Here is a 56,486-nt window from a genome sequence, read left to right as displayed (position 1 = left end):
AGGAGCGATAACGCTGCGAACACCATGCGTAAAGATGCGAAGCCAGCTCTTGAGGTTACGCAGTAGCGGGTTACGCCGTACTGCCTGGAGCAGACGGGATGCAGCTGGCTGCCTCGGCCAGAGCGTCGCAGAGACCATCGAGCGGCACCGTTCTCGGGCAGAGCATCTGAAGCAAGGCGAGAACGTGATTGACGTTGAGCGGATCCATCGACCCCCAGCGCATGGGCGACCAGAAACTCAGCAAGAATCCCGCGCGGCGCGTTGCTGATGAGATCCGAGCCTGACCATGTCCAGAGCTCCTGCAAGGCGACACCTAGGGGGGTGCCATTCGCGTATAGGGCTATGAACTGCTCTTGCGCTGAGTTTCGAGTCGCTCGTGGTTCATCGTCAATCGCTTTTGATCTGCCTAACGTTTGCTTCTGCGGCAGCAGCAAGCGGCGTCATACCGCACCCGAGTCGGCGCGCCCGCTGAGCGGCCGGGCGTACACGAGGAACTCTCGGGTTCCGTCGCGGAAGTCGCGGCTCGGCACCCGCTCGAACTGGAGCCGGTGGTAGAGGCGCTGGGCGCTGGTCATCGCGGCTTGCGTCCACAGCCAGGCAACGGTGGCGCGCTGCGCCTCAGGGGCGTCGAGGAGGGCGGTGACCAACGCTTCGCCGACGCCACGACCGCGGGCGTCGGCTCGCACGGCCAAGAGATGCACCTCGAGCTCATGTGCGGCGGCGATCCGGCACGCGGGCCCGCCACCGGGGACGAGGGTGACGGTGCCGAGCAGCGTGCCCGACGCATCGTGTGCGCCGAACGTGAACCCACGCGCATGGACCGCGTCCGCTCGGAAGAGCGCGGTGGCGCGGGCCGCTTCCGTGAAGCCCGCGGGGACGTAGGCGTCGTGGAGCAGTTGCTCAAGCGCCGCGTCGTGGCGCGGGCTGCAAACAAGCGGCTGAATAATGAACTCGTCGATCACGCGCGTCGGTATAACGTTCGAGTCAACCGGCCCGCCGTATCTGGTCCGGTGGTTCAACGAGGGGTTAGGAGGCGCTGTATCCGGCAAGGCGTGCACCTGGCCTTATATGACTTGGCCAATGCGCAGGAGATTGCCGTCAGGATCGACGATGGCAAACTCTCGGAGACCCCACGGCTTGTCTTCGAGTCTGTCCATGCGTGGGATACCTGTGCGTGGCAACCCAAGAGCTGAGCACGCTTTGTAGAAAGTATCTACGTCTTGGACTCTGATATAGCAGCCAGATGAGGACTCTGCAGGTTGGAGATCCATGTGCGTGAAGAAATGCAGTTCGACTGCACCACGCCTGAAGATAGCGTAATCGCTATTGAAGGGGTGCGCTCCGCCTTCGAAGCCGAGTCGTCGATAGAACTCTGTAGTCGAGGCGACCGAGCGAGATGGCAGCGTAGGGATGGCGAGATCGTCGTTCTGCATCGTGGTGGGACTCTCTTTGTTTGCGCCGCCTAACGCCCAAGATCAGTGGCGGGGAGATGCAAAATGATTACATAGAGCATTTCTCGGCCCGCCCGCTGGATCTTGATGTTAGGCAATGCGAGAGTGAACCCTTAACCACAGCGAGATAGCTTCCAAAAAAACACCAAAACTATCTCGACATAACGAAATCGAACTTCCAGAATACTTCCATGAAACTGGAATGCTCACAACTCTGATTCCTTTGGAATAGGCTTTTGTGAGAATCTCAAGATCATATCCAAGCCCCTGAGTCTGCAGCTCAGCGAAAAGGACTTTAGCCGCTTTAGAAGAGAACACTTTAACACCGCACTGAGGGTCTATATCCTGGGGAAATCCGAAAAGCAAGCCGACAAAGCGACGAAAAGCGTAACTTGTAAAGCGGCGTATAATCGGTGCTTGAAGTTTAGGATCTGCATTGCTGTACAAGCGATATCCTATTGACATCCCCTGCGCAGGCAAAGCATTAACTAATCTATCCAAGTCTGAAAACTCGACTGGGATGTCAGCGTCGCAGACAAGCACAATTACACCATGACTTGCAAGGATACCAGTACGAACACAAGTTCCCTTATCTGCTGGCACGACATCAATACATCTCAAACCAGAACACGCTTGGCCTGCAGTCAACTCACCACATACGATAACTTCTAAGCTATCGCCGATCAAGTGCTGCCATTTCTTCAGCTTCCGAACTGCCGACTCTGCACGGATGTCACGCTTTACTGGTATCACTACTGATATCATGCTGGCCTCCATCTCCAAATCTTGCGAATGAGCCAGCCTAGGAACGCAACGTCAAAGAGGATAAGAAGTTTGATAAGAAATACGGATGGAGAATCCTGATGTAGATATGCAGCGAATTTCCCAAAAAGTGACGCGTCACTAATCAAGTCTGTCCATTCGTTGAGCAAAAGCAAGAATGTGGCTAGGACTGGAGACTGAAGGAAGACGAATGAGGAAACGTGAAGTGCTGTTGCGCGTTGTGGTTCAATCCATGTCTCCCAGTTCAATGGTCGTTGTGATTTGGTGAGCCTTGCTCCCAATCGTGACTCTATGTGCGTGCGAATATAGCCACCTACTCGTTTGTACTTGTATAGCTCAGACAAGTACATGGTGCTAATCGCCACCGACTGAAACACTAGCAGCACAGTTGTTGCTTGCACCACTTTGGGACGCGCTATCCCAGCACTAGAAAGTGTGCCTGCTGCTGCGATCGAAAGAGCAAAGCCAGTGAGACCAACCCAGATAGCAGTTGCAAGAAACTGTGAGATCCGATCACTTTCGGATCTTAGGGTCTGGTATTCTGCCAAGCGTATGTGTATTTCTAGATGTCTTGCATCTTGGTCGAGAGGCATGGCTTTGCTTTGCGTTCGTAATGTGAACTCAGCCTAACGCTCCAAATCAGAAGCGGGTAGGACTTTTGGCGATGGCATTTCATTTCAGCGCACGCCTTCTTAACCTGGACGTTAGGCAAGCATTACCACGCTGGAAGGACGCCTTGTATTTTTTGCCAAGAGCATCTTCAACAAAGATCTGGTACCTATAAGGGCTACTAGTTTCCCAGCAATACACTGGATCCCCCGGCACGATATCTGTAGTTGCACGTTCACCCACTTCAATCCTGGCCGAATCACCGTTGACTAGGAAGTTTCTCGATACTCCCGGCATGCCGGGCCGACAAACTGTTAAGTGTGTTACTGAGATTGCCCGCTTGCCGCTGTTCATTACGGTTACAGATAGGTTAAAATTAGAGGCCGAACTCTCAAAAGCCACAGCTCTAACACGTACTACGTGCCTATCGCGAATAAGCGCTGTGAAAGAAACAACCAGCGATGTAATGGAAGTCAGTAGCGCGAGTTCAGCGGTAGCCATTGGGTCCTAGAGCGCGGACTAATCAGAGATACTACACGGTTAACATGGATGAACTGCTTTTCCATGGCTGGCAATGACTCCAGCAGGCATGAACAGGCAAATAGCCTAACGCTCAATATCAGCGGCGGGCAGTTGCCCTTTGTAATCAAAAGCCATACATGCTCCCGACCGCTGAATCTTGATGTTAGGCTGTTAACAATACTATGTTCCAAAGTTCGAAATCTTCTGGGCAATGTGAAAAGTTGATAGATATGAAAGGCGAACCTCGCCGCCTCCTTTCTCTAAGAAGCATTGCCTTAGGCCAGCAAACAAGGCATTCCTCGTGTGTTGATCAAGCCTTAGGTATGAGGAGTACGTAGTGAGAAGAGATATGTATTGATCAGGCGTATAGGTCAAAGAGGTTTCAACAGTTGCTGTAACTAGGTTTCGGAACCTGCCAGAGTCAAGCATCATTTGCCCAAGACCAGCGAGAATGTCTTCCTGTGTTCTCCTGTCTTCGTATCGGTCAAGAGATGGCGCATGCATTTGGTATACATCCGAGAGCGCATTCTGCATGGACTTGCAGGGCTGCAGCTCTTTGTTCCACAAGAGGATTAAATAGCCATCCTCCTTCAGTGCACTGCTAGTCTTGGTATAGCCAATCTCGGAAGGGATCCAATGCATGGAGCTTGCCGCGAGAACTGCATCAAATGCTTCAGTCTCTAGATCCCATTCCTCAAAGGATTTGTTGATCACTTCTACCGATGAATACAATTTGCACTTCTTTTTTGCTATCTTGCAAAAGTCTGGATTGGGCTCAATGCAGACCATGTGGCAGCCGAGTTCTGCAAAAGAGGTAGTTGCTGTTCCCGGGCCACTCCCAATTTCAAGAATTCTTGAGGACGAAGAAAGCTTGGCTGCGCTGAACGCCTTCCCAACTAGCTCGCTGGGGTATTTCGGCCTTGTGGAGTTGTAGGCCTCTGCGGCGGACGAGTACCAATTCTTTCTCTCTTCAAGACCTTTGCTTGCGATACCCTTAACTGCCTGCTTAAGTTCCTTGTAATCCATTCTCCGTTTGTGTTTGGCTTAGGAGTAAATTGATGCTTGCATGTCTTCCAAGTATAACCAGCCTAACGCTCCAGATCAGAAGCGGGCAAGGTACCTTCGCATATTGGCCTCCCTTAGGCCCCGACTTCTGCATCTCGATGTTAGGAGGGCCAAGCCTCTAATCTGGTCCTCACCTTGTATGGGACATCTGGAGGGCGGCCAAGGTGAAAAGTCGCGCCATGAATGTAAACCGCTCCTCCTTGGATTCTCTCCCCAGTAGACGTATAGAGTTGGATTCCGTCTATTCTTAGTTCGCTGATGCCTTGCCTTTCTGAGAAAAGGCATTCGCCTCTTACTTGCACGAAGCCCTCTTCAACTAGTTCGCCATGCATGTCAAGACCATGTAGAGCTTTAAACTTCAGCTCAAAAACCACAGCAATCGTGCTGAGCCGTTCTGTTAAATACATCTCAAGCTCTGCGCCAACCCTCGGCCCTAGAGTCCATGATTGGCTAGAAGAGCAGTCTTCCAGAACTGGCTGCGTTTCTCTGGCGATTAAGGTCGCAATATGCTCAGTATCGACTTGAGGCAGCTGAGGCTCAATTGCCCTTAGCAGATCGGCAACAGTAGCGAAGACCTGGATTCGCCCCTTCGATTCATTGTCAAGCTCTGACGCCAACACATGCCGACCTGAGGACTTGTCCAAAAAATCCTCGTCCGAAGTAACCAGAAGGCAATCTTCATCCTGATCAATAATGCATTCCCATAGCACGCAGTCACGGAACTGCTCACTGGTTCGCGCGGGGGCCCGATGGGTTGTCACTCTATCAAGTGCAGCAGCTAGATGTTTATGTGCAACTTCGATCGGGAGAAGCAAGTCTGAAAGCTCGTCAAGCCTTTCTTCCGCCCCTCTCCTAAACATCTCTGTAGACGGAATTTCAATCGCTGGGCGAGCGCCAGTAAGCTCTTGAACTATTCTCAGGCCTCGCTCGATTTTTGCCACTGCCCCTGCGCCATCACGCTCAACCCCAAAATAAATCTCACGACGCGTTGAGTCAGGCAACAGTATCCGAGCATCAATCCGATGAATGGCATAAAGCAAGGCGACCCCAGCCGCCGACCTCAGAAGCCTTTCCTTCAGCCAAACGTTGGTATCAAGAATCACAATCACGTATCGATCCTCCTAACGGGCCGGGTGAGCTGCCCGCCTTTGGCGGGTCAGCTCGACCCGGGGGTTAGGCCTAGTTCCGAAGCGTGAACAACTTGGAGAGCAAAGACATGGACGAACTGGACAAGATTTTTGCAGCCAGCAAAGCCCAAGCGGCGGCGGGCACCGAGCGCATTGCCTTTGACCCGATGGCGCTGGCATACGCCATTGAGCAGGGCATTGCAGCGCGAGTAGCCGCCGAGCGCGAGCGGATGCGTGCCCTGGTAGCGGATGACGCCAGTGCGGCCACGTATCAGAGCCTGGGGCAGTACCGCACGGCGTTGCTGCGGGCTTTGCGGGCCTAACGCTCAAGATCAGCGGCGGGAAGTGCTCTAATGCGCCTATCAGGCATCTTTACACCGGCCGCTGAATCTTGATGTTAGCCTGGCGGGATTACGTTCTCAAGGCTACCAAGGTCTGGATAAACCGAATAGAATCGCTCTGCCTTCATTATGAACCGGGTTCGAACAAGGCTGTCGTGATCACAGCTGCCCATAAACTCAACTGCAGCTTCCTTGGTTTCGTTCGCAAGTGTTTTGAGATTGATTACTACAAACTCGCCAGGCGATATGTGGTGCTCCTTAAGCAAGCTGCTTGGGTCAACACCTACATAGTCGTAAATAACTCTTCGCGCACGCCCCTTCTCGCTAAGGTTAGAATCTGATGTCATTCTATGTAGCAATCCGTTTCTTGCTCCGTACAAATCTATTGAGCTGCAGTTAAGGTTTCCTCTGCTTAGCAGCCATTTGTCAACCCAAGCCTGAAAGCGTACTGAAACTTGAATGCTATCATCAGTAGCTTCAAGCCAGGCCAGTGAATCAATATACGAGTAGATCAATACAAGAGCAGGGAGCCACAGTTTGTCCTCAATGCATTTCTCGGTGGCTCTTCGATATTGGTCGAATGCTCCAAGGATTGGCAATAGCGCAGTGTATTCGTCTCTGTCCATTGATCTTGTTCATGGCTCTTTGTGCTCAGGCTAACGCTCAAGATCAGCGGCGGAACGCTCCACGAAGTAATGGCAAGACATTTGGGCTCCGCCCGCTGCATCTTGATGTTAGCCTGCCTGAATAACAGCAGTCTCTTTACTTCTGGCAGTAAAGATTCTGTAGTCAATAAGGCTCATTTTGACGCCGTAGCGCCTCAATCAACTGATTCCAAAGCTCTGTTTTAGCAGCGCGGCGAGGATCTGAGACAAGACCCCAACGGTAACTGCTCCACCTTTATCTTTGACCATTGTCATGGCTGTATCCCATCTCTGATCGTCGCGCGCACTCGACAAAAAGTCATGTCCAGCCATCGTAAGCCTATCAATTGCAACTCCTGCAGGACCCTCTTGCGTCCTGCCAAGCTCTCGGACTTGCGCCAGACCAGCATCACCTAGAAGAAGCATATGTTCACAGACTTCGCCGAAGTCATGGTCTGGAAGATCGAGGCTAAAGTGCGCACCTGAAAAGACTGCCCCATTAGTCGCGACCACTGGATAGCCGCCATCACACTCCTCCACTATTTCCAGGATCTTTCTGAATAAGTCCCAATTTCTCCGCATAGCTGAAATCCGATGTGCTTCATGTCAGGCTAACGCTCGCCATCACCAGGCCGCAAGGAGTGAAGAATAGAGATTGCAACCATTCGGTGGCGGCTCTGGTGAATGGCGGTGTTAGGCATGAACTCGAGATTCAGGGATTGAAAGTATTCACAGTGTCAAGGGAGGGTGCATTTGGACGACCTTGAGAAAGCTCTGTACGCGCTGAAACAAGGAAGGAGTTTAGACTCTCTCTAAGCAACCTGCGCTTTTGCCCGCTTGTTTGTGCAGGGGTTTCGCCAGGATCTGTAATCTCTAACATTATATCGAATAGCAATGAGCAGATCTCCTGGGCTTGCCTGTCAAGGTCATCCGTGAGATACAAAGCATTCCTAAAATATGCCTCTCTTGACTTGTTCACAGCACGTAATACTCGAACATCCATTGACTCTTTCAGGTCTTCCCGCTCAACATAGACCATCTTTGCATAGCCTCCCGCCAGCAGCTCAGCCTCCAAAAGTTCTGAAAAAAGAAGAGCAATGGCTTGATGTCTCTTCTCGGCATAAATTGCATAATCAGTACCGCTCTTCGAAAACTTTGAGCGAAGGGCTTCGGCAACGCTTGCAAGTTCTGCCTTGTACTCTTCAAGCCCTTTATCAAGCTCAAGCTGGAAACCTCTGACTCTTCTGGTGGATGCTTCTTGAACCTCGGTTCTAATCTTTTCCTTCAACCAGAATCTAGCTAGTACATAAAGCGCCCCACCAGTGGTGATTAGGCTGATTAACGCCTGACCAAGAAGATTCATGAGAAGATGTCTGGTCTTGTCTCTGGGAACAGCCTACGTGTGGCCTTGGGGTAGGGCTATGCCTAACGCTCGCCATCACCTGGCCGCAAGCAGTATCGTCGAAACCGGATTAGCTTGCGGTGGCGGCTCAGGTGCATGGCGATGTTATACGTGGTCACTACATGATAAAAACCTTCTTCGAGACTCGCCCACATGCGTTAACGAAGAAGCTATCGAAACCTGCTCCCACAACACCGCCCACCAAAGGAACCATTTTCGCCACGTTTACGACTCCCTTGGCTCCGGCCTTAGTGACTAATCGAAAGCCAATGCGCTTGTTAATTTCAATTAGCACTTTGCCAGGAATCTGTTGAATAAGATTCTTAGTCAACTTGGTGCCAATCGCGATCCCAGCATTCTTAAGGATCTGCTCTCCGCTCTCACCAATTAGACAAAGCAGAATCATCGTGCGTGCTTGCTCTGAATGGATATCGTAACCACGCAAGTACGCTATAGCAGCGGCGGTATTAGCAGCCAACGCATAAGACGCAAGAAGTGCAGCTGGAATTGTTACGGGCATTACAGCAATCCCGCCCACGCCCGAAACGAATCCAGTGCCCGCCGCGTATGTCGTTCTCCACATAATGATTGAGTCTATTGCTGATTCAGGGTCTCCGGTATTGCGAAGGTGGTCGTCCGCAACCTTCTTTGCTGAAGGCAGCACCCCTAATCCATTGATTCCCGCCTCTGCTATCCAATCAAGAGTTTTCTTGACAAGACTGCTGTCGTCTCCGTTGGGGCTGGCGTCAGCCATGGCTCAATCTGAAAACACTAGATCGGACAGACCCTACAGCAACCGAGCAGATTCGGCTGATCAGCTTGATTGGTTGCCTACGCATAACGCTGCCCCTGAGTGGCAGGCAAATAGCCTAGGATGGCGGAGCATATAGTTGAAGGCGGCCTGTCCACTCGAGGGGCTTGTTCGAAGTGTCGCCTCCTGACAGACAACCGACGCGGACAGGCGCCGCCAAAGGGTTTGCCTTTGCGTTAACTAAGAGGGAGTTAAGCATGGCAAGATGGTTGAAAAACAAGGAGTACGAATGAATAAAGTAAGCCATAGAAACATGATTCATTGAATTCCCGCGTTGAGTGCTGACGCTAGAAGTGGCATCACGTCGATGGGTCATCGGAAGCAGGCTCAATAAGCAGGGACAGCTCCTGGACTATGTCGCGAATCCTTACCGCAGCACCTGCTATTTCCTGATAGATAAGGGGATCGAGCTGATTCCTTCCATTTGGAGTCATTCTCTTCAAGTCGACCACACTTAAGATGAGCTGACCCGTCGCCGCGTGCTGGCCGACAGCCAATGGGTTGTGTGCTATCCGATTGCGGATCTTCGACAGCGATGCTATTTCTGACCACAAGTACAATGCACGCTCTTTGAGTTGGGCAGGCATCTCTGATCCTTCGATCGCCCTCTTTGCTGAGCTGATCCGCATTGAAAGCCGCTTGTTTCTGATGCTCATCGCTTCCTGTTCCCCAGAAAGCAACTCAACACAACGAAGAGTTAGAAACTCAGCCATCCCAAAGTTTATAATCAACCCGCCAATGCTCTGTGACCAAAGCGACATCTCGGGGATTTCTACAAACCGAGGGGGCATGGCTTTGTTGAGCTTTAGTTAGCCATGAGAAGTTTATCAGAATGCCATTCGTGGGCGAAACTTTCCCCCTCCCGGCAGGGTTTCACGATCTTTCGAACGCTAAATGGGCGGACCCGGTTAAAGCGTCCATGCTTCAACCCCCAGCAGCCTAAACCAGTTAAGGCATGTGTGTAGAAGTCCTTGATCCACAGCCTGACGGCAAACGATGCCGGGCTCATCCAGCCACAGCTCCCAAGCCTTAGGCGGACCCGCAGAAGACCGTTCAGTGGGCTACAGCAAGTCGGCCGGACTGCTGACACCCAGGGGCCCGCGGTTCAGCACATGGGTGTAGATCATGGTGGTCTGCACATCCTGATGCCCCAACAGTTCCTGGATCGTGCGGATGTCCTGGCCCCGTTCCAGCAGGTGGGTGGCAAACGAATGGCGAAAGGTGTGAGGTGTCGCCGGCTTGATGATCCCCGCCGCCAGCACCGCCCGCCGCACAGCCTTCTGGATCAGGCTGGGATCGAGATGGTGCCGGCCCTGCTTTCCGCTGGCTGGATCGCGCCAGCGTTGCCGCTGCGGAAACACCCACTGCCAGCCCCATTCCGCGGCAGCGTTGGGGTACTTCCTTGCCAGCGCATGGGGCAGCGACACACGGCCGCAGCCCTCGGCAAGATCCTGACGATGCACCTCCCGCACGGCAACCAGATGTGCCTGTAGCTGCTGGCCCACACTGTTGGGAAGCAGGGTGCGGCGATCCTTGCCGCCCTTGCCGTCGCGCACCGTTAGCTCATGCCGGTGGAAGTCGAGATCGTGCACCCTCAGCCGGAGGGCTTCCATCAGCCGCAGGCCACTCCCATAGAGCAACCCGGCCACCAGTCCCTCCACGCCGGCCAGCCGCTCCAGCACCGCCCTCACCTCCTGGGGCGTCAGCACCACCGGCAGCCGCCGCCTTGTCCGCGCCCGCACCAGATCTTCCAGCACCAGGTCGTGCCCCAGCAGGTCCCTGTACAGAAACAGCAGCGCCGCCAGCGCCTGGTTCTGGGTGGAGGCGCTCACCTTCCGCTCCACGGCCAGGTAACTCAGAAAGGCATTCACTTCGGTGCTTCCCATCGTCCGAGGGTGTCGCAGGCGGTGAAACCGCAGGAACCGCCGCAGCCACTGCTCATAGGTGTTCACGGTGCGGCGGGCGTAATGGCGCACCTGCAGCTCCTCGCGATAGCGCTGGATCAGGCCGGGGGCGCGGCTGGCGTCAGCCATGGGCTCAAGCGTGTGGGTGGTCTCTTGAGGGTTCCCCAGCCGGGCCCACACCCCATCCACACGCGCTCTAATCTGTACAGACCCCATGTACAGACGCCCTCCATGGCGCGCGTCTCCGTGACCCACCTGCGCCAGAACCTGCCGGCCTGGCTCAAGCGGGTTCAGGCCGGGGAAGCCATTCAGGTCACCTCCCACGGCCGGGTGATTGCCCGTATCGAGCCGGAACAGGACCCGGCCGAGGAGGCCCGCCGCTGGCTGGAGGGGCTGGGCGGCAGCGTCACCCTGGGGGATGTCATCGCCTCGATCGCCGATGGCGACGCCGATCTCGAAGGCGCCGGTGATGCTGACCATCTGTGACACCCATGTGCTGCTGTTCTGGGCCCATGAACCGGCCCGGCTCTCCCGCAGCGCCGCGGCGGCCCTGGCGCAGGGCCGCGCCCAGGGCCAGCTGGCCATCGCCGACATCAGCCTCTGGGAGCTGGCCCTGCTCCACGAACGCGGACGCCTGAGCCTGCCGGACGCCGTGCCCCCGGCCCTCTACCTGCGCCGTCTGCTCGAAGCCCTGCGACTGGAGGTGCTGCCGATCACCGCTGAGATCGCCCTGCTCTCCCGTGGCCCCCAGTTCCGCCATGGCGATCCGGCCGACCGTCTCATCGGCGCCACGGCCCTGCAGGGCCGGCGGCCCCTGATCAGCGCCGACGAGAAACTCCGCGCCATTCCCGAACTGGAGACAATCTGGTGAGCAACCCCCTCACCATCCGCCCCCTGCAGAGCGCCGACATCGCCACCGTGACCGGCTGGGCGCGGCGGGAGGGCTTTGCGCCGGGGGTGGGCGATGTGGCCATCTACCGCCAGACCGACCGCCAGGGCCTCTGGGTGGGCTGGCTCGGCGACGATCCGGTGGGGTGCATCGCCGGGGTCCGCTACAACGCCGCCTACGGATTCATCGGCCTGTTCCTGGTGGTGCCCGCCCAGCGGGGCCGGGGCTACGGGGTGCAGCTGTGGCGCCACGCCCTCCAGCACCTGGCCGACGTGCCCTGCATCGGCCTGGAGGCCGCCCCCGACCGGATCGACGACTACGCCGGCTGGGGTTTCGCGCCCGCCTCCACCACCACCCGCTGGCAGCGGCTCGCCGCCCGCGACAACCCAGCCCAGCCGCCCGCAGCCCCGGAGCCCCCCTGGTGCCTGTTGGAGGGCGGCGCCATCCCTTCGACGGCTGTGCAGCGTTTCGATGCCGAGCGGGAACCATCGCCCCGCCCCCACTTCCTGCGCCAGTGGCTCCGCCATCCGGCCGGCACGGTGCTGGCTCTGGTGGATCGGGTCGGCACCTGCCACGGCTTCGGCCGGGTGCGGCCCTGTCTGCTGGCCGATGGCGAGGGCTGGCGCGTCGGGCCCCTGGTGGCCGATGGCCCCACTGCCGCCCGGGCCCTGCTCGAGGGCCTGTTGCAGCGCCATCCCGGCACGGTGCTGATCGATGCCCCCGGCGCCAATGCCGCCGCCGCCCCGCTGCTGGCCTCGCTGGGGTTCGCCCCCGTCTCCAGCACCCTGCGCATGTACCGGGGCGTGCCGCCGACGGTGTCGCTGGCGGACGTCTACGGCCTGGCCTGCCTGGAGCTCGGCTGACCGCTACCCACAAGTGGTACCGTAAAGCAGTACCATACTGGAATGAAGCGGAAGAACCAGCGCACTCTTGAGCTGATCTTTTCCCGACCTGTGAGCGGCAATGTGCCGTGGAGGGACGTGGAAGCGCTGTTTCAGGAGTTGGGTGGGGATGTCACCGAGAGAGCAGGCATCCGCGTCGCAGTCGTTCTGTTTGGTGAAGTCAGGGTCTTTCACAGACCCCACCCATCGCTTGAAGAACACGGAGTGACGCCATGAATCTCATGACACTGGATGGCTACCAGGCCAAAATTGAATACGACGCGGACACGGATCAATTTCGTGGGGAAATTCTTGGTCTATCTGGAGGAGCCGACTTCTATGGCTCCACTCCTGATGAGCTTCGCCGTGAGTTCAAGAAGTCTTTGGAGGTTTTCCTTGAGGTCTGCAAGGAGCAGGGAATTGAACCCCGTAAACACTTTTCAGGCAGGTTCAATCTAAGAATCTCGCCTGAACTTCACAAGAAACTGGCGATGACTGCGGAGGTACAAGGAAAGAGTCTCAATAGGCTCGCCCAGGAAGCTCTTCAGAAAAGTGTGACGACATAGACGAGCGGACAGCACGGCATTGGAGTGCACGATCCATCACCGGTTCCCTGCCTGGAGCTCGGCTGACCCCCAGCCCAGCGATGGCTCCCCTACCTTCGATCCCATGCCATCGCGCTTGACCATCCCGTTCCCCGGCCTGGTGCTGCTGTCACTGGCCCTGGCGGCGCCGCTGCAGGCCGCGCCGATCCCCCTGATGGAGCCGGCGGGCATGGAGCTGCTGGTGGCCAACGGCGCCGCCAGGGCCGACTACGGCCCCCTGGCCGAGCAGTTCCTCACCCAGGCCAACCTCGCCTACTGCGGCGTGGCCAGTGCCGCCATGGTGCTCAACAGCCTGGCCGTGCCCGCCCCGGCCGTGCCGGGCTACGGCCGTTACCGCTTCTGGACCCAGGAGAACGTCTTCGAGGTGCCGTCCGGCAGCCAGGTGGTGAGCGCCGAGGTGGTGCGGCGCCAAGGCATGACCCTGGCCGAGCTGGCCGGCCTGCTGGGGGCCCACGGCGTGAAGGCCGAAGCGATCCACGGCGACCAGCTCAGCCTGGAGCAGTTCCGTGCCCTTCTGCGCACCAACCTCAGCCAGCCCGGCGACCGCCTGCTGGCCAACTACCTGCGCCCGACCCTCGGCCAGGCCGGCGGCGGCCACATCGCCCCGTTGGCCGCCTTCCACGCCGCCAGCGACCGGGTGCTGATCCTCGATGTGGCCCGCTACCGCTACCCCTCGGTGTGGGTGCCGGTCGCCGACCTCTGGGCCGCGATCCGCACCCTTGATTCCACATCGGGCCGCAGCCGCGGCCTGGTCACGATCCGGCGGCTGCCCGGGGCGGCACCGCCTCCAGGAAGCGTTCCGCCACCCGGTCCCAGCTGAACGGTCCCACGTGAGCGCGGCCGTAGGCGCGCTGCTGGGCCTGCAGCACGGGATCGGTGAGCAACGTCACAAGAGCCTCGGCCAGGGCCGCCGGATCCCGCGGCGGTACCAGCAGCCCGGCCCGGCCGTGGGGCACCACCTCGGGGATCGCCGTGGCCGTGGTGCTCACCACCGGCAGCCCGCTGGCCATCGCCTCGAGGAACACGATCCCGAAGCCCTCCTGGATCGACGGCAGGCAGAACACCGCACTGCGCCGGTACCACTCCCGCACGGCGCCGTCGTCGGGCAGGGCCCCCAGCAGTTGCACCACCTCCCCCAGCCCCAGCCGCTCCACCAGCTCCCGAAGCGCCCCGTGCTCCGGCCCGTCGCCGATCACCACCAGCCGGGCGCTGGGCAGCCGCTGCTGCACGCTCTGGAACGCGGTGATCAGATCCCCCACCCGCTTGCGCGGGTACTGGCGCGCCACGCACAGCACCGTGTGGGGCTCACGGGCGTCGTCGAGGGCGGCGGCGTCCCCGCCCGCCGGGTTCCACAGCGCAACAGCGATCCCCTCCGGCACCAGCCGCAGCCGGCCGGCCGGCACCCCGTAGTGCTCTTCGATGCGCTCGCAGCAGTAGCGGCTGGTGGAGAGCACCAGGGGCGCCCGGCGGGAGTTGAGGCGCTCGAGCCGCGACAGACCCCAGAGCATCAGCCGCGGCCAGCCGCTCTCGCAGCGCGACTCCTCCGCCAGCACCCCCTTGATGCAGCACACGTAGGGCACCGGGCAGCGGTGCGCCACCCGGAAGCCGTCGATGTCGAAGCCCACCACCAGGTCGTAGCGGCCCTCGGCGGCCGCCAGGCGCCGGGGCAGGGTGAGGTTGAACCAGAGGCGGCGCAGCAGCAGATTCCGCGGCCAGGACCCCTCGGGCACAACCCGCTCCACCGTGTGGCCCCGGGCGATCAGGGCGCCGGCCAGGCCGCCGATGGCCGCCGCCGTGCCGCTGCCCTCGGCCACGTCCTGCAGCCAGGAATCGAGAAAGGCGATGCGCATGGTGCGGCCGGCCGCCGGGCCTACACCCGCGCCGCCAGGCCGGTGGGCTCGAGCATCAGCTTGCTGTTGCGCACCTCCTCATCCATCTCGATCGGGTACTGGCCGTCGAAGCAGGCGGTGCAGAAATGGCTGGAGTTGGCCTGGGCCGCCTCCACCATGCCGCCCTTGGTGAGGTAAGCGAGCGAATCCACCCCCAGGTGCCGCTCGATCTCCTCCAGCGTCAGCCGCGCCGCGATCAGGTGGTCCTGGGTGTCGGTGTCGATGCCGTAGAAGCAGGGGTGGGTGACGGGCGGCGAGCTGATCCGCATGTGCACCTCGGTGGCGCCCGCATCGCGCAGGGCCGCCACCAGCTTGCGGCTGGTGGTGCCGCGCACGATCGAGTCGTCGATCACCACCACCCGCTTGCCGGCGAGCACATCGGGCAGGGGGTTGAGCTTCACCCGGATCCCCGCCTCCCGCATCGCCTGGGTGGGCTGGATGAAGGTGCGGCCCACGTAGCGGTTCTTGATCAGGCCGTCGGCAAAGGGGATGCCACTCACGTGCGAATAACCGATCGCCGCCGGGATGCCGGAATCGGGCACCCCGATGACGATGTCGGCCTCGACGGGCGTTTCCCGGGCCAGCACCTCACCGATCCGCACCCGGTAGCTGTAGAGCGACTCGCCGAAGAAGCGGCTGTCGGGCCGGGCGAAGTAGATCATCTCGAAGACGCACAGCTTGCTGGGCTCCTCGCACCAGCGCTGCCGCTCGGGGATCGGATCGGCCTGGCGGAAGTGGATCAGCTCGCCGGGCTGCACGTCATCCACAAAGCTGGCGCCGATGATGTCGAGGCCGCAGCTCTCACTGCTGGCCACCCACTGGCCCTGCTCCGGTTCCCCCAGCAGGCCGAACACCAGGGGCCGGATGCCGTGGCCGTCGCGCAGGGCGAACAGACCGTCGGGGGTGCCGATCACCAGGCTGAAGGCGCCGCGGCAGCGGCCGGCGGCTTGGCGGATCGCCGCGTTCCAGCCCAGGCCGGAATCCACCGCCTCCTGCAGCGCGAAGGCGATCAGCTCCGAGTCGGTGGTGGAGGTGAACTCCCCGGCCAGGTGCGCGAGCGAGTCCCGCAGCTCCGCCGCATTCACCAGATTGCCGTTGTGGGCCAGGGCCAGGGGCCCCAGGCGCGTCATCAGCACCACCGGCTGGGCGTTGCAGACCTTGCTGCTGCCGGTGGTGGAATAGCGGTTGTGGCCGATCGCCAGCTGGCCCGGCATCCGCTCCAGCACCTCCTGGTCGAACACCTGGCTCACCAGGCCCATGTCCTTGTGCAGCCGCACCTTGACGTCGTCGAAGACGGCGATGCCGGCCGACTCCTGGCCCCGGTGCTGCAGGGCGTAGAGGCCGAAATAGGTGAGGTTGGCCACCGCCTCTTCGGCGGCCAGCACGGCGAACACGCCGCAGGCCTCCTCCGGCTTGTCGGGGCGGTCGCTGGCGAGGCCGTCCTGGTCTTCGGCGGTGCTGGTCAGGGAAGCGTGCGCATCGCGGTGATCGGCGAAGGGCACGGCAGGCTCAGACCAAGGACCGGCTTCATCTTGGCCCATTACCTGTCGGGTGGGGGGCCGGCCTTGCCCAGGCGGGCGGGGATCGCCTGCTCGTAGGTGTGGCGCAGCTGCTCCACCGCCAGCGCCAGCAGGGGCTCGCCGCCCCGCGCCAGCACCAGGCGGGAATCCGCCGTGACCATGCCCAGGCGCTCGGCCGGCACGGCCTCACCCGCCTCGGCCAGGGCCGCTTGCCAGGCCGCCTCCTGCTCCGGCGCCACGCTCACCAGCACCCGGGCGCCGCCCTCGGCGAACAGCAGCCGGTCGGGGCGCCCCCCGCCGGCGGGCAGATCCAGCGCCGCCCCCAGGCCGGAGGCGATGCAGGCCTCCGCCAGCGCCACCGCTAGGCCGCCATCGGAGAGGTCGTGGGCGGAGCGCACCAGGCCGGCGGCGATGGCCTGGCGCAGGAAGCCCTGCACCCGGCCCTCCAGGGCCAGATCCGTCAGGGGCGGGCGGCCCGTGAACCGGCCGTGCACCACCTCCAGGTAGCTGCTGGCCCCCAGCCCCAGTCGTTCGTCGCCGCTCTCCTGCAGCGGCACCCCCAGCAGCCAGATGGCATCGCCGGCCTGGCCCCAGGCCAGCCCCGTCACGTGGGCCAGGTCGTGGACCAGCCCCACCATGCCCACCACCGGGGTGGGGTGGATCGGCTGCATCCGCCCATCGGGCAGGCGGGTCTCGTTGTACAGGGAGACGTTGCCGCCGGTGACCGGCGTGGCCAGGGCACTGCAGGCCGCCGAGAGGCCCCGGCAGGCCATCGCCAGCTGCCAGTAGCCGATGGCGGTGTCGGGGGAGGGGAAGTTGAGGTTGTCGGTGACCGCCAGGGGTTCGGCGCCGCTGCAGGAGAGGTTGCGGGCCGCCTCGGCCACCGCCGCCATGGCGCCCCGCTCCGGATCGAGGGCCACCCAGCGGTTGGGGCAGTCGACCGTGGCTGCCACGCCGCGGGTCGCCGGCGCCATCGCCCCCTGCCCCTGCTGGGGCCGCAGCCTCACCACCGCCGCGTCGGCCCCACCGGGCAGCACCACCGTGTTGGCCTGCACCTGGTGGTCGTACTGGCGGTACACCCAGCGCTTGCTGGCGATGGTGGGGTCATCCAGCAGGCGCAGCAGGGCATCACCCCAGCCCAGCGCTCCAGCGGCCATCTCCAGGCCGCCGGCATTCGAAGCGGGTGGCAGCTCGGCTTCGCTCCAGGTCCAGTGGGCCTGGATCTCGGCCGGGGGTTCGGCCAGCAGCTCGTGGTGGTTGATCGGCGTGTCGTCCGCCAGGGCGCTGGCGGGCACTTCGGCCGCCACCGCGCCGTGCTGCAGCACCCGCACCACGTTCTCCTGGAGCACTCGGCCCACCACCGCCGCCTGCAGGCCCCAGCGCCGGAACCGCTCCATCAGCGGCTCCTCCCGGCCCGCTGCCACCACGAACAGCATCCGCTCCTGGGACTCGCTCAGCAGGAATTCGTAGGCCGTCATGCCCGACTCCCGCGCCGGCACCCGGTCCAGATCCAGTTCGATGCCCAGGCCCCCCTTGGCGGCCATCTCCGAGCAGCTGCAGGTGAGGCCGGCGGCGCCCATGTCCTGGGCCGCCACCACATCGCCGCTCTTGAAGGCCTCCAGGCAGGCCTCGATCAGCCCCTTCTCCAGGAACGGATCGCCCACCTGCACGGCGGGCCGGTCGTCGAGAGAGGCCTCGGTGAGCTCGGCGGACGCGAAGCTGGCGCCGCCCATGCCGTCGCGGCCGGTGGTGCTGCCCACGTAGACCACCGGATTGCCCACGCCCACCGCGCCGGAGCAGACGATGTCGTCGGTCTCCATCAGGCCCAGGGCCATGGCATTCACCAGGGGGTTGCCGCCGTAGCTGGGGTCGAAGGCCACCTCACCGCCCACGGTCGGCACGCCGACGCAATTGCCGTAGTGGGCGATGCCGGCCACCACCCCCTCCATCAGACCCACGTTGCGCTCGTCCTCCAGCGGCCCGAAGCGCAGGGCGTTGAGCAGGGCGATCGGGCGCGCCCCCATGGTGAAGATGTCCCGCAGGATGCCCCCCACCCCGGTGGCCGCGCCCTGGAAGGGCTCCACCGCCGAGGGGTGGTTGTGGCTCTCGATCTTGAAGGCCAGCCGCTGGCCCTCGCCCAGGTCCACCACGCCGGCGTTCTCGCCCGGTCCCACCAGGATGCGGGGGCCGGTGGTGGGGAACTGGCCCAGCAGGGGGCGGGAGTTGCGGTAGCAGCAGTGCTCCGACCACATCACCCCGAACATGCCCAGCTCGGCCCGGTTGGGGGCGCGCCCCAGGCGGCGCACGATCTCGTCGTAGTCGCCCTGGCTCAGGCCCTCCTTGCGCAGGGCCTCGGGCACCGAGAAGGACGGGGTCGAGGCAGAAACCACCGGGGGGCGCGGCAACGGCCCTCCAGTATCAGATCCAGGGGTCGTCGTCCCCATGGGGCTCCCGGCCCCGGTAGCGATCGCGGCGCGGTGGCGGCTCCTCTGGGGGCGCCGGGCGGGGCTCCCGGAAGTCCCGGGGCTCTTCCAGCGGCTCCTCCTCCTCGGGCCAGTCCTCGAGGGGGTCGGGTTCGTCCGGCTCGCCGGCGTAGCGCTCCTCTGGATAGGGGTCGCCCCCATCGCGGTCATCGTCGTAGGGGTCGCGGGGCTCCCGGTCCCGGTCGGGCCAGGGCATCTCCTCGCGGAAGGCCTCCGGCCAGGGAGGCTCCTCCAGCCAGCCCTCCAGCCGCTCCTCGACGCGGCCGCCCACCTCCTGCACCTGCTCCTTCCAGCGCCGTGAGCGGCGCAGCAGCTGCTGGCGCACGCTGGCGCGGGCCACCGGCAGATCGTCCAGGCCCCGCAGGGCGGTGAACACCCGGCCGGGCTGCTGGTCGACGATGCGGTCGGGGCTGAGGCGCCAGCGGCTGGTGCCCGGCAGCCGCGGATCGCTGCGGGCCACCAGGTAGTGGAGGATGCGGCCGCTGCGCAGTTCCACGGCGGCGTCGGCCACCAGGCCCAGGGGCACGTCATCGGCGCCGGTGAGGGCCGCATCGATCAGGGTCGGCAGCCGTTCCAGGGTGGCCGCGTCGGTTTCCGCCGGCTCCCCCTTCACGAACACCTCCTGCTCCCCCAGCCCCCGCAGCTGGTCCAGCCGCCACACCAGCCGTTTCTGGGCGAAGGCCGAAGGCCGGCTGGCCCAGCCCAGCAGCCGGTGCACCGGCGGGTGCATCCAGGCCAGCACGCCGGCGCCGCGCTCGAGGCCCTGATCGCACCGCACCTGTCGCCGCAGCAGATCGCTCAGCAGCAGCTGGTCGGGAAGGCCCACGGGCTCAGCTGGTGCGGATCTGGACGGGCATCACCAGGTAGGTGAACGCCTCATCGGCCCCCACCGGCGCCAGCACGGCCGGGGTGGTGGCGGCGTTGCACTGCAGCACCACCTGGTCGGAGCCCATGGCCTTGAGGCCATCGAGCAGGTAGCGGACGTTGAAGGCGATCTCGATCGCCTCCCCCTCGATCGTGGCCGCCAGCGATTCCGAGCCGCTGCCCACGTCCTGGGCGTCGGCCCGGATCGTCGCCGTGCCGGCGGCCGGGTCGGCGCTGATCTTGACCACGTTGTTGTGCTGGTCGGCCAGCACCGCCATCCGCTCGAGGGCGGCGATGAAGGCGCGGCGATCGAGCACCATCCGGCGCTGGAACGACGGCGGGATCAGCTGGCGGTAGTTGGGGTAGGTGCCGTCGAGGCTGCGGCTGGTGAGCACCTGGTCGGCGGAGAGCACCACCACCTGGCCCCGCTCGCAGAACAGGCTCAGGGGCTCCTGGGAGCCGCGGCCCGAGAGGATCCGCTCCAGCTCCCGCAGGGAACGGGCCGGCACGGTGACGGCGAAGTCCTCGCCATCGGCGGCGGGCTGCTCGCCACCGGCGGCCTCCACGGCGTGGGAGAGGCGCTGGACCGCCAGGCGGTGGCCGTCGGTGGCGGCGCACTCCAGGCCTTCGCCGTCCAGACGCAGGTGCACACCCGTCAGCAGCTGCTTGTTCTCATCGGGGCTGCTGGCGAACAGGGTGGCCCGCAGGCCCTTCACCAGGGCCTCGGCGTGGAAGCGGATCGGCGTGCCGCTCTGGGCCAGGGGCAGGTCCGGGTAGTCGTCGGCGGGCATCCCCCGCATCTTGTAGCTGCCCGAGAGGTTGGTCAGCTCCAGCTGCTCTTCGCCCTCGGGGCAGCTGAGGCTGATGGGGCTGTCGGTGGCCAGGCGGGCGACGATCTCGCCGAACATCTTCGCCGGCAGGGTGATGGCACCGCTGGTCTCGACGGCGGCGGGGAGGCTCGTCTGGATGCCGAGGCTGAGGTCGAAGCCCGTGAGGCTGAGGCGCCCGGTGCCCGCATCGGCGGTGAGCAGCACGTTGGCCAGCACCGGATGGGTGGGGCGGGTCGCCACCGCCCGGCTGACCAGCTGGAGGCTGGCGCTGAGTTCAGCCTGGGAGCAGACCAGCTTCATGGCGGGGGCCGGCGAGGGCGGCACGGCGTTCGTGAGGCCCCACGGTTTCACAGGGCGCGCCAAAGCGCAACGGGTGGCTCCCCGACTGTTCAGAGGATCAATCAAGGATTGAGAAGAAGAAAAACAGCCCGTCGCAGTAGGGGCGGGGGAAAACGGGTAAAGCGGTTCACTCCCCTTTCCACCACTGGGTTTTCTGGGCTCGACAGCTGGGGAATCGGCGCCGCAACGGGGCCGTTTCCAGGGGTTTTCCACCGATTCCCGGGCCTGGGGAATCCGCGGTCCGCCCACGGGGGTTTTCCCTCCCCCGGCTCTCCCGGGGTGCGGTGGGGAATGTCCCAGGATTTCCCCAGACGGTTGGGGCTCTGTCAGCCGATCAGAAGCCCATCACCTTGGCGACGGTCTCGGTTTCGGGGGCGATGCCGGTGTGGAAGGTGGCGTCGTTGTTCTCGATCGCCGTCGTCGGGTCCTTGAGGCCGTTGCCGGTGAGCACGCACACCACGGTGGCGCCGGCCGGCACCTCTTCCCGCCGCTTGATCAGGCCCGCCACCGAGGCGGCGCTGGCCGGCTCGCAGAACACCCCTTCCCCCTGGCCCAGCAGCTTGTAGGCCTCGATGATCTCGGCGTCGGTGACGGCCATGAAGTCGCCGTTGCTCTCGGTTCGAGCCTTGATGGCGTTCTCCTTGTTCACCGGATTGCCGATGCGGATCGCCGTGGCGATGGTGTCCGGTTGCTCCACCGTGTGCCCCAGCACCATCGGGGCGGCCCCGGCGGCCTGGAAGCCCATCATCCGCGGCAGGACCGTGCTGTGGCCCGCCTGGCGGTACTCCTTGAAGCCCATCCAGTAGGCGCTGATGTTGCCGGCGTTGCCCACCGGGATGCAGAGCCAGTCGGGGGCCTCGCCGAGGGCATCCACCACCTCGAAGGCGGCCGTCTTCTGCCCCTGCAGCCGGTAGGGGTTGAGGGAGTTGACCAGGGTGACGGGGTAGCGGTCGGCCACGTCCCGCACGATCGCCAAGGCCCGGTCGAAGTTGCCCTGCACCGCCAGCACCTCGGCGCCGTAGAGCAGGGCCTGGGCCAGCTTCCCCTGGGCCACGTAGCCGTCGGGGATCAGCACGAAGGCCCGCATCCCGCCCCGGCGCGCGTAGGCCGCCGCCGCCGCCGAGGTGTTGCCGGTGCTGGCGCAGATCACCGCCTCCGAGCCCGCCTCCTTGGCCTTGCTGATGGCCATCGTCATGCCCCGGTCCTTGAAGGAGCCGGTGGGGTTGAGGCCGTCGTACTTGAGGAACACCTTGACGCCGCGGCCCACCCGTTCGGCGATCACCGGTGCCGGAATCAGGGGGGTGGCCCCCTCCCGCAGGGTCACCACCGGCGTCGCGTCACTGACGGGCAGCCAGCTGCGGTAGGCCTCGATCAGCCCCGGCCAGTCCTGCATGGTGGGCTGCCGGCCCATACGTCGCAGGGCTCGAAGCAGGGGCACGGGGGACAGCGGCGAGGCTGACGTCAATGTAGGGCTCCGGTCTGGGGCGTCAGGGGGCGGGGGCGGTGGGGGCCGGCGTGGCGGCTGACGGCGCCGGGGCCGGGGCCGGGGCCGCCTGGGGCTCGTTGCCCCGCAGCCCGTCGAGGGGGGACTCGGAGAAGAAGCGCACCAGCTCGCTGATCGAGGAGGCCTTCGAGGCCAGCCCCATCAGGGCCGGGATGCTCACCTCCAGCTCCCGGGTCGGGTAGGCCCGCAGGAAGGTGATGGCCGACAGCGACCCCTTGCCTTCGTAGGTGCCCAGCACCATGGCGGCGCGCAGGGCGGGCACGCCGGCTTCCGGGGCCCGCAGGGGGAACAGGATCCGGGCCAGGCGGGCCAGGATCGCCTCACCGATGCGGGTGTTGAGCAGGCGGCTCATCAGCACGATCGGCAGCTTCACCGATTCGTTCAGCAGCTTGCTGACCTGCTTGGGGTCCTGGCGGCCCAGCCGCAGCACATCGGCCAGCAGGCCCCGGGCCTCGCCGGTGGTGGCCAGGTGCTCCAGGTCAGCCACCGGAATCGAGCGCCGGAAGGCCCCGCTGGTGAACACCAGGTTCTCGGTGGCCATGGCCGCGGGAGTCGAGCAGCACAGCCCCAGACCCAGGACAGCGGCCACGAGCCTTCGCCGCTTGTTCACGCTTGTCTCCCTATGGGTTCGATCGACTCTACGGATCTCAGGCACCGCTGACACCGGCGGCCTGGCGCACCGCCGGCGTCACCAGCACATCGCGCAACAGGTGCACCACGCCCCTCTCCGCCAGACCTTTCGCCACCTGCAGCCCCATGCGGCGCAGATCCGGCTCCCCCAGCACCCGCGGCAGGCGCTTGAGCAGCAGCGACGGCTCGAAGCCGGGCAGGTCGCGCAGGATGGCCAGCAGCTCCTGGATCGGCTCCAGGTCCAGCAGCGGCGGGGTCGCGGCGCTGGGGGGCAGGGCCCGCAGCCCCGGCGGCAGCAGGCGGGGCGGAAGCCGGCGGCCGAGGCGCAGGGTGGTGTTCCAGGCCAGGGCATCCATCTGCTGCACCAGCGCATCGACGAGCTGCTGGCGCAGCAGGCCGCCGTTCGGGGAGAAGAGGAAATCGAGCACCTGGTCGAGCAGGCCATCGAGGTCCAGCTGGTCCTGGAGGGAGGCGCTGGCCACCAGGCTCTCCAGCCGCTGCCAGCGGAACTCCTCGCCGTCGTAGAGCATCTCCCGCAGGCTGCGGCGCAGCTCCGGATCGGGATCCTCCATCAGCCGGCGGGCGAAGTAGGGGTAGGCGGCGCCGAGGATCTTGAAGTCCGGGTCGACGCTCAGGGCGATGCCCTCGAGGGTCACCAGGGAGCGGATGATCAGGGCGTAGTACGGCGGCACCTGGAAGGGGAAGCGGTACATCACCCCGGAGAGGTCGTCGGTGACCGCCTTGAAGTCCATGCGGCTCACGCCCATCTCCAGGGCCTGGCCGAACACCGTCTCGAAGGCCGGCACGATCGGCTCCAGGTCCACCGCTTCCCCCAGGAAGCCCAGCTGCACGAAGTCCTTGGAGAGGGCGCCGAAATTGCGGTTCACCAGGTGCACCACCGCCTGGATCAGCCCGGTGCGCGCCTCCCGCGACACCTCGCTCATCATGCCGAAATCCAGGTAGGCCAGGCGCCCGTCGGGCAGGGCCAGCAGGTTGCCGGGGTGGGGATCGGCGTGGAAGAAGCCGTGCTCCAGCAGCTGCTGCAGGCTGCAGTTCACCCCCACCTCCACCATCTGGTCGGGGTCGACCCCCAGGGCGCGCACGGCCTCCAGGTTGGTGAGCTTGACGCCGTCGATCCATTCCATCGTCAGCACCCGGCGGCTGGTGGCCTGGCGGTAGATGGCGGGGACGGCGATGCGGGGGTTGTGGCTGTGGAGGCGGGCGAAGGTCTCGGCGTTGGTGGCCTCGTTGATGTAGTCCATCTCCTCGAAGACCCGCTTGCCGAGTTCATCGATCAGACCGACCAGATCACTCTTGATCAGGCCCACGTTCTTGTTCAGCCAGCCGGCGATGTTGCGGACGATGTAGAGGTCGAGGGTGATCTGCTCCCGCAGGCCCGGCCGCTGCACCTTCACCGCCACCCGTTCGCCGCTCATCAGCACCCCCCGGTGCACCTGGCCGAGGGAGGCGGCGGAGATCGGCTCCTTCTCCAGCGAGGCGAAGATCGTCTCCACCGGAGCGCCGAGGTCCTCCTCGATGCAGGCCATGGCCAGGGCGCTGTCGAAGCCCGGCAGCTGGTCCTGCAGCTGGGCCAGCTCCTCGAGCAGGATCGGCGGAATGATGTCGGGCCGGGTGGAGAGGGCCTGGCCCGCCTTGATGAAGGCGGGGCCAAGGGCCACCAGCAGTTCGGCGCACTCCCGCGCCCGTTCCCGTGCCCGGGCGGGGTTGGCCAGCTGGCCGGTGAACCAGTCGAAGCCCACCCCCAGCAGATAGAGGCCGATCGGTACCAGGGTCTGCCAGACCCGCCGGGCCAGGCGCATCGGGTGGCCGGCGTAGATGCGGGTGATGGCGGCAGGGTCGTAGCTGAGCAGGCCCGCAGCCTCCAGGAAGTCCCCCATCTCGACGCCCATCTCGACGGTGGCGCCCGGGCGCTCGGGGGTCGCGGCGGGGGCGGGGGGGGAGGAAACCATGGCTGGGAGGTACCGCCGCGGCGCCGGCAGGCGAAACCCCCTTCTAAACGAAAGTCACAGCCGCTACGGTCGGGCCACGTACCGATCGCTCGCCGGAGGCCTGGGTGCTCACGGGTCTGCGCCTCGAGAACATCGCCCTGATCGAGCGCCTGGAGCTGGTGTTCTCGGCCGGGTTCACGGTGCTCACCGGCGAGACCGGCGCCGGCAAGTCGATCCTGCTGGATGCCCTCGATGCCCTGCTCGGCGGTGCCCAGGGCAGCCAGGGGGCACGCCTGCTGCGCCGCGGCGCCGAGCGGGGCCGCATCGAGGCCAGCTTCAGCCTGGCTCCCCCCGTGCGCGACTGGCTGGAGCGCCAGGAACTCGACGCCGAGGACGACGAACTGCTGCTCAGCCGCGACTGGCGTCTCCAGGACGACCGGCTCACCAGCCGTCACCGCCTCAACGGGGTGGTGGTGAGCCGCAGCCAGGTGTTGGAGCTGCGCCCCCTGTTGCTGGATCTCACCGTCCAGGGCCAGACCCAGCAGCTGGGCCGCCCCGGCCAGCAGCGCCGCTGGCTGGATCGCTTCGCCGGCGAGGAACTGGCCGCGCTTCTGGAGGCCACCCGCGCCGCCTGGCAGGGCTGGAAGGCGGAGGCCGATGCCCTGGCGCGGGCCCGCGCCGACCGGGAGCGCTTCACCCGGGATCGGGAGCGGCAGGAGGAGCTGCTGGCGGAGCTGGAGGCCGCGGCGCTGGAGGATCCCGCCGAGCGCCAGCGGCTCCAGGGCGAACAGGACCGGCTGGCCCACGCGGTGCGCCTCCAGGAGGGGGTGATGGCCCTGATCGGCCGGCTGGTGGAGGGGGCCGAGGCCGCCCCGTCGGTGCTGGATCACCTGGCGGCGTGCGACCAGGAGCTGCAGACCATGGCCGGCCTCGACGCCGAAGTGGTGGCCCTGCACGGGGCCTGCGCCGACGCCCTCGCCGGGCTGCAGGATCTGGCCCGCGACCTCGATCGCTACGGCTCCCTGCTGGAGAGCGACCCCGACAGCCTGGCCCTGCTGCAGGAGCGCATGGCCCTGCTCAAGGCCCTGGAGCGCCGCCATGGCCAGTCCCTGCCCGAACTGATTGCCCGGCGCGACGAGCTGCGCGAGCAGCTGGACGGCGCGGATGCCGAGGCCGCCCTGGCGGGCCTGGAGGCCGCCGAAGCCGCCGCCCGCCAGCGGCGCGATCGGGCCAATGCCGTGCTCACCCAGGCCCGCACCGCCGCCGCCCGGCGCCTTGAGGAGCAGCTGATGGCGGCCCTGCGGCCCATGGGCCTGGCCAACGTGCGCTTCGCCGTGGCCCTCAGCCCCGCCGAGGCCGGCGAGGAGGGGGCCGATGCGGTGCAGTTCCTGTTCTCCGCCAACCCGGGCCAGCCGCCGGCGCCCCTGGTGGAGGTGGCCTCGGGCGGGGAGATGAGCCGCTTCCTGCTGGCGCTGAAAACCTGCCTGGCCGCGGCCGACCCCCACGTCACCCTGCTCTTCGATGAGATCGATGCGGGGGTGAGCGGCCGTGTCAGCGGCGCCATGGCCCAGCTGCTGCGGCGCCTCGCCGAGCGGCGCCAGGTCTTCTGCATCACCCACCAGCCCCTGGTGGCCGCCGCCGCCCAGCACCACTTCCGGGTCAGCAAGAGCGTTGAGGCCGGCCTCACCCACACGCGGGTGTCCCACCTGCGGGACACTCGCGAGCGCCAGGCGGAGCTGGCGGAACTGGCCGGCGGCGATTCCGGCGAGGCCCACAGCTATGCCGCCAGCCTGCTGGGCGTTGAGGGCACGAGCGAACCCGAGAAGGGGAGACGGGCGGCTTGAGCTCCACTTCTGACTCCGCGACAGAACATCCGGCCGTTCAGTTGGCTACGGGGATGGGCCGATGGCGAGCCAGCTCCTGTTCATGGCCATAGGCGGCTAATTGGGTTTCGATCTGCAGCCGCACGATGTCTCGATACTCCATGAAATGCTCGTTGTGGGCGCAGACAGCGAGGTATTGCTCCGCCACCTTGGGGTTGGCCCAGAGAATGTGGAACAGGTGATGCCAGAAGGCCCAACGGGTGGAGCGTTTGAGACCCTGGCGCCAGCAGACGATCAGCAGTGCCCGGAGCACCGCCAGCTCGGGAAGCTTGAAGGTGCTCGTCACCCTGGGGGGGCCGAGTTTCAGGAAGTAGCGATGGACCCGATCGAGATACCTGTGGGGTTCGTAAAGCTGGCAGAACGCCTCCACATACTCCTGGGCAATGCCTTCCACCGGCCGGGTCGGCACGAAGTTCATCAGGGTGGTCTGGTTGATGTTGCCGACCTTGTCGATCAGGCGCCCTTCCTTCTCCAGCCTGTGCCAAAGGGCCGTATGGGGAAGCGCCTGCAGCATGGCGAAAGTGGTCGTGGGGATCCCCGCGGCTTCCGAGAAGGCGACGATCCGCTGGCCAGCGCCCTCCTTTTCACCATCAAAGCCGATGATGAATCCCGCGATCACCCGCAGGCCTGATCGCGTCACCTTGTCGACGGATTCGAGCAGGGGTGAGCGCGTGTTCTGGAACTTCATCGTGGCGGCCAGGCTGTCCGTGTCCGGTGTCTCGATGCCCATGAAGACGGCCGCAAAGTTGCAGGCCAGCATCTGATCAATGAGCTCCTGGTCATCAGCCAGATCAAGGGAGGCCTCCGTATCGAAGCGGAACGGATAACCTCGCTCCCTTTGCCACTGCTCAAGCGCAGTGAGCATCATCTTGACGTTGCGCTTGTTGCCGATGAAGTTGTCATCCACCATGAACACGCCTCCACGCCAGCCGATGGCGTAGAGGCGGTCGAGTTCGCTGATCAGTTGTTCCGGCGTCTTGGTGCGGGGCTTACGGCCATAGAGCACGATGATGTCGCAGAATTCGCATTGGAAGGGACAACCGCGCGAAAACTGCACGCTCATCGAGTCGTAGGCACTGAGCTCGAGCAGGTCGTAGCGGGGGATGGGTGTGGCGGTGACATCCGGTTTCACGCCCTCGGAGCTGAAACGGCCGCCTGTTTCGCCACGGTTCCAGGCCTCGACGAACAGCGGCAGGGTGATCTCGCCTTCATCCAGAATCAGGAAGTCGGCCCCGGCGGCAACGAGTTCCTCGGGAGTTGAGCTTGGGTAGGGCCCCCCAACAGCCACCGGCTTGCCGTGGTGTCTAGCCAGATTGATCTGGCGAATGATGTCGTCTTTCTGGACGATCATCGCTGACATGATCACCAGATCAGCCCATTGCCATTCTTGCTCTGAAACGGGCCTGATATTGACATCTACCAGCTTGAAATCCCAATCCTGGGGCAGAATGGCGGCGACAGTGATCAGGCCGAGTGGTGGCAGCAGAACCTTTCGGTTCACCAATTCAAGGATCTTCTCGTAGCTCCAAAATGTTTTCGGAAATTCAGGGTAGACGAGCAGAATGTTCAAGCTTGGGTATCCATGGCTGGCGCTGAGTTTCAGCAGAATCTAACCAGATAAAATCTGTCCTAGCACGGAAAGCGCGCTTTTCCATTCCAGCTGAGGTCCTGGCATCCTTCCAGGGCCAGGAGCTGCCGACGGGAGCCACTCGATGGCGGGATCTCAGCTGCTGTCGATTGCGAAGTGCTTTGAAGATGGCCAAGATGAAGTGATTGATATTTTTGGATCATTCTTTTGGTTCCTTCAACGGTTTTCAAAATGATTCGCTGGCTTGGAGATTGGCGGCCTCAACCTGCAGCGATCCGCCACCGCCGCCAGCAGAAGGGCCACTGCGGTAGTGATCAGTAGCGTGACGATCTGGGAAGCCTGCAGGGACGCCAGGCTCAGCAGCCGTTGCAACCGGGGAGTGGCCATCAGCAGCAGCCACAACCCCAGGCCGATGCCGGCACCGGCGGCGGTGATGCGGCTGCGGGGATCCCCGTTCAGCCACACCAGTCCGCCACCGGCCAGCAGGAGCAGCGAGAACACCAGGCTGCGGCGTGATTCGGTGTCCGTGTCGGGCCAGAAGGCCAGCACCAGGGCCGCCACCATCACCACAGCTCCCTGGGTGAGGGAGTGGCGCCAGGTGTCGGGGCCGAACAGGGGGGCCTCCGGCGGGCGGGGCGCCTGCCGCATCAGCCCCGGCGTGGCCGGCAGCGCCTCGAACACCACCGTGCAGGCCGGATCGATCACCAGGTGCAGCAGGGCGATGTGCACCGGCAGCAGGATCAGGGCCTGGCCCGGCAGCAGCAGCGGCACCAGGCCGAGGGCGGCGATCGGCAGGTGGATCGCCAGGGTGTAGCCGAGCGCCCGGTGCAGGTTGGCATCGACGCGCCGTCCCAGTTCCAGGGCCAGCACCAGATCGCTGAAGGTGTCCCTGAGCAGCACCAGGTCGGCGGATTCCCGCGCCACGGCGGTGCCCCGCTGGCCCATCGCCACGCCGATGTCGGCGGCCTTGAGGGCGGGGGCGTCGTTGACCCCATCCCCGGTCATGGCCACCACCTCACCGGCGGCCTGCAGGGCGCGCACCAGCTGGAGCTTCTGCTGGGGCATCACCCGGGCGAACACCGACACCGCGCCGATGGCCTCGGCCAGCTCCCGGGGGGCGAGCGTCCGGAGGTCCTGGCCGGTGAGCACCGGCCCCGGCGGCAGGCCCGCCTGGTCGGCAATCGAGCGGGCCGTCACCGGGCTGTCGCCCGTGATCATCACGACGCGCACCCCTGCGCCCCGGGCCGTGGCGATCGCCGCCGGCACCCCCGCCCGCAGCGGGTCCGCCAGGGCCAGGAAGCCCACCGGCTCGAAGGGGTAGTCGTGGGCGGCGGCGGCCGGCTCCGTGGCGGCCGACGGCGGCGGTGGGTCGTGCTGGGGGGCGCCATCGAGGCCGCGGGCCACCGCCAGCACCCGCAGCCCCTGGCGGGCCAGCCCATCGGCGGCGGCCAGCAGGCGGGTGGTGCCGTCGGCATCGAGATGACACAGATCGGCGATCGCCTCGGGGGCCCCCTTGGCCGCCAGCTGCTGCTGCCCATCGCCGTCCCGCCAGAGGCGGGAGAACACCAGCAGATCGCTCTGCAGCGGGTACTCCCGTTCCAGCGGCCAGTCGGGATGCAGGTGTTCGGTGTCATCCAGCTGGTCGGCGGCCAGGCGCTGGATCGCCTGTTCCATCGCATCCACCGGATCGCCACGGCTGGCCAGCACCGCCAGCTCCATCAGGTGGTGGTGAGGCTCCTCCAGGGGCGTGCCGGCCCGCCAGGTCTTCAGATCCGGCCAGGTGAGCAGCTGCTGCACCCCCATGCGGTTCTCGGTGAGGGTGCCGGTCTTGTCGACGGCGAGCACCGTGGCGCTGCCCAGGCTCTCCACCGCCGCCGGCCAGCGGGCCAGCACCCCGATCCGGGCCAGGCGCAGGGCGCCGAGGGCCAGGAACAGGGCCAGCACCACGGGGATCTCGTTGGGCAGCACCGCCAGGGCCAGGGCCAGGGCCGCCAGCAGGGCCCGGGGCCAGTCGCCGCTCGACGCTCCCTGGATCACGGCCAGGGCGGCGCAGAGGGCCAGGGCCATCACGGTGAGGCGGGAGGTGAGCCGGCGGGTCTGGCGCTGCAGGCGCGTCAGCGGCGGCTGCACCGTGGCCAGGCTCTTGCCGAGCCGGCCCAGTTCCGTGGCCTCCGCCACCGCCACCACCGTCGCCCAGCCCCGTCCCCCCGCCACCAGCGACCCCGCCAGCACCCGCTCCCCCGGTTCGGTGCGGGCCACCGGCAGGGATTCCCCCGTCAGCAGGGACTCATCCAGCCACAGCCCCACCGCCTCGGTGAGCGCCGCATCGGCGGCCACCCGATCCCCCTCCTCCAGGCGCAGCTGGTCCCCCAGGCGCACCTGGTCGGTCGCGAGCTCCAGCTCCTGACCATCGCGGCGCACATGGGCGCGGGGCGCCGAGAGGCGCGCCAGTTCCGCCAGGGCATGGCTGCTGCGTTGCTGCTGGACGGCATCGAGCAGGCCGATGCCCAGCACGAAGGCCAGCAGGATCGCCCCATCGACCCACTCCCCCATCAGGCCGTAGAGGAGGCCGCAGGCCAGCAGCAGCAGCGTGGTGGGCTCGAGCCAGTTCATCGGGATCCGTCAGCGACACCACTCCCCAACCTGGGCAGGGCGCCGCGGCCGAGGCGGCGATGACACCAACCTCAACGCTGGTCCGGCTCAGTGGTGGAAGCCCGAAGCGGTCGCCTCACTGAGGGCGGAGTGGCCGGGGTGGCTGGCGAAGAAGTCGAGCGACTGGCGGATGTTCTCCAGCAGCAGATCGGCCAGATCCCGGCTGACGCCGTGGCGCACCAGGATCCGCTGCACGGTGATCCCCTCGCAGTGGGCCGGCAGGCTGTAGGCCGGCACCTGCCAGCCGCGCACCCGCAGGCGGTCGGCGAGGGCGTAGAGGTTGAAGGTCACCTCGCTGCCCTCCCGGATCTTCCAGCAGAGGGCGGGGATGCCCGCCTGATCCTCGCCGCCGTAGATGATCTCGAACGGGCCCATCTTGCCGATCTCCCTCGCCAGGTACTGGGCCGTGGCGTAACAGGCGGCATGCACCTTGCGGTAGCCCTCCCGGCCCAGGCGCAGGAAGTTGTAGTACTGGCAGACCACCTGGCCCCCCGGCCTGGAGAAGTTGAGGGTGAGATCGCGCATGTTGCCGCCCAGGTAGTTCACCCAGAACACCATCTCCTCGGGCAGATCCACGGATTGCCGCCACAGCACCCAGCCCACGCCCAGGGGTGCCAGGCCGAACTTGTGGCCGGAGGCATTGATCGAGCGCACCCGCGGCAGGCGGAAGTCCCAGACCAGGTCGGGGGCGCAGAAGGGGGCCAGGAAGCCGCCACTGGCGGCATCCACGTGGATGGGGATGTCAAGGCCCGTGCGGGCCTGCAGGTCATCGAGGGCGGCCGCCAGCTCCTGCACCGGTTCGTACTGGCCGGTGAAGGTGACCCCCAGGGTGGGCACCACGCCGATGGTGTTCTCGTCGCAGTAACGCAGGGCCGCCTCGGGGCTGAGGATCAGCTGGCCGGGCTCCATCGGGATCTCGCGGTGCTCGATGTCCCAGTAGCGGCAGAACTTGTGCCAGCAGATCTGCACCGGCCCGGTCACCAGGTTGGGCCTGTCGCTGGGTTGTCCCTGCCGCTTGCGCTCGGCTTCCCAGCGGCGCTTCATCGCCAGGCCGCCGAGCATGGCGGCCTCGCTGGAGCCGGTGGTGGAGCAGCCGATGGCGTCATCGACGGCGGGGGCGTGCCAGAGATCGGCCACCATGCGGGCGCAGCGGGCTTCGATCTCGGCGGTCTGGGGGTATTCGTCCTTGTCCTCGATGTTCTTGTCGATGCACAGATCCATCAGGGCATGGACTTCGTCCTCCACCCAGGTCTGGCAGAAGGTGGCCAGGTTCTGGCGGGAATTGCCATCCAGCATCAGCTCGTCGCGGATCGCGGCGAACACGGCGCGGGGGTTGTGTTCCTTGCTGGGAAAATGGCTCTTCGGCAGGGTGACCGAGAGATCGGAGGAGGAGTAGATGTCGTCCTCCAGGGAGTATCGGGCCGCCGCTCTGTCGTGGAGGGTCATCAATCGCACCGGCGCTCACCTGGCCGGTTCAGGCTAGGAGCGCGCTGGGCCCGTGCCGCCGACTTCACCCTTCAAGGGGAAGCGGCGGTGTCCCCGCCCCCGGGAGCCCCCCGAACCGCCACCGCAGCCCACCGCCCCAGGAGATCCCGTTGCCATTGCTCCAGAAGGAGCCGCCCACATCCAAGGCACTGGCGACGCGGTTCTGGCCCAGAAGCGTCAGTGATCCGGGTTCAGCACCCAATCGACTTCAGAGCTCAAGGCCAGGTTGAGGCCATGGCCAGACCATCGCGCCTGGGCGGTGCGATCCATCGTCCCGAACTGAAGGGGCGATTGGATCGGTATCGATGGACACGTTGCTGAACTGGTCAGTGGACAGTCCACTGGTTCCGTAGCCGAAGACGCCGCCCATCTTCCAGTCGTTGGAGAGCCGAGACTCCAACCCCTCGGACGCCTGGGTGTTGGAGGCATCCAGCAACAGGGCCCAGCGGCGGCTGACGCCCCCGGAGCGGAAGGATGCTCAGCAGGCCACGAACAATCCATGGGAAAAACCCCCTGCATCTTGTCGAGCAGGACATCCGTACCCACCGCGTGAAACTCAATCCAGAAGACAATGCATTTTCATGGGCACATGTGGATGCCGATGTGAGAGAAAGGCAAGTCTCTTGATTGGCGAGCGGGACGCCCTGTGCTGGTCGCTGTAGAACAGAGACACACGCACCAGCGCCTTGGCCGGTCTGCAACCGCGGCAGCTGCTGGACGCACCGGGCCTGCGCACGGTTCTGCACACCAGGGCGTTCGGCCAGTGGGACAGCCTGGTGGCCAGCACCCTCGGCCATCACCGCAGCCGGTTGTTGCCGGGCTCGCCGCCGTTCGAGGCCCAGATCCGCTGCGGCGCCGTGGAGGAGTTCCAGGTGCTGCTGCTCAGCGGTCGCGGCCGGCTGGAACTGCAGCGGGAGCAATGCGGCCACGGGGTGCTCTGGATACCGCTCCGGGGGCTGACCCAGGAGTGGATCAACGGTGTCGAGCGGGTGGCGGAACCGGGCATGGCCCTGCTGTTCCGCCCGGGCGATGCCATGCGGGGGCGCACCAGCGATGCCATCACCGGTCTCTCGATCCTGATTCCCCAGCCTTGTCTCCGGGGTGCGGCGCCGCCGTCTCCGCTGCTCGACCAGGGGCACGCCAGCCGGCAGCTGATCGCGGCCGGGCTGCAGCTGGCCCGGGCCGCCGCCTGGGAGCCGGGGGGCTCGCAACATGCCGCCGCGGCCCTGGAGGAGGCCCTGCACCAGTGGTGCCACCCCCCCGACAGCGACCAGGGCCCTGAACGCATCACCGCCCGGCGTCGGCGCCAGGCCGTGGCCGATGCCCGCGACTGGATCCAGGAGCACCTGACCCACCGTTTCCGCATCGAGGAGCTGAGCCGGGCCATGGACCTCTCCGTCCGCAACCTGCAGTACGGCTTCCAGGAGGAACTGGGGCGCTCGCCGATGGCGGAGGCCAAGCGGCTGCGCCTCTGCCGCCTGCGACAGCTCCTGCTGGAGGCCGACCAGGACCACCGCAGCATCGCCGAGTTGATGCAGGCTGCCGGACTCCTGGCCTGCGGCGGCACCGCTGCCGACTACCGCCGCCGCTGGGGGGAATCCCCGCGCGGCACCCGTCGGCGCCGGACAATGGAGACCTGACGCCGGAACCCGGCATGGGTTCGCCCCCCGCCACCAGCAGCACCAGCACCACCAGCAGCACGGAGGCGGCCTTCGCCCGCTTCGATGCCCTCCCTCCGGTGGAGGTCGCGTTCATGCTCGGAGCCTGGACGGGGGAGAGCGTCCCCACCGGCCACCCGCTCGACGGCGCCCTGGAGGCCTTCCACTGGCATGGCAAGCGCTTCGACAGCGCCGAGGAGGTCCATCCGCTGGTGTTCCACACGCTCGGCGGCGGCCTCACCTGCCTGGAGCCGAGGGCCATGGGGCCGGGGCTGCGCCTGAGCGGGCGTGTGCCGATCCCCACCGCGCCGCTGGCCGGCCGCCTGTTCCAGCTGCTGCTGCCCCTGTTCAGCACCCGCCGCTCCGGGGCCCGGCTGCGGATGACCCGCTACCGCGGCGTGGAGAGCGCCACGATGCAGTACGACCATCTGCCCATCAACGATGTCTTCCGCAAGGTGGACGACGACACCGTGCTGGGGGTGATGGACCTCAAGGGCATGGAGACCCCCTTCTTCTTCCTGCTGCGCCGCGAAGGACCGGGTCCGTCACATTCCGTTACGATTTCAGCGAAGGAGGACGGCTCCGGCTGACGGCTCTCCCACAAACGCTTTTCGCTTCCCGATCGCCATGCGCTGGACCGCCGCCGACATCCCTGACCAGTCCGGCCGGATTGCCCTGGTCACCGGTGCCAACAGTGGCCTGGGTCTGGAAACGGCCCGGGCCCTGGCGGCCCGCGGCGCCACCGTGCTGCTGGCCTGCCGTTCCCTGGCCAAGGCGGAACAGGCCCGCGAGGAGCTGCTCACGGCCGCGGCCTCCACCGGCGCCCTCGACGTGCTGCCCCTGGATCTGGCCGACCTGGCCAGCGTGGCCGCCGCCGCCGGGACCGTCGCGGAGCGCTACGGCCGCCTCGATCTGCTGATCAACAACGCCGGCGTCATGGCGCCGCCACGCCGCCTCACCCGCCAGGGTTTCGAGCTCCAGTTCGGCACCAACCATCTGGGCCACTTCGCCCTCAGCATCGCCCTGCTGCCCCTGCTGCGTGACCGGCCCGGTGCCCGGGTGGTCACCGTCACCTCCGGGGCCCAGTACTTCGGCCGCATCGCCTTCGACGACCTCCAGGGCGAGCACCGCTACGACCGCTGGCGGGCCTACGGCCAGAGCAAGCTGGCCAATGTGATGTTCGCCCTTGAGCTGCAGCGGCGCCTCGCCGACCAGGGCAGCCCCGTTCTCTCCCTGGCCGCCCACCCCGGCATCGCCCGCACCAATCTCCAGCCCGCCTCGATCGCCGCCACCGGCTCCCGCCTCGAGCCCCTCGCCTACCGGCTGATGGATCCCCTCTTCCAGAGCGCCGCCATGGGGGCCCTGCCCCAGCTGTTCGCCGCCACCGCGCCCGAGGCCAAGCCCGGTGGCCACTACGGCCCCGACCAGGTCGGCGGCATGCGGGGCTGGCCCACCGAGGTGCGCATCGCCCCGGCCGCCCTCGATGCCGACCAGTGCCGGCGCCTCTGGGACGCGAGCCTGGAGCTCTGCGCCGCCGCCGCCCCCCTGCCGGCCCTGGCCTGAGCCTGTCCCAGGGCCATCCCCCGTAGACTCATCGGCTGCCGACCGCCCCCCATGCCCCGTGCCCGCGTCGGATCCTCCAGCAAGAGCGCGGCTCCCGGCAACGGCACCTCCGGCAAGCTGCCGGAGGATGCCGTCCCCTCTCCCGACCAGGCCCTGCGCACCCTCACCGGCGGCAGCCTCGAGGATGTGATCCGGGTCCGTGGGGCCCGCCAGCACAACCTGCGCAACGTCGATCTCACCATCCCGCGCAACCGCATGGTGGTGTTCACCGGGGTGAGCGGCAGCGGCAAGAGCTCCCTCGCCTTCGACACGATCTTCGCCGAGGGCCAGCGGCGCTACGTGGAGAGCCTCTCCGCCTACGCCCGCCAGTTCCTCGGCCAGGTGGACAAGCCGGACGTGGATGCGATCGAGGGGCTCTCGCCCGCCATCTCGATCGACCAGAAGTCCACCAGCCACAACCCCCGCTCCACCGTCGGCACGGTGACGGAGATCCAGGACTATCTGCGCCTGCTCTACGGCCGCGCCGGCGAACCCCACTGCCCCCAGTGCGACCGCTCGATCAAGCCCCAGTCCATCGACGAGATGGTGGACCAGATCCTCACCCTGCCGGAGGGCACCCGCTACCAGCTGCTGGCCCCCGTGGTGCGGGGCAAGAAGGGCACCCACGTGAAGCTGCTGGCCGGCCTGGTGGCGGAGGGCTTCGCCCGGGTGCGGATCAACGGCGAGGTGCGCGAGCTGGCCGACAACATCGAGCTCGACAAGAACCACGCCCACCACATCGAGGTGGTGGTCGACCGGCTGGTGGCCCGCGAGGGCATCAACGAGCGCCTCACCGATTCCCTGCGCACCGCCCTCAAGCGCGGCGAGGGACTGGCCCTGGTGGAGGTGGTGCCCAAGGCCGACGAACCCCTGCCCGAGGGCGTGGAGCGGGAGCGGCTCTACTCCGAGAACTTCGCCTGCCCCGTGCACGGCGCCGTGATGGAGGAGCTCTCGCCGCGCCTGTTCTCCTTCAACAGCCCCTACGGCGCCTGCCCCGACTGCCACGGCATCGGCCACCTGCGCAGGTTCACCGTGGAGCGGGTGGTGCCCGACCCCTCCCTGCCGGTGTACGCCGCCATCGCCCCCTGGAGCGACAAGGAGAACAGCTACTACTTCTCCCTGCTGTTCAGCGTCGGCGAGGCCTTCGGCTTCGAGCTCAAGACCCCCTGGGACCAGCTCACCGACGCCCAGCGCACGGTGCTGCTGCAGGGCAGCCAGGAGCCGATCGCCATCAAGGCCGACAGCCGCTACCGCAAGAGCGAGGGCTACGTGCGGCCCTTCGAGGGGATCCTGCCGATCCTGGAGCGCCAGCTGCGCGATGCCAGCGGCGAATCCATGCGCCAGAAGCTCGAGAAGTACCTGGAGCTGGTGCCCTGCGAGAGCTGCCACGGCCTGCGGCTGCGGCCCGAAGCCCTGGCGGTGCGGGTGGGCCCCTACGCCATCCACGAGCTCACCTCCGTGAGCGTGGCCGTCACCCTGGAGCGCATCGAGGCCCTGATGGGCGTGGGGGCCAGCGAAGGGGCCGAGCCCCTGCTCAGCAGCCGCCAGATCCAGATCGGCGACCTGGTGCTGCGGGAGATCCGCATGCGCCTGCGCTTCCTGCTCGATGTCGGCCTCGACTACCTGAGCCTGGACCGGCCCGCCATGACCCTCTCCGGCGGGGAGGCCCAGCGGATCCGCCTGGCCACCCAGATCGGCGCCGGCCTCACCGGCGTCCTGTACGTGCTCGACGAACCCAGCATCGGCCTGCACCAGCGCGACAACGACCGCCTGCTGGCCACCCTCACCAAGCTGCGCGACCTGGGCAACACCCTGATCGTGGTGGAGCACGACGAGGACACGATCCGCGCCGCCGACTACCTCGTCGACATCGGCCCCGGTGCCGGCGTCCATGGCGGCCACATCGTCGCCGAGGGCTCCCTCGACGACCTGCTCAACGCCGAGGCCTCCCTCACCGGCGCCTACCTGAGCGGTCGCCGCTCCATCCCCACCCCCGCCGAGCGCCGCGATGCCGGCAGCCGCCGGCTCACCCTGGCCAACTGCACCCGCAACAACCTCCAGGGCATCGACGTGGAGATCCCCCTCGGCCGGCTGGTGTGCGTCACCGGGGTGAGCGGCAGCGGCAAGAGCACCCTGGTGAACGAGCTGCTGCACCCGGCCCTGGAGAACCGCCTCGGCATGAAGGTGCCCTTCCCCTCCGGCCTTGAGGAGCTGCGGGGCATCAAGGCGATCGACAAGGTGATCGTCATCGACCAGTCGCCGATCGGCCGCACCCCCCGCTCCAACCCCGCCACCTACACCGGCGCCTTCGATCCGATCCGCCAGGTGTTCGCCGCCACGGTGGAGGCCAAGGCCCGCGGCTACCAGGTGGGTCAGTTCAGCTTCAACGTCAAGGGCGGCCGCTGCGAGGCCTGCAGCGGCCAGGGGGTGAACGTGATCGAGATGAACTTCCTCCCCGATGTCTATGTCCAGTGCGACGTCTGCAAGGGGGCCCGCTACAACCGCGAGACCCTGCAGGTGACGTTCCGGGGCCACACCATCGCCGATGTGCTGGAGATGACGGTGGAGCAGGCCGCCGAGGTGTTCGCCGCCATCCCCCAGGCCGGCGAGCGTCTCAGCACCCTGGTGGACGTGGGTCTCGGCTACATCAAGCTGGGCCAGCCCGCCCCCACCCTCTCCGGCGGTGAGGCCCAGCGGGTGAAGCTGGCCACCGAGCTCTCCCGCCGCGCCACCGGCAAGACCCTCTACCTGATCGACGAGCCCACCACGGGCCTGAGCTTCTACGACGTCCACAAGCTGATGGACGTGATGCAGCGTCTGGTGGACAAGGGCAATTCGATCCTGGTGATCGAGCACAACCTCGATGTGATCCGCTGTGCCGACTGGCTGGTCGACCTCGGACCCGAGGGCGGTGACAAGGGGGGCCAGATCGTGGCCGTCGGCACCCCCGAGACCGTGGCCCAGAACGCCGCCAGCCACACCGGCCGCTACCTGCGGCACGTGCTGGAGCAGCATCCCCCCATCCCCCTCGCGGCCTGACCCATGGCTGAACTCACCCCCACCCAGGCGGCCCTGCTGCGCATCGTCTGCACCGTCGCCTGGGCCGACGGCGAATGCTCCACCGCCGAGCGGGAGCTGTTGGCCGAGCAGGTGGCCACCCAGTTGCAGGGCGACAGCCCCAATGGCCTCGGCGACGCGCAGCTGGAGGCCTTTCTGGCCGAGCGGCTGCCGGTGGCGGGCCTGGACGATCTGGTGACCCAGCTGCCCGGCTCCGACGACCGCCAGCTGGCCCTGAAGCTCAGCTACATGATGGTGCGGGTGGGGCGGCGCTCACCGGCGGAGTCCACCATCAACGCCCAGGAGCGGGTGGCCTACCGCCATCTGGTGGAGCTGCTGGGCCTCGCCGATGCCCGCATCCAGGAGATCGAGTGGGCGGCGGAGGCTGACCTGCCGAAGAAGGAGGGGCTGGCCCAGCTGCTGGCCGAGCTCACCGCGGGCTGGCGCACTCCCGACGACGGCCGGGGACCCGCCGCCTGAGGCCTCAGGGCAGCGGCTCCTCGCCGCTGCCGCTGGGGTAGGCCTGGTTGCTGTCCGGCATCCAGTAGCTGAGGTCGTTGTGCCAGTAGAGCCGGCCGGGCACCCGCTGGGTGCTCAGCTTCGTCTTGCCGAGGGCGGACATCAGCTGGGTCATCTCGATCGGCGACAGGTCGGTGACCATGTCGTTGCCGGCGATCTCCAGCAGGGCCGGCAGCTTGGCGATCGTGGCCGGCTGGGCCAGCTTGCTGAACACCTGGGCCATCACCTGGCGCTGGCGTTCCATCCGGCCCAGGTCGCCCCGCTCGTCGTGACGGAAGCGCAGGAAACCCTCCAGTTCCTTGCCCTTCAGCAGCTGTTTACCGGGGTAGAGGTCGATGTAGAGGCCCTGGGCGTTGTCGACGTAGTACATGCGCTTGGGCACATCCACCTCGACGCCCCCGAGGGCTTCGGCCAGCTTGTTGACCGCGTCGAGGTTCACCTTCAGGTAGCGCTCCACCGGGGTGGCGAGCAGGGTGCCCACTTCCGCCTTGGCGGTCTGGATGCCGCCGAGGGCGAACAGGGAGTTGGCCTTCACCACCCCCAGCTGGGGCGATTCGATGAAGGTGTCCCGCGGCACCTGGGTGATGTGGGTGATGTCGCCATCGAGCCGCACCGTGAACATCACGTCGGTGTTCTCGCCCACGGCATCACGGCCGAGCACGAGGATCGGGCGGTTCTCGATCGTGAGCGGATTCAGCACCGCGCCGATGCCCCGCGAGCTGGGGATCAGACCCGCCAGGAACGGGGCGATCCGGGCCGGCAGGGGGCCCGCCATCAAGGCTCCTACGGCGACGCCGACGCCGAAGGTGAGCAGGGGCCGGCGGCGGGACCGGTGCGGCGCCGGGGGCCGCTGCTTCGGATCGGGCCTGGTGCTGGTCTTCTCAGGCAGGGCCACCGCCCCAAGTTCCCTCTTCTGCCGGGTCTTCCGGGAGCGAGGGAGCCTCGAGGGGGAATGGGCCTGAGTCATTGTGCTACCCGCAGGGGCGCACCATAGGGCTCAAAGCGGCGAAAAACCAGTGGTGGTGGCGGTTTATCGGCTGGTCTGCACCTGCACGCAGGCCGCGGCCGCATCGGCGCGCCCGCGGGCGTCCGCCTCATCGTCGCCGCGGGCCAGGGCCACCCCCAGGCGCCGCCAGGGCCGGACCTCGGGTTTGCCGAAGATCAGCACCTGGGTGTCCGGCACCGCCAGGGCCTGTTCCAGCCCCACGTAGCTGGGGCTTCCGGCTCCCTGGGGGACGTCCGGACCGGCCAGGATCACCCGGGAGGCCGCCGCGCCGAGGCTGCGGATCTCCGGGATCGGCAGCCCCAGCACCGCCCGCAGGTGCAGCTCGAATTCGCTCAGGTTCTGGCCCACCAGCGTCACCAGGCCGGTGTCGTGGGGCCGGGGCGAGAGCTCGGAGAACACCACCTCCTCGTGGCCGGGCTCACCGCAGAGGAAGAACTCCACCCCGAACAGACCGGCGCCGCCCAGGTCGTCGGTGACGGCCTGGGCCATCGCCTGGGCCGCCGCCAGCTGCTCCTCCCCCAGCCGGGCCGGTTGCCAGCTGCACTGGTAGTCGCCCCGTTCCTGGATGTGGCCGATCGGCGGGCAGAACAGGGTGGGACCCTGCCACTGGCGCACCGTCAGCAGGGTGATCTCGAGGCTGAAGCGCAGGAACTCCTCGACGATCACCCGCGCCCCCTCCCCCCGGGCACCGGCCATGGCCGCCTCCCAGGCGGCTTCGATCGCCTCGGGGCCGTGCACCACGCTCTGCCCCTTGCCCGAGGAACTCATCACCGGCTTCACCACCACGGGCCAGCCCAGGGGCGCCGCCGCCGCCGCCAGTTCGGCGGCGCTTTCGGCATAGGCGAAGCGGGCGGTGCGCAGCCCCAGCCCGGCGGCAGCCAGGTCACGGATGCGGTCGCGGTTCATGGTCACCGCCGTGGCCCGGGCGGTGGGGATCACGGTGAGGCCCTCCGCCTCCAGCTCGGCCAGGGCATCCACCGCCAGGGCCTCGATCTCCGGAATCACCACATCGGGCCGGTGGCGCCGCACCACCGCCTTGAGGGCGTCGGGGTCGGCCATGGCCACCACCTCGCTCACCTGCGCCACCGCCATGGCGGGGGCGCAGGCGTAGCGGTCGACGGCGATGACGCGGCAGCCGAGCCGCTGGGCGGCGATGGCCACCTCCTTGCCCAGCTCGCCGCTGCCCAGCAGCATCACCGTCCGCGGGAAGGGGGAAGGGCCTGGTGCCATGGCTGGGGTGGGGTGCGGATCAGGCGATCCTGACGCGGCGCGCGCCCCTTCCCCTAACGTGCCGCGATGCCTGCGGCTCTCCCCGTGATCTCCCAGGGCTTCGGCCCCCTGGCCTCCCGAATTCTCGCCTTCAGCACCGCCGGTGACGCGGCCAATGGGCTGCTGCCCTTCGGCTGGAGCGTCTCGGACTTCCAGACCTGGACGCTGGTCTACCTGGGCGTGTCTTCCCTGGCCTTCGTGGTGGTGTGGCTGGTGGGCTACCTGCGCCGCTGAGCGCCCGGGCCCCCCACGCATCTGGCCCCCCTCAGGCGCCCGGCTCCTCCAGCAGGGTGAGCTGGCTCTCTGCCGATTCCTCGCTCACGAAGCCGTAGGCCCCGAACACCGCCGGATCGGGGTGGGTGATGCGCTGGCCCTCCGGGTGGCGCTCCACCTTGAAGCCCTCCTCGGCCATGCGGCGCATCAGGGCCGCCGCCTCCTCGAACCGTGACGCCATCGCCTCGAGGCTGGCGCAGTCGGCGGTGAGGCCCGTTTCCTTCCAGGTGAAAAACGCCATGGCCGGGGGTGCGACGGATCGGTGAGCGGGGCTGCTCAGGGCAGCAGCACCAGTCCCACCAGCACCAGTATCAGGCTGGCGCCCCAGAGACCGAGCACCACACTCTGCTCCGGCAGTCCACCGAGTTCGAAGTGGTGGTGCAGCGGCGCCATGCGGAACAGGCGCCGCCCCTGGCCGTCGGGGCCCTTGGTGGCCTTGAACACCCCCACCTGCAGGATCACCGAGAGGGATTCGGCCAAGAACACCCCGCCCATCAGCAGCAGGGGCCAGAGGCTGTCGGTGAGCAGGGCCACCGAGGAGAGGGCGGCCCCCATGGCCAGGGAGCCCGTGTCCCCCATGAACACCCGGGCCGGATGGCGGTTCTGGCTGAGGAAGCCGAGCCAGCAGCCGGCCATGGCGGTGCAGAAGGCGGCCAGCACCGGATCGCCCCCATGCCCCCGCAGCATCAGCTGCAGCCCCATGCCCGTGAACACGATGGCGCCGCAGCCGGCGGCCAGGCCGTCGAGCCCGTCGGTGAGGTTGGTGGCGTTGCTCTCGGCCAGGAACACGAACAGGGCCAGCGGCCAGATCAGCAGTCCGAGGGTCAGCACCCGGCCGAAGGGCAGCCCCAGATCGCCGGGCACCCCGCCCCCCAGCCAGCCGCCCTGGTGGGCCCAGACCAGGAAGCCGACGGCGGCCAGGGCCTGCAGCAGCAGCTTGCCCCGGGGGCTCAGGCCGGTGTTGGTGCGCCGGGTGAGGCTGCGCCAGTCGTCGACGGCGCCGATCGCCATGTAGGCCAGGGTGACCGCCGCCACCGCCAGCGGGCGGGGATCCTCCGGGCTGATCAGCCCCCCCACCAGCACCCCCACGGGCACCACCAGCAGGCCACCCATGGTGGGGGTGCCCGCCTTGCTGTGGTGGGCCTGAGGCCCTTCTTCCCGGATCACCTGGCCGAGCTTCAGGGCCCGCAGACGGGGCACCCCCAGGGCCGCCACCCCGGCGCTGACCAGGGCCGCCACCACCAGCGGCAGGGTCAGCATGGAATTGGCCACCAGGGCATCACTGGCCAGGCAGGCGGCCAGCAGGATCAGGGCGAGCAGGGCCGCAGGGAAGCGGCCGTCGCGGGAGGCCATCGGAAATGCTGCAGGGTGGAGCCGGAGCGGACCGTCAGTCCTCCCAGTCTTCCTCCGAGGGCTCGTCGGCCGGGTTGTAATCCTCCTTCTCGCCCATCAGCGCCGACAGCTCCTCCTCCTCCACCGTGCTCACATCGGTGCTGGCGGTCTCCTCGTCGGCGACCAGGCGGCCGCTGGCCTCCAGCAGGCTCAGCAGATCGGGCTCATCCCGCAGCGGCAGCACCGGCGCCGGCTCGTTGCGCCGGTAGCGGGTCAGGGAGGGGTTGATGGTGTCGAGAATGCTCATGCCGTCAGGCTGGGTCGTCAAGGACCGACTCACCACTCTATCGCGCCGCCCCCATGACCCCAGCCAAGTTCCTGGAGGTGGGCCGTCTCTGGTCGGCGGCCCTCCTGCTCAGCACCCTGCTGGCCGCCGCCGGCCTGCGCTGGCCCCAGCCCCTGCCTGTCCAGCCGGCGGTGGTGGCCGCCCTGGTGCTGGGGCCGCCGCTGCTGCTGGCCCTGGTGGTGCTGCTGCGCTGGCGGCTGCCGCCGGCGGACCAGGGGGGAGAATGACCCCCAGGCGCCAGAATCGGTCGCCACAGCGCAGGAGCGGCACGGATGGCGACGTTGGGGCAGCAGGGGGCGGGCGCTGAATCGCCCATGGGCACACCGCGTGCCGAGCGGGTGGTGCTCGCCTATTCCGGTGGTGTCGACACCAGCGTCTGCATCCCGTACCTGATGCGCGAGTGGGGGGTGAAGGAGGTGATCACCTTCGCCGCCGACCTCGGCCAGGGGGACGAGCTGGAGCCGATCCGTCTCAAGGCCCTGGCGGCCGGCGCCAGCCAGTCGCGGGTGGACGACCTGATCGAACCCTTCATCCGCGAGTTCGCCTTCCCGGCGATCCGCGCCAATGCCCTCTATGAAGGGCGCTACCCCCTCTCCACGGCCCTGGCCCGCCCCCTGATCGCCCGCCGCCTCGTCGAGGTGGCCCGGGAGGTGGGGGCCGACGCGGTGGCCCACGGCTGCACCGGCAAGGGCAACGACCAGGTGCGCTTCGACGTCGCCATCGGCGCCCTGGCCCCCGACCTCAAGGTGCTGGCCCCGGCCCGGGAGTGGGGCATGAGCCGGGAGGAGACGATCGCCTACGGCGAGCGCTGCGACATCCCGGCGCCGGTGAGCAAGAAGTCCCCCTATTCCATCGATCTCAACCTGCTGGGCCGCAGCATCGAGGCCGGCCCCCTGGAGGATCCGATGGTGGAGCCGCCGGAGGAGGTCTACGCCATGACCCGTTCGGTGGCGGACGCCCCGGCCGAGGGCCAGGTGGTGGAGATCGCCTTCGAGCAGGGCAATCCGGTGGCCATCGACGGCGAGCGCCTCGATCCGGTGGCCCTGATCCGCCGGGCCAATGCCCTGGCGGGGGCCCATGGCTTCGGCCGTCTCGACATGATCGAGAACCGGGTGGTGGGCATCAAGAGCCGGGAGATCTACGAGACCCCGGGCCTGCTGCTGCTGATCCGCGCCCACCAGGAGCTGGAGAGCCTCACCCTGGCCGCCGACGTGCTCCGCTACAAGCGCCAGATCGAGATGAGCTGGGCGGATCTGGTGTATCAGGGCCTCTGGTTCGGTCCCCTCAAGGACGCCCTCGACGGCTTCCTCGATCGCACCCAGGCCACGGTCAACGGCCTGGTGCGGATCCGGCTCCAGAAGGGCAGCGCCACCGTGGTGGGGCGCTCCAGCGCCAGCGACAGCCTCTATGTGCCCGACATGGCCACCTACGGCGCCGAGGACCTCTTCGACCACAGGGCCGCCGAGGGCTTCATCTACGTGTGGGGGATGCCTACGCGGTTATGGGCCGCCCGTCGTCGTGGCGACTGATCTTCTGGGGCGCCCCTTCGCCGCCCAGCCGCAGGGCCCGCTTCAGGGCCTGGCCCCAGCCCTGCTTCCTGGCCACCGTGGGCAGCAGCAGGGGCTGGGGGCGGCCTGACCCCGGGGGCGGCCCATCGGCCGCGGCGGGGTTGAGGCTGTAGAGCCGGTCCCGCAGGGCCTGGTTGTCGGCGAGCAGGTGCTTCTGGTGCTCCATCACCGTGGCCAGGCGCTGCTGGAACTTGCGCTCGAAGATCTCAGGAAGGTCCTCCAGCATCTCGTGCAGGGCCTTCAGCTCATCCCGGGCGGCGGCCAGCTCCATCTCGAGCTGCTGGGCGTCGGGACCGGTGGTGGTGATCGCCAGGCTGGTGGGCTTGGCCGTGGCCACCGCCGGTGCTGCCGCCGGCATCGCTGATGTCGGGGGGACGGGCTCCACGGCAGGCCCCAGGTCGTCAACAACGGGCTCGACGGCCATGGGGGCCGGATCCGGGGCGGACGGAACTTCGCCGAAACTGAAGCTGGCCGGCGGTGGCACCGGAACGGAGGCCACCGGCTGGCCGGGCGTCAGGACACTCGCCGCAGGCGGCGCCGGGCTGGCCGGCCAGCTGGTGGGCGGAAAGGCCGGCTGGGCCGGCAGGCCACGGGACACTGGTCTGCCTTCCGGGCCGACCTCCTCGCCAGCTTCCTCGCCGGCTTTGGACTTGTCCGTCGCAGTCATCGCCTAGCACCCATTGGGGGGAATGTAGGCCCAGTGATCAGCGGAGAACAAGCCGGATCAGGCCGTCGCCGCTTCGGTGGGGGCCACTTCGACCGCTGCGCCGGGGACGCTGCGGGGCGGGGGCATGGGGCCGTCCTGGATCACGGTCAGGTAGCGGATCACGTCCTCGGAGAGACGCATGGCCCGCTCGAGCAGGGCCACCTGCTGGCCGTTGCCGCTGTGGTTGAGCTGCACGTAGATGCCTTCCCGATGCTTGGCGATCGGGTAGGCCAGGCGGCGCTTGCCGCGCATCTGGGTGTCGAGCACTTCGGCGCCGGCCTCGACGACGATGTCGCGGTACTTGGCGACGTGGGTCTCGACTTCCTCCTCCGGGATGTCCGGCCGGAGGATGTACATCGTTTCGTAGTAGGGCTGCGTCATGGTCGCCTGTGGAGGGGCTGAAGGGCACCGGGGCCCGTCAGCGACGGATTCAAGACCCTATCGCAGCGCCGTGGCCCCCTTCAGAAGAGCTGCATCCGCACCGCCTCGGAGACGGTGGGGATGTCGGCCTCCTTGCCCCGCAGGCTCTGGATCACCGAGAACAGCACCAGCAGCACCGTGCCCAGGAAGATCGTGTTGGAGAGGGTGCGGATGGCGAAGCCGGCGCCCAGGGGCGCCAGCACCGTGTCGAAGGCCAGGCTGAGCAGCACCAGCACGATGTCGATCAGGATCGCCTGCAGCACGTTGAAGCGGATCGGGTAGGGCACCTTGGGGTTGCGCACCACCAGCAGGAACAGCAGCAGGAACAGCACCAGGCCGCCGAAGGGGATGGCCTGCTCCAGGACCACCAGGGGCAGGGCCGGCAGCGCCAGCCACCCCAGCAGCGGGAACATGTCGAACAGGGCCTGGCCGAAGCGCAGGGCGTCGCTCAGGGGCAGCAGGTAGGCCAGGGCTCCCAGCAGCCGCTGCCAGATCGGAGGACCTTCCATGGGGGCGCTGGCTCGGGTGTGGACGGTCCCCGCAGGCTAGGGGGCCCCCAGCCTGGCCAGGGCGGCGTCCCGCATGGCGATCACCGGCACGTCCGGCCGGCCGCTCCAGAGCCGCAGGGAGGCGGCCCCCTGCTGCACCAGCATCTCCAGGCCGTCGATGGTGCGGCAGCCCCGTTCAGCGGCCAGGCGCAGCAGGGTGGTGGGCCGGGGGATGTAGATGAGGTCGTAGACCGTGGCGGCCGGCCGCAGCAGGGCCACCTGGGCGGGATCCAGGGGCGAGCGCGCCGCCGCCGCCGGATCCCCGCCGGAGGCCATGCCCAGGGGCGTGGTGTTCACCACCAGATCGGCGCCCGCCAGCGCTTCGGCCAGGGGGTCCGGCTGACCGTCCGCCGTGGGCGCCCAGGCCAGGGGCTCCAGGCCGGGGGCCCAGTCGGCGCAGGAGGCGAGGAAACGGCCCAGGCGGGTGCTGTCGCGGCCCGCCACCCGGATCCGGCCCAGCCCGAGCTCCACCAGGCCCGCCACCACCGCCCGGGCACTGCCGCCGCAGCCCAGCACCAGGGCCTCGCGGGCGGCCAGGCCTCGCAGCGGCGCCAGGAACCCCTCCACATCGGTGTTGGTGCCCAGCCAGCCGCCGCCGTCCCGTCGCACCAGGGTGTTCACGGCCCCCAGCCGCTGTGCCAGCGGCGTCAGCTCCCGCGCCAGGGCGGCCGCGGCCTGCTTGTGGGGCAGGGTGACGTTGAGGCCGCGGCAGTCGATCGCCTCCAGCCCCTGCAGCACCACGGCCAGGTCCGCGGCCGCCACCGGCAGGGCCAGGTAGGCCCAGTCGAGGCCCAGCTCGGCGATGGCGGCGTTGTGCATCGCCGGTGAAAGGGAGTGGCGCACCGGATCCCCCAGCACCCCCGCCAGGGCGGTGCCACCACCGATCACCGGTGCTGCCTGTGGGGTTGGCATGGGCTCGCATGGGCAGCTGCCGCCCGACCGTAGGTCCGCCGGATCCCAGGCTCCGACAGGCCCAGACCCCCTTCCCGGTACGGCACCGGTTCGGGAACCACCCCTCGCCTGGGTGAACCCTGGATGCGGAAGATGGCTCCAGTCAGAACTTCATCCACACCAGGAGGTGGTCATCCATGGGCAAGGTCGTCGGTATTGACCTCGGCACCACGAACAGCTGCGTCGCCGTGATGGAGGGCGGCAAGCCCACGGTGATCGCCAACGCCGAGGGCTTCCGCACGACGCCGTCGGTGGTGGCCTACACGAAGAACCAGGACAAGTTGGTCGGACAGATCGCCAAGCGCCAGGCGGTCATGAACCCGGAGAACACCTTCTATTCGGTCAAGCGCTTCATCGGCCGCCGGGTCGATGAGGTCAACGAGGAGTCCAAGGAAGTCAGCTACGGCGTCGAGAAGGCCGGCTCCAACGTCAAGATCAAGTGCCCGGTGCTCAGCAAGCAGTTCGCCCCCGAGGAGATCTCGGCCGAAGTGCTGCGCAAGCTGGCCGAGGACGCCGGCAAGTACCTGGGTGAAACCGTCACCCAGGCGGTGATCACGGTCCCCGCCTACTTCAACGACTCCCAGCGCCAGGCCACCAAGGACGCCGGCAAGATCGCCGGCCTCGAAGTGCTGCGGATCATCAACGAGCCCACCGCCGCGGCCCTGGCCTACGGCCTGGATCGCAAGAGCAACGAGCGCATCCTCGTCTTCGACCTCGGCGGCGGCACCTTCGACGTCTCCGTGCTGGAAGTGGGCGATGGCGTCTTCGAGGTGCTCTCCACCAGCGGTGACACCCACCTGGGCGGCGACGACTTCGACAAGGTGATCGTCGATCACCTGGCCGACAACTTCAAGGCCAACGAAGGCATCGACCTGCGCCAGGACAAGCAGGCCCTGCAGCGCCTCACCGAGGCGGCCGAGAAGGCCAAGATCGAACTCTCCAGCGCCACCCAGGCTGAGATCAATCTGCCCTTCATCACCGCCACCCCCGAAGGGCCCAAGCACCTCGACCTCACCCTCACCCGGGCCAAGTTCGAGGAGCTCGCCTCCAAGCTGATCGACCGCTGCCGGGTGCCGGTGGAGCAAGCCCTCAAGGACGCCAAGCTCTCCACCAGCGAACTCGACGAGATCGTCATGGTGGGTGGTTCCACCCGCATCCCCGCGGTGCTGGAGCTGGTGAAGCGGATCACCAACAAGACCCCCAACCAGACCGTCAACCCCGATGAGGTGGTGGCCGTGGGTGCCGCCATCCAGGGCGGTGTGCTGGCCGGCGAGGTCAAGGACATCCTGCTGCTTGATGTCACCCCCCTCTCCCTGGGTGTGGAGACCCTCGGCGGCGTGATGACCAAGATGATCACCCGCAACACCACCATCCCCACCAAGAAGTCGGAGGTGTACTCCACCGCCGTCGACGGCCAGACGAACGTGGAGATCCACGTGCTGCAGGGCGAGCGTGAGATGGCCTCCGACAACAAGTCGCTGGGCACCTTCCGCCTCGACGGCATCCCCCCCGCCCCCCGTGGCGTGCCCCAGATCGAGGTCACCTTCGACATCGACGCCAACGGCATCCTCAGTGTCACCGCCAAGGACAAGGGCAGCGGCAAGGAGCAGAGCATCTCGATCACCGGCGCCTCCACCCTCAGCGACAACGAAGTCGACAAGATGGTGAAGGACGCCGAGGCGAATGCCAGCGCCGACAAGGAGAAGCGGGAGAAGATCGACCTGAAGAACCAGGCCGAGACCCTCATCTACCAGTCCGAGAAGCAGCTGGGCGAGCTCGGCGACAAGGTGGGCGCCGAGGACAAGGCCAAGGTGGAGGGCTTCGCCAAGGACCTCAAGGAGGCCCTCGAGAAGGACGACTCCCCGGCCATCAAGGCCAGCCTCGAGGAGCTGCAGAAGGCTCTCTACGCCGCCGGTGCCTCCGTGTACCAGCAGGCCGGGGCCGAGGGTGCCGCCGCCGGCGCCGCCCCCGGTGGCAATGGCAACGGCACCGCCTCCGCCGCCGATGACGTCATCGACGCCGAGTTCACCGAGAGCAAGTGATCCCCGGGCCGCCCGGCCCGGATCGCTCGGCACCAAGCCCCCCTCGGGGGGCTTTTTTCATGGCCTGCCGCGGTGTTCAGGTGCCGGTGGGGCGGGCCTCGATCTGCCCGGCCACCCAGGCGGCGCTGGCCGGCGCCAGCAGGATGCCGTTGCGGTAGTGGCCGCTCGCCAGCAGCAGCCCCGGGGCCGGCTGCTCCAGCAGGGGGGCCGGCCGGCCGACGGGGCGGGGCCGCAGGCCCTGCCAGCGGCGCACCACCCGGGCCTGCCGCAGCCACTCCGGTGCCGCCCCTCCCAGGTCGCGCAGCTCCCTGAGCTGGTCAGGGTCGGCCTCGCGGCCCGGCTCCAGGGTCGCCCCCAGCCACAGGCGCCGGCCCCCCTCCAGGTCGGGACGGGGCACCAGGTTGACGCCCCGCCACACCACCACCCCGGGCCAGTGACCGGGAAGGGGGGCGTCCAGCTCCAGCTCCAGGGCCTGGCCCAGCACCGGCTCCAGCTCCCAGGGGCCACCGTCCACCCCCGCGGCCACCCCCGCTGCGGCCTTCAGCAGCGCGCCGCTGGCGGTCCCCGCCGCCAGCACCACCCAGGCCGCCCGCTCCGCTGCGCCCCCGGCCAGGTCCACCCGCCAGCCGCCGCCATCGGGCCGCAGGGCCACGGCCGCCTCCGCCCGCACGGTCAGGCCCCGTTGCCGGCCGTCCGCCGCCAGGGCCGCCAGGGCCGATCCCGGATCCAGCTGGCCGTCGCGGCGGGAGTGGAGCCCCGCCAGGGAGGGCTGGGGCAGGCCGGGTTCGAGCTGCTCCAGCCGCCGCCGGTCCCAGGGCTCCAGGGGCAGGCCCAGGGCCCGTTTGCGTGCCCCCAGGGCCGCGAGGCGTTCCTCCTCGTCCCCATCCGCCGCCAGCAGCAGCACACCGGAGCGGTAGGGGATTGGATGCCCCCGTCGAGCCAACTCCTGGCGCCACTGGGCCCAGAGCTCCAGGCTGCGCCGACGCAGGTCCCAGGCCCGGCCCCGCTCCCGGTGGAAGCTGTCGGCCATCAGCACCCCGAGGGCGGCCAGGCTGCCGCTGCGCTCGGGGCCCTCGGCAGGGCAATCGACCGGGGCGGCTGCCTGGGCCGGATCGAGCAGCAGCACCGTGTGGCCGCGGCACTGAAGGAACCAGGCGCAGGCCAGGCCCACGATGCCTCCCCCCACCACGATCACCGAGGTGGGGGAGGGGGCCCCGCCGGGGTGTGGATCAGGCGTCGCCGCTGGCGACCGGCTGGGGCGCGGGGGTGTTGGGCGAGGGGGCCGGCGGCACGGCGTTGGACACCTTGGCCTCGGCGCTGAAGGATTCGGCCATGGCGATGGCTTCGGCCGGAATCACCTCGGCGTAGGAGCTGAAGCCGGTGGCCACCTTGATGTAGTCCTTGCGGAGGTTCTCGCCGTCCTGCAGACGGGCGGCCTCATCGAGCTTGGCCAGGGAGGCCTTCAGCTTGGTGGCCCGCTTGGCGGCCTCGGCCCGGTCGGCCGGCAGCAGGCGCTGGTTGATGTAGAGCATCTGGCGACCCAGATCCTGCATCGGGCCGTGGATCAGGTTGCGGGTGAAGACCCAGTTGCGCTCGTTGACCAGATCGGCCAGTTCCGGCAGGCGCTCCTTCGCGGCCAGGAACCCTTCGGTCTGGCGGGCGATCAGGGTCATGTCGGCGGGGCTGATCGTCGGCGGCTTGCGGGTCTGCTCGCCCGAGCAGGCCACCAGGGAAACGCTGAGCACCAGGGCCACGGCAAGCAGGCTGAGGCGGCGCAGGACACCCATCAGGGAGAGGGGCGCGGAGATCGACGCGACGGCCATGGGACGGTGCAGTGACGTGGCTGGCGCCGTGACTTTACCGGCCCGCCTGCGCCACCATGACGGTTCCGACCGATCCGTTCCGGATTCATTGATGCGTTCCCCCACGGCGATCCTGCAGCTGATCTGCCCCGATCGGCCAGGGCTGGTGAGCGAACTCTCGGGCTGGGTGGCCGCCAACGGCGGCAACATCCTCCATGCCGACCACCACACCGATGCGGGGGCGGGGCTGTTCCTGAGCCGGATCGAATGGGCCCTGGAGGGGTTCGGCCTGCCCCGTGAGGCGATCGTTCCGGCCGTGGCGGCGCTGGCGGGGCGCCTCGGCGGCGACGGCCAGGTGCACTTCTCCGACGCCCTGCCCCGGGTGGCGATCTTCGCCAGCCGCCAGGACCACTGCCTGGTGGACCTGCTCTGGCGCACCCGCTCCGGCGAGCTGCCGATGCAGGTGCCCCTGGTGGTCTCCAACCACCCGGACCTGGAGGCGCTGGCGGTGGATTTCGGTGCCCGCTTCGTGCATCTGCCGATCACGGCGGCCTCCCGCTCGGAGGTGGAGCAGGCCCAGCTGGCCCTGCTGGGGGAGGAGCGGATCGAGCTGGTGGTGCTGGCCAAGTACATGCAGGTGCTGAGCCCCGCCTTCCTGGCCCGCTTCTCCCAGGTGATCAATATCCACCACTCCTTCCTGCCCGCCTTCCAGGGGGCCCAGCCGTACCACCGCGCCTGGGAGCGGGGGGTGAAGCTGATCGGCGCCACCGCCCACTTCGTCACCGAGGAGCTGGACGGCGGGCCGATCATCGAGCAGGCCACCATGCACGTGGGCCACCGCGACGAGGTGGAGGACCTGATCCGCAAGGGCCGCGACACCGAACGGCTGGCCCTGGCCCGGGCGGTGCGACTGTTCCTGCGCCGCCAGGTGATGGTCTACAGAGGCCGAACCGCTGTGTTTGATTGAGCCTTGCCCCGGGACCCGCCGTCGGTCCTTCGCTGCCGCCGCCGCTCCGGTGATCCGTTTCTCTGCCCTCGATGAGCGCCTGATGGCGCCCAAGCCGGCCGCCGCCACGCCGCTGGGCTGGCGCTGCTTCCAGCTGGGGATGTTCCTGCTGGCCAGCAGTGCCTTCCTGGCCGGCCTGGCCCTGCTGCTGGCCCTGATCCTGGGCAGCCGCGGCCGACGCCCGGTGCTGGCGGACCGGGTCAACGTCGTGCTCCTGGCGGCGGCGGTGCTGATGGTGCTGGGCTGCTTCCGGGCCGCCAGCAATGACCTGGCCTGGCTGGGGATGGGCAACTGGCTGCCCTTTTTCTGGGGGTTCTGGGGTTTCCAGGTGTATCTCGGCACCCCCGCCGCCCGCCGCCGCGTGGCGCTGGCGGTGGTGGCCGGCACGGTGCCGGTGATCCTCACCGGCCTGGGCCAGATCTGGTGGGGCTGGAGCGGACCCTTCCAGTGGCTGGGGGGCCTGATCATCTGGCACATCAAGGCCGGCGGCAATCCGCCGGAACGGCTGGCCGGACTCTTCGACTACGCCAACATCGCCGGGGCCTGGATGGTGCTGGCCTGGCCCCTGACCCTGGCGGCCCTGATCGAGGGCGGTCTCGGCTGGCGGCGCCGGGGGGTGGTGCTGGTGATCGCCGCCGGCCTGGTGGCGGCGGTGTTCCTCACCGATTCCCGCAATGCCTGGGGGGCCCTGCTGCTGGCGGTGCCCGTGGTGGCCGGGCCCGGCAGCTGGCTGTGGCTGCTGCCGGTGCTGCTGGTGGTGCTGGCGGTGATCGGCCTCTCCACCCTGCCCTGGGTGCCGGCGGCCCCGCAGGAGCTGGCCCGGCAGGTGGTGCCCGAGGCGATCTGGGGCCGGCTGATCGACCTCGACCACGGCGGCCAGCGACCGCTGGCGATCACCCGCCTGGCCCAGTGGCAGGTGGCCCTGGGGCTGATCGCCGAACGGCCCTGGCTGGGCTGGGGGGCGGCCGCCTTCAGCATCATTTACCCGATGCGCACCGGCTTCTGGCACGGCCACCCGCACAACCTGCCGATCGATCTGGCGATGAGCCACGGGGTGCCGGTCGCCGTCCTGGTGGTGGGCCTGGTGCTGTGGCTGCTGATCCGGGCCGGCTGGCTGGGCATGGCCGGCGGCACCCTCTTCGACCGGGCCTGGTGGGCCGCGGTCTTGGTGCTGGTGGCCCTGCACGCCACCGACATCCCCCTTTACGACAGCCGGATCAATGTGGCGGGCTGGGTGCTGCTGGCGGGTCTGCGCTGCTATCGCCGGCCAGCGCCTCCTGCCGATGCCTGAGCAGGGTGGCGGGAGGTAGCGGGCCCTCCAGATGGGTCCAGGGCAGCACGCGCGCCTCCCCCCAGGTGGCATGGACCACCTCCTCCCAGGGGGGCGGCGCCGGCAGGGGGACCGGCAGATCCGTCGGTGCGGCCACCTCGCCGGCGCGCGCTGCCCGGTAAGCCTTCTTCCAGCCGCCCTGGCTGTCGTGCTGGCCACGGGCCGCGGCGATCACGGGCGCCAGTCGGCGGTCGCTGCGGGAGAGCAGGGCCTGGATCACGCTCCAGCCGTAGCTCTCGGGGCGCAGTTCGATGCCCTTGGGCTGCAGGCGCCGCGCCAGCCGCTGCAGGCGCTTCTCCGCCTCCGGCCGCACCCCTTCCCACTGGAAGGGGGTGTGGGCCTTGGGCACGAAAGTGCTCACCCCGAGGCTCAGCCGCAGGCCCGGGGTGGCTTTCTTGAGGGCCAGCAGCAGGTCGGCGGTGGCTTCGATGTCGGCCTCCTCCTCGCTGGGCAGGCCCGCCATGCCGTAGAGCTTCAGGCCGCTGAGGCCCCCTTCCTTCGCGTAGCGGGCCGCCGCGAAGATCTCCTCGCCGCTCAGCTTCTTGTTGACCACCCGGCGCATGCGTTCGCTGCCGCTTTCGATCGCGATCGTGAGTGACTTGCTGCCCCGCCGGGCCAGGATCCGCCCCAGCTGGGGGGTCACGGTGGCGGCCCGCACCGAGCTGACGCTGACCCGGGTGCCCTCGAAGCGGTCCTGATCCAGCCAGGTGAGCAGGTCGGCGAACTGGGGGTGCTGGGTCACCGAAGCCCCCAGCAGGCCGAGCCGCTGCGTCACCGCCAGCCCCGTCTCCACCGCCGGGATCAGGCCGTCGTCGAGGGAGGCGGTGCGGAACGGCAGGGTCAGGTAGCTGGCCAGGCAGAAGCGGCAGAGCTCCGGGCAGCTGCGGGCCACCTCCACCATGTGGATCGAGGGCCAGGCCGCCTCCGGCGTGATCACCGTGGAATGGCTGAGGGTGTTGCCGCGCCAGGTCTGTTTGGCGATGGTCGCCGGCAGGTCGGTGGCGATGGGCTCCACCGCCAGCAGGGCGCCGTCGGCGTCGTAGCGGGGGGCGTAGAGCACCGGCACGTAGACCCCGGGAACCCGGGCCAGCTGCCGCAGGCGCTCGGGCCGGGGCAGGGGGCGGGCGGCCTGGAGCGCGTCGATGAAGGCGGGCAGCAGCAGCTCGCCGTCACCGAGCAGCACCACATCGAAGAAGGGGGCCAGGGGCTCCGGATTGGCGGTGAGCACCGGGCCGCCGCCGAACACGATCGGGTCGTCCTCCCCCCGCTGGTGACTCCACAGGGGGATGCCATGCCGCTCCAGCAGGTCGAGCAGCACCGGTCCGTCCAGCTCCCAGCTGAGCGAGAGGCCGAACAGGTCGCAATGGCGGTGCGGTGGGTCCCCCTGGTCGGTGAACAGCCGCCGCACGTCCAGGTCGCTGCGGCGCGCCAGGCTGGCCCACACCACCTGGTAACCCAGGCTGGTGATCCCCACCGAATAGCTGCTCGGGAAGGCCAGCACGGTGCGCAGGGCATCGGCGGCCGGCCGGGCCGGCTCGAACAGCAGGGTTTCCTGGTTCAGGGGGGCGGCGGGACGGGGAGATCCAGCGTGTCACTTCAGGCGATCGGCTGGCGTCTCCCTAAACTCATTCGCTTTCCGACAGGCCGCCATGCCCACCCTGCCCAGCTTCGTCGAGATCATCCTCGGGATCCTGGTGCTGTTCGGCGGAGGGGAACTGTTCGTGGCCGGTTCGGTTGCCCTGTCCCTGCTGCTGGGTATCCCCCAGCTGGTGATCGGCCTGACGGTGGTGTCCCTGGGCACCAGCACGCCGGAACTGTTCGTGAGCGTGCTGTCCACCCTTCAGGGCGACGCCGACCTGGCCGTCAGCAATGTGGTCGGCAGCAACATCTTCAACATCCTGGTGGTGCTGGGGGCCAGCGCGGCCATCGTTCCCCTGCGCGTCAGGAGCCGCCTGGTGCGGCGGGACGTGCCCCTGCTGCTGGGCATCTCCATGGCCGTGTGGGGCATGGCCTCGGGGGGCCGGCTCACCTGGCAGGCGGGGGTGGCACTGCTGTTCGCGACGGTGGCCAACCTCGTCTGGGAGATCCGCACCGCGTCGGAAGATTCCGAAGACGACGAGGACAACGAGAACGAGCGCTCCACCCCGCTGGTGGCGGCCTTCAAGCTGGCGGCGGGCCTGGTCCTGCTGGTGGTCGGCTCCCAGCTGCTGGTGCGGGGGGCCACCACGGCCGCCGTGGCCCTGGGGGTGAGCCAGACCGTGATCGGCCTGACGATCGTGGCGGCCGGCACCTCGATGCCGGAACTGGTCACCTCCGTGGTGGCCGCCTATCGGGGCAAGGCCGACCTGGCCATCGGCAACGTGGTGGGCAGCAACCTGCTCAACCAGATCGTGATCCTGGG

General features: G+C 67.4%; 53 protein-coding genes and 1 pseudogene (2 of these 54 only partly in view). 19 read left to right on the top strand and 35 right to left on the bottom strand.

The features are described from left to right. The 6 genes from KUG39_RS11235 to KUG39_RS11215 all read right to left on the bottom strand — a co-directional run. A protein-coding gene (locus KUG39_RS11235; RefSeq protein WP_216912860.1) for a DUF3592 domain-containing protein crosses the window boundary here: on the bottom strand, positions 1–26 show its start. Its footprint begins 391 nt before the window's first position; 26 of the gene's 417 nt are visible here — the first part of the coding sequence; it begins with the start codon at positions 24–26; its stop codon lies off the left edge, out of view. Between the two features lie 414 nt (positions 27–440). Further along, the gene (locus KUG39_RS11230; RefSeq protein ID WP_216912858.1) at positions 441–962 is read right to left on the bottom strand and encodes a GNAT family N-acetyltransferase; all 522 of its coding nucleotides are present in this window, start codon (positions 960–962) and stop codon (positions 441–443) included. 102 nt (positions 963–1,064) lie between these two features. Further along, positions 1,065–1,433 (bottom strand): bleomycin resistance protein, encoded by a 369-nt coding sequence (locus KUG39_RS17610; RefSeq protein ID WP_106222239.1) that lies wholly within the window; start codon positions 1,431–1,433, stop codon positions 1,065–1,067. Between the two features lie 108 nt (positions 1,434–1,541). Then, positions 1,542–2,228, bottom strand: coding sequence for a glycosyltransferase family protein (locus tag KUG39_RS11225; RefSeq protein WP_216912856.1), 687 nt, complete (start codon positions 2,226–2,228; stop codon positions 1,542–1,544). Between the two features lie 1,317 nt (positions 2,229–3,545). After that, positions 3,546–4,391 carry a class I SAM-dependent methyltransferase gene (locus KUG39_RS11220; RefSeq protein WP_216912854.1) on the bottom strand — a complete coding sequence of 282 codons (846 nt, stop codon included), beginning with the start codon at positions 4,389–4,391 and terminating at the stop codon, positions 3,546–3,548. Between the two features lie 140 nt (positions 4,392–4,531). Continuing rightward, positions 4,532–5,539, bottom strand: a complete 1,008-nt coding sequence (locus tag KUG39_RS11215) for a PIN domain-containing protein (protein WP_216912852.1) — start codon at positions 5,537–5,539, stop codon at positions 4,532–4,534. Positions 5,540–5,646: 107 nt separating this feature from the next. Between KUG39_RS11215 and KUG39_RS11210 the strand changes: the two genes are divergently transcribed. Next, entirely contained in the window at positions 5,647–5,880 is a 234-nt protein-coding gene (locus KUG39_RS11210; RefSeq protein WP_216912850.1) for a hypothetical protein, read from the top strand. Positions 5,881–5,954: 74 nt separating this feature from the next. On the opposite strand, the gene KUG39_RS11205 is transcribed toward KUG39_RS11210, so the two are convergent. The 6 genes from KUG39_RS11205 to KUG39_RS11180 all read right to left on the bottom strand — a co-directional run bounded on the left by KUG39_RS11205 (position 5,955) and on the right by KUG39_RS11180 (position 10,788). Continuing rightward, positions 5,955–6,524 carry a hypothetical protein gene (locus KUG39_RS11205; protein WP_216912848.1) on the bottom strand — a complete coding sequence of 190 codons (570 nt, stop codon included), beginning with the start codon at positions 6,522–6,524 and terminating at the stop codon, positions 5,955–5,957. A gap of 198 nt (positions 6,525–6,722) precedes the next feature. After that, complete coding sequence (locus tag KUG39_RS17605) at positions 6,723–7,124, bottom strand: DUF2513 domain-containing protein (RefSeq protein WP_286192894.1); 402 nt, start codon at positions 7,122–7,124, stop codon at positions 6,723–6,725. A gap of 130 nt (positions 7,125–7,254) precedes the next feature. Continuing rightward, the gene (locus tag KUG39_RS11195) at positions 7,255–7,905 is read right to left on the bottom strand and encodes a hypothetical protein (RefSeq protein WP_216912844.1); all 651 of its coding nucleotides are present in this window, start codon (positions 7,903–7,905) and stop codon (positions 7,255–7,257) included. A 157-nt stretch (positions 7,906–8,062) separates the two neighbouring features. After that, complete coding sequence (locus tag KUG39_RS11190; protein WP_216912842.1) at positions 8,063–8,698, bottom strand: EcsC family protein; 636 nt, start codon at positions 8,696–8,698, stop codon at positions 8,063–8,065. Positions 8,699–9,054: 356 nt separating this feature from the next. Beyond that, a complete protein-coding gene (locus tag KUG39_RS11185; RefSeq protein WP_216912840.1) occupies positions 9,055–9,468 on the bottom strand; it encodes a hypothetical protein in 414 nt (137 codons plus the stop codon). A gap of 348 nt (positions 9,469–9,816) precedes the next feature. Then, entirely contained in the window at positions 9,817–10,788 is a 972-nt protein-coding gene (locus KUG39_RS11180; protein ID WP_216912838.1) for an integron integrase, read from the bottom strand. Positions 10,789–10,890: 102 nt separating this feature from the next. Between KUG39_RS11180 and KUG39_RS11175 the strand changes: the two genes are divergently transcribed. The 5 genes from KUG39_RS11175 (at position 10,891) to KUG39_RS11155 (ending at position 13,854) form a co-directional block, all read left to right on the top strand. Then, positions 10,891–11,145 carry a type II toxin-antitoxin system Phd/YefM family antitoxin gene (locus tag KUG39_RS11175; protein ID WP_216912836.1) on the top strand — a complete coding sequence of 85 codons (255 nt, stop codon included), beginning with the start codon at positions 10,891–10,893 and terminating at the stop codon, positions 11,143–11,145. Continuing rightward, positions 11,099–11,530, top strand: a complete 432-nt coding sequence (locus KUG39_RS11170) for a type II toxin-antitoxin system VapC family toxin (protein ID WP_286194005.1) — start codon at positions 11,099–11,101, stop codon at positions 11,528–11,530. Before KUG39_RS11175 ends, KUG39_RS11170 begins: the two co-directional genes overlap by 47 nt. After that, positions 11,527–12,411 (top strand): GNAT family N-acetyltransferase, encoded by an 885-nt coding sequence (locus tag KUG39_RS11165; RefSeq protein ID WP_216912832.1) that lies wholly within the window; start codon positions 11,527–11,529, stop codon positions 12,409–12,411. Before KUG39_RS11170 ends, KUG39_RS11165 begins: the two co-directional genes overlap by 4 nt. A gap of 251 nt (positions 12,412–12,662) precedes the next feature. Continuing rightward, entirely contained in the window at positions 12,663–12,995 is a 333-nt protein-coding gene (locus KUG39_RS11160; RefSeq protein WP_216912830.1) for a type II toxin-antitoxin system HicB family antitoxin, read from the top strand. Between the two features lie 103 nt (positions 12,996–13,098). Next, on the top strand, positions 13,099–13,854 hold the full coding sequence (locus tag KUG39_RS11155; RefSeq protein ID WP_286192892.1) for a phytochelatin synthase family protein: 756 nt from the start codon (positions 13,099–13,101) through the stop codon (positions 13,852–13,854). On the opposite strand, the gene KUG39_RS11150 is transcribed toward KUG39_RS11155, so the two are convergent. The 8 genes from KUG39_RS11150 to KUG39_RS11115 form a co-directional block, all read right to left on the bottom strand. Next, positions 13,787–14,884, bottom strand: coding sequence for a glycosyltransferase family 4 protein (locus tag KUG39_RS11150; RefSeq protein WP_216912828.1), 1,098 nt, complete (start codon positions 14,882–14,884; stop codon positions 13,787–13,789). The genes KUG39_RS11155 and KUG39_RS11150 overlap by 68 nt on opposite strands. Before the next feature lie 20 nt (positions 14,885–14,904). Further along, complete coding sequence (gene purF, locus KUG39_RS11145; RefSeq protein WP_286192891.1) at positions 14,905–16,464, bottom strand: amidophosphoribosyltransferase; 1,560 nt, start codon at positions 16,462–16,464, stop codon at positions 14,905–14,907. Beyond that, on the bottom strand, positions 16,464–18,803 hold the full coding sequence (gene purL, locus KUG39_RS11140) for a phosphoribosylformylglycinamidine synthase subunit PurL (RefSeq protein WP_502988645.1): 2,340 nt from the start codon (positions 18,801–18,803) through the stop codon (positions 16,464–16,466). The genes purF and purL overlap by 1 nt, the downstream gene beginning before the upstream one ends. Positions 18,804–18,861: 58 nt before the next feature. After that, positions 18,862–19,752, bottom strand: coding sequence for an RNA methyltransferase (locus KUG39_RS11135; protein ID WP_216912824.1), 891 nt, complete (start codon positions 19,750–19,752; stop codon positions 18,862–18,864). 4 nt (positions 19,753–19,756) lie between these two features. Next, positions 19,757–20,920, bottom strand: a complete 1,164-nt coding sequence (dnaN, locus tag KUG39_RS11130) for a DNA polymerase III subunit beta (protein ID WP_216912870.1) — start codon at positions 20,918–20,920, stop codon at positions 19,757–19,759. A gap of 373 nt (positions 20,921–21,293) precedes the next feature. Beyond that, a complete protein-coding gene (gene thrC / locus KUG39_RS11125) occupies positions 21,294–22,352 on the bottom strand; it encodes a threonine synthase (protein ID WP_094586351.1) in 1,059 nt (352 codons plus the stop codon). 94 nt (positions 22,353–22,446) lie between these two features. After that, on the bottom strand, positions 22,447–23,073 hold the full coding sequence (locus KUG39_RS11120) for an alpha/beta hydrolase (protein ID WP_216912822.1): 627 nt from the start codon (positions 23,071–23,073) through the stop codon (positions 22,447–22,449). Between the two features lie 37 nt (positions 23,074–23,110). After that, positions 23,111–25,003: an ABC1 kinase family protein gene (locus KUG39_RS11115; RefSeq protein ID WP_094586349.1), complete on the bottom strand. Its 1,893-nt coding sequence runs from the start codon at positions 25,001–25,003 to the stop codon at positions 23,111–23,113. A 164-nt stretch (positions 25,004–25,167) separates the two neighbouring features. Between KUG39_RS11115 and recN the strand changes: the two genes are divergently transcribed. Next, positions 25,168–26,886, top strand: coding sequence for a DNA repair protein RecN (recN, locus tag KUG39_RS11110; protein ID WP_216912820.1), 1,719 nt, complete (start codon positions 25,168–25,170; stop codon positions 26,884–26,886). A 37-nt stretch (positions 26,887–26,923) separates the two neighbouring features. On the opposite strand, the gene KUG39_RS11105 is transcribed toward recN, so the two are convergent. The 3 genes from KUG39_RS11105 to gad form a co-directional block, all read right to left on the bottom strand. Next, positions 26,924–28,495, bottom strand: a complete 1,572-nt coding sequence (locus tag KUG39_RS11105; RefSeq protein WP_216912818.1) for a B12-binding domain-containing radical SAM protein — start codon at positions 28,493–28,495, stop codon at positions 26,924–26,926. Positions 28,496–28,729: 234 nt separating this feature from the next. After that, the gene (locus KUG39_RS11100; protein WP_216912816.1) at positions 28,730–31,126 is read right to left on the bottom strand and encodes a cation-translocating P-type ATPase; all 2,397 of its coding nucleotides are present in this window, start codon (positions 31,124–31,126) and stop codon (positions 28,730–28,732) included. Positions 31,127–31,213: 87 nt separating this feature from the next. Beyond that, entirely contained in the window at positions 31,214–32,611 is a 1,398-nt protein-coding gene (gene gad / locus KUG39_RS11095) for a glutamate decarboxylase (protein ID WP_094586263.1), read from the bottom strand. 725 nt (positions 32,612–33,336) lie between these two features. On the opposite strand from gad, the gene KUG39_RS11090 reads away from it, so the two are divergent. From KUG39_RS11090 to KUG39_RS11070, 5 genes are read left to right on the top strand one after another with little or no spacing between them, the layout of a single operon-like run. Next, on the top strand, positions 33,337–34,290 hold the full coding sequence (locus KUG39_RS11090; RefSeq protein WP_094586261.1) for a helix-turn-helix domain-containing protein: 954 nt from the start codon (positions 33,337–33,339) through the stop codon (positions 34,288–34,290). Positions 34,291–34,304: 14 nt separating this feature from the next. Continuing rightward, positions 34,305–34,898 carry a DUF4334 domain-containing protein gene (locus tag KUG39_RS11085; RefSeq protein ID WP_094586260.1) on the top strand — a complete coding sequence of 198 codons (594 nt, stop codon included), beginning with the start codon at positions 34,305–34,307 and terminating at the stop codon, positions 34,896–34,898. A gap of 37 nt (positions 34,899–34,935) precedes the next feature. After that, positions 34,936–35,871, top strand: coding sequence for an oxidoreductase (locus tag KUG39_RS11080; protein ID WP_216912814.1), 936 nt, complete (start codon positions 34,936–34,938; stop codon positions 35,869–35,871). Between the two features lie 51 nt (positions 35,872–35,922). Continuing rightward, entirely contained in the window at positions 35,923–38,949 is a 3,027-nt protein-coding gene (gene uvrA, locus KUG39_RS11075) for an excinuclease ABC subunit UvrA (RefSeq protein WP_286190978.1), read from the top strand. A 3-nt stretch (positions 38,950–38,952) separates the two neighbouring features. Beyond that, positions 38,953–39,447 carry a tellurite resistance TerB family protein gene (locus KUG39_RS11070; RefSeq protein ID WP_216912812.1) on the top strand — a complete coding sequence of 165 codons (495 nt, stop codon included), beginning with the start codon at positions 38,953–38,955 and terminating at the stop codon, positions 39,445–39,447. A 4-nt stretch (positions 39,448–39,451) separates the two neighbouring features. Here KUG39_RS11070 and KUG39_RS11065 read toward each other — a convergent pair whose 3' ends face one another. Together KUG39_RS11065 and purT are read right to left on the bottom strand one after the other, a co-directional pair. Beyond that, entirely contained in the window at positions 39,452–40,381 is a 930-nt protein-coding gene (locus KUG39_RS11065; RefSeq protein ID WP_353617320.1) for an LCP family protein, read from the bottom strand. 135 nt (positions 40,382–40,516) lie between these two features. Continuing rightward, positions 40,517–41,722 (bottom strand): formate-dependent phosphoribosylglycinamide formyltransferase, encoded by a 1,206-nt coding sequence (gene purT / locus KUG39_RS11060; protein WP_216912808.1) that lies wholly within the window; start codon positions 41,720–41,722, stop codon positions 40,517–40,519. A 66-nt stretch (positions 41,723–41,788) separates the two neighbouring features. On the opposite strand from purT, the gene KUG39_RS11055 reads away from it, so the two are divergent. Then, the gene (locus KUG39_RS11055) at positions 41,789–41,995 is read left to right on the top strand and encodes a 5'-phosphoribosylglycinamide transformylase (RefSeq protein ID WP_094586251.1); all 207 of its coding nucleotides are present in this window, start codon (positions 41,789–41,791) and stop codon (positions 41,993–41,995) included. Between the two features lie 31 nt (positions 41,996–42,026). Here the strand turns inward: KUG39_RS11055 and KUG39_RS11050 are convergent, their stop codons facing one another. From KUG39_RS11050 to KUG39_RS11040, 3 genes are read right to left on the bottom strand one after another with little or no spacing between them, the layout of a single operon-like run. After that, positions 42,027–42,275 (bottom strand): hypothetical protein, encoded by a 249-nt coding sequence (locus tag KUG39_RS11050; protein WP_216912806.1) that lies wholly within the window; start codon positions 42,273–42,275, stop codon positions 42,027–42,029. A gap of 35 nt (positions 42,276–42,310) precedes the next feature. Next, positions 42,311–43,387 (bottom strand): phospho-N-acetylmuramoyl-pentapeptide-transferase, encoded by a 1,077-nt coding sequence (gene mraY, locus KUG39_RS11045; protein WP_216912804.1) that lies wholly within the window; start codon positions 43,385–43,387, stop codon positions 42,311–42,313. Positions 43,388–43,421: 34 nt separating this feature from the next. Then, positions 43,422–43,673 carry a DUF3134 family protein gene (locus tag KUG39_RS11040; RefSeq protein ID WP_015109952.1) on the bottom strand — a complete coding sequence of 84 codons (252 nt, stop codon included), beginning with the start codon at positions 43,671–43,673 and terminating at the stop codon, positions 43,422–43,424. A gap of 53 nt (positions 43,674–43,726) precedes the next feature. Between KUG39_RS11040 and KUG39_RS11035 the strand changes: the two genes are divergently transcribed. After that, the gene (locus tag KUG39_RS11035; protein ID WP_094586248.1) at positions 43,727–43,939 is read left to right on the top strand and encodes a hypothetical protein; all 213 of its coding nucleotides are present in this window, start codon (positions 43,727–43,729) and stop codon (positions 43,937–43,939) included. A gap of 87 nt (positions 43,940–44,026) precedes the next feature. Beyond that, on the top strand, positions 44,027–45,241 hold the full coding sequence (locus KUG39_RS11030) for an argininosuccinate synthase (RefSeq protein ID WP_216912802.1): 1,215 nt from the start codon (positions 44,027–44,029) through the stop codon (positions 45,239–45,241). On the opposite strand, the gene KUG39_RS11025 is transcribed toward KUG39_RS11030, so the two are convergent. The 4 genes from KUG39_RS11025 to KUG39_RS11010 all read right to left on the bottom strand — a co-directional run bounded on the left by KUG39_RS11025 (position 45,204) and on the right by KUG39_RS11010 (position 47,866). Continuing rightward, on the bottom strand, positions 45,204–45,947 hold the full coding sequence (locus KUG39_RS11025; RefSeq protein ID WP_216912874.1) for a hypothetical protein: 744 nt from the start codon (positions 45,945–45,947) through the stop codon (positions 45,204–45,206). The two genes, KUG39_RS11030 and KUG39_RS11025, sit on opposite strands and share 38 nt — an antisense overlap. A 57-nt stretch (positions 45,948–46,004) precedes the next feature. Further along, on the bottom strand, positions 46,005–46,367 hold the full coding sequence (gene rpsF, locus KUG39_RS11020; RefSeq protein WP_094586245.1) for a 30S ribosomal protein S6: 363 nt from the start codon (positions 46,365–46,367) through the stop codon (positions 46,005–46,007). 80 nt (positions 46,368–46,447) lie between these two features. Beyond that, positions 46,448–46,915 (bottom strand): Tic20 family protein, encoded by a 468-nt coding sequence (locus tag KUG39_RS11015; RefSeq protein ID WP_094586244.1) that lies wholly within the window; start codon positions 46,913–46,915, stop codon positions 46,448–46,450. 36 nt (positions 46,916–46,951) lie between these two features. Next, positions 46,952–47,866 carry a shikimate dehydrogenase gene (locus tag KUG39_RS11010; RefSeq protein WP_216912800.1) on the bottom strand — a complete coding sequence of 305 codons (915 nt, stop codon included), beginning with the start codon at positions 47,864–47,866 and terminating at the stop codon, positions 46,952–46,954. 176 nt (positions 47,867–48,042) lie between these two features. Here KUG39_RS11010 and dnaK point away from each other — a divergent pair, with 176 nt between their 5' ends. Then, positions 48,043–49,947, top strand: a complete 1,905-nt coding sequence (gene dnaK, locus KUG39_RS11005) for a molecular chaperone DnaK (RefSeq protein ID WP_190609936.1) — start codon at positions 48,043–48,045, stop codon at positions 49,945–49,947. A gap of 76 nt (positions 49,948–50,023) precedes the next feature. Here dnaK and KUG39_RS11000 read toward each other — a convergent pair whose 3' ends face one another. Together KUG39_RS11000 and psbQ are read right to left on the bottom strand one after the other, a co-directional pair. Then, entirely contained in the window at positions 50,024–51,133 is a 1,110-nt protein-coding gene (locus tag KUG39_RS11000) for an NAD(P)/FAD-dependent oxidoreductase (RefSeq protein WP_216912798.1), read from the bottom strand. A 148-nt stretch (positions 51,134–51,281) separates the two neighbouring features. Further along, positions 51,282–51,737 (bottom strand): annotated as a pseudogene (psbQ, locus tag KUG39_RS10995) (photosystem II protein PsbQ); the annotation flags it as partial. Positions 51,738–51,861: 124 nt separating this feature from the next. On the opposite strand from psbQ, the gene purU reads away from it, so the two are divergent. Both purU and KUG39_RS10985 read left to right on the top strand, forming a co-directional pair. Beyond that, positions 51,862–52,716, top strand: a complete 855-nt coding sequence (gene purU, locus KUG39_RS10990) for a formyltetrahydrofolate deformylase (RefSeq protein ID WP_216912794.1) — start codon at positions 51,862–51,864, stop codon at positions 52,714–52,716. A gap of 49 nt (positions 52,717–52,765) precedes the next feature. Continuing rightward, positions 52,766–54,046 carry an O-antigen ligase family protein gene (locus tag KUG39_RS10985; protein ID WP_094586441.1) on the top strand — a complete coding sequence of 427 codons (1,281 nt, stop codon included), beginning with the start codon at positions 52,766–52,768 and terminating at the stop codon, positions 54,044–54,046. Here the strand turns inward: KUG39_RS10985 and KUG39_RS10980 are convergent. Beyond that, positions 53,973–55,586 carry a B12-binding domain-containing radical SAM protein gene (locus KUG39_RS10980; RefSeq protein WP_216912792.1) on the bottom strand — a complete coding sequence of 538 codons (1,614 nt, stop codon included), beginning with the start codon at positions 55,584–55,586 and terminating at the stop codon, positions 53,973–53,975. The two genes, KUG39_RS10985 and KUG39_RS10980, sit on opposite strands and share 74 nt — an antisense overlap. 148 nt (positions 55,587–55,734) lie before the next feature. Between KUG39_RS10980 and KUG39_RS10975 the strand changes: the two genes are divergently transcribed. Further along, positions 55,735–56,486, top strand: the 5' portion of a protein-coding gene (locus tag KUG39_RS10975) for a calcium/sodium antiporter (protein WP_216912790.1). Its footprint extends 340 nt past the window's final position; 752 of the gene's 1,092 nt are visible here — the first part of the coding sequence; its start codon is at positions 55,735–55,737; its stop codon lies off the right edge, out of view.

Source organism: Synechococcus sp. CCAP 1479/10, assembly GCF_019038515.1.
GTDB lineage: Bacteria > Cyanobacteriota > Cyanobacteriia > PCC-6307 > Cyanobiaceae > Cyanobium.
This window is presented reverse-complemented; position numbering and strand designations above follow the sequence as displayed.

Coding starts and splice junctions, on each gene's coding strand:
- KUG39_RS17610 (WP_106222239.1), bottom strand. CDS start 1,433: ATGCAGAACGACGATCTCGCCATCCCTACGCTGCCATCTCGCTCGGTC.
- KUG39_RS11225 (WP_216912856.1), bottom strand. CDS start 2,228: ATGGAGGCCAGCATGATATCAGTAGTGATACCAGTAAAGCGTGACATC.
- KUG39_RS11220 (WP_216912854.1), bottom strand. CDS start 4,391: ATGGATTACAAGGAACTTAAGCAGGCAGTTAAGGGTATCGCAAGCAAA.
- KUG39_RS11210 (WP_216912850.1), top strand. CDS start 5,647: ATGGACGAACTGGACAAGATTTTTGCAGCCAGCAAAGCCCAAGCGGCG.
- KUG39_RS11205 (WP_216912848.1), bottom strand. CDS start 6,524: ATGGACAGAGACGAATACACTGCGCTATTGCCAATCCTTGGAGCATTC.
- KUG39_RS17605 (WP_286192894.1), bottom strand. CDS start 7,124: ATGCGGAGAAATTGGGACTTATTCAGAAAGATCCTGGAAATAGTGGAG.
- KUG39_RS11195 (WP_216912844.1), bottom strand. CDS start 7,905: ATGAATCTTCTTGGTCAGGCGTTAATCAGCCTAATCACCACTGGTGGG.
- KUG39_RS11190 (WP_216912842.1), bottom strand. CDS start 8,698: ATGGCTGACGCCAGCCCCAACGGAGACGACAGCAGTCTTGTCAAGAAA.
- KUG39_RS11185 (WP_216912840.1), bottom strand. CDS start 9,468: ATGGCTGAGTTTCTAACTCTTCGTTGTGTTGAGTTGCTTTCTGGGGAA.
- KUG39_RS11180 (WP_216912838.1), bottom strand. CDS start 10,788: ATGGCTGACGCCAGCCGCGCCCCCGGCCTGATCCAGCGCTATCGCGAG.
- KUG39_RS11175 (WP_216912836.1), top strand. CDS start 10,891: ATGGCGCGCGTCTCCGTGACCCACCTGCGCCAGAACCTGCCGGCCTGG.
- KUG39_RS11170 (WP_286194005.1), top strand. CDS start 11,099: ATGGCGACGCCGATCTCGAAGGCGCCGGTGATGCTGACCATCTGTGAC.
- KUG39_RS11160 (WP_216912830.1), top strand. CDS start 12,663: ATGAATCTCATGACACTGGATGGCTACCAGGCCAAAATTGAATACGAC.
- KUG39_RS11155 (WP_286192892.1), top strand. CDS start 13,099: ATGCCATCGCGCTTGACCATCCCGTTCCCCGGCCTGGTGCTGCTGTCA.
- KUG39_RS11150 (WP_216912828.1), bottom strand. CDS start 14,884: ATGCGCATCGCCTTTCTCGATTCCTGGCTGCAGGACGTGGCCGAGGGC.
- purF (WP_286192891.1), bottom strand. CDS start 16,464: ATGGGCCAAGATGAAGCCGGTCCTTGGTCTGAGCCTGCCGTGCCCTTC.
- dnaN (WP_216912870.1), bottom strand. CDS start 20,920: ATGAAGCTGGTCTGCTCCCAGGCTGAACTCAGCGCCAGCCTCCAGCTG.
- thrC (WP_094586351.1), bottom strand. CDS start 22,352: ATGCAGGACTGGCCGGGGCTGATCGAGGCCTACCGCAGCTGGCTGCCC.
- KUG39_RS11115 (WP_094586349.1), bottom strand. CDS start 25,003: ATGGGCGTCGAGATGGGGGACTTCCTGGAGGCTGCGGGCCTGCTCAGC.
- KUG39_RS11100 (WP_216912816.1), bottom strand. CDS start 31,126: ATGAACTGGCTCGAGCCCACCACGCTGCTGCTGCTGGCCTGCGGCCTC.
- gad (WP_094586263.1), bottom strand. CDS start 32,611: ATGACCCTCCACGACAGAGCGGCGGCCCGATACTCCCTGGAGGACGAC.
- KUG39_RS11085 (WP_094586260.1), top strand. CDS start 34,305: ATGGGTTCGCCCCCCGCCACCAGCAGCACCAGCACCACCAGCAGCACG.
- KUG39_RS11080 (WP_216912814.1), top strand. CDS start 34,936: ATGCGCTGGACCGCCGCCGACATCCCTGACCAGTCCGGCCGGATTGCC.
- uvrA (WP_286190978.1), top strand. CDS start 35,923: ATGCCCCGTGCCCGCGTCGGATCCTCCAGCAAGAGCGCGGCTCCCGGC.
- KUG39_RS11070 (WP_216912812.1), top strand. CDS start 38,953: ATGGCTGAACTCACCCCCACCCAGGCGGCCCTGCTGCGCATCGTCTGC.
- purT (WP_216912808.1), bottom strand. CDS start 41,722: ATGGCACCAGGCCCTTCCCCCTTCCCGCGGACGGTGATGCTGCTGGGC.
- KUG39_RS11055 (WP_094586251.1), top strand. CDS start 41,789: ATGCCTGCGGCTCTCCCCGTGATCTCCCAGGGCTTCGGCCCCCTGGCC.
- KUG39_RS11050 (WP_216912806.1), bottom strand. CDS start 42,275: ATGGCGTTTTTCACCTGGAAGGAAACGGGCCTCACCGCCGACTGCGCC.
- mraY (WP_216912804.1), bottom strand. CDS start 43,387: ATGGCCTCCCGCGACGGCCGCTTCCCTGCGGCCCTGCTCGCCCTGATC.
- KUG39_RS11040 (WP_015109952.1), bottom strand. CDS start 43,673: ATGAGCATTCTCGACACCATCAACCCCTCCCTGACCCGCTACCGGCGC.
- KUG39_RS11035 (WP_094586248.1), top strand. CDS start 43,727: ATGACCCCAGCCAAGTTCCTGGAGGTGGGCCGTCTCTGGTCGGCGGCC.
- KUG39_RS11030 (WP_216912802.1), top strand. CDS start 44,027: ATGGGCACACCGCGTGCCGAGCGGGTGGTGCTCGCCTATTCCGGTGGT.
- KUG39_RS11025 (WP_216912874.1), bottom strand. CDS start 45,947: ATGACTGCGACGGACAAGTCCAAAGCCGGCGAGGAAGCTGGCGAGGAG.
- rpsF (WP_094586245.1), bottom strand. CDS start 46,367: ATGACGCAGCCCTACTACGAAACGATGTACATCCTCCGGCCGGACATC.
- KUG39_RS11015 (WP_094586244.1), bottom strand. CDS start 46,915: ATGGAAGGTCCTCCGATCTGGCAGCGGCTGCTGGGAGCCCTGGCCTAC.
- KUG39_RS11010 (WP_216912800.1), bottom strand. CDS start 47,866: ATGCCAACCCCACAGGCAGCACCGGTGATCGGTGGTGGCACCGCCCTG.
- dnaK (WP_190609936.1), top strand. CDS start 48,043: ATGGGCAAGGTCGTCGGTATTGACCTCGGCACCACGAACAGCTGCGTC.
- purU (WP_216912794.1), top strand. CDS start 51,862: ATGCGTTCCCCCACGGCGATCCTGCAGCTGATCTGCCCCGATCGGCCA.